At 66.1% G+C, this 57,671-nt stretch carries 49 protein-coding genes and 1 pseudogene; 36 read left to right on the top strand and 14 right to left on the bottom strand.

From position 1 onward, the window contains the following. Positions 1–26: 26 nt before the first annotated feature. Entirely contained in the window at positions 27–416 is a 390-nt protein-coding gene (locus tag AB4Z32_RS18265) for a DUF2784 domain-containing protein (protein WP_442123284.1), read from the top strand. On the opposite strand, the gene AB4Z32_RS18260 is transcribed toward AB4Z32_RS18265, so the two are convergent. Then, positions 386–670, bottom strand: coding sequence for a hypothetical protein (locus tag AB4Z32_RS18260; protein ID WP_442123283.1), 285 nt, complete (start codon positions 668–670; stop codon positions 386–388). The genes AB4Z32_RS18265 and AB4Z32_RS18260 overlap by 31 nt on opposite strands. A gap of 184 nt (positions 671–854) precedes the next feature. Here AB4Z32_RS18260 and AB4Z32_RS18255 point away from each other — a divergent pair, with 184 nt between their 5' ends. The 3 genes from AB4Z32_RS18255 to AB4Z32_RS18245 all read left to right on the top strand — a co-directional run bounded on the left by AB4Z32_RS18255 (position 855) and on the right by AB4Z32_RS18245 (position 4,131). Then, on the top strand, positions 855–1,370 hold the full coding sequence (locus AB4Z32_RS18255; RefSeq protein ID WP_442123282.1) for a hypothetical protein: 516 nt from the start codon (positions 855–857) through the stop codon (positions 1,368–1,370). 317 nt (positions 1,371–1,687) lie between these two features. Next, the gene (locus AB4Z32_RS18250; RefSeq protein ID WP_442123281.1) at positions 1,688–3,430 is read left to right on the top strand and encodes a hypothetical protein; all 1,743 of its coding nucleotides are present in this window, start codon (positions 1,688–1,690) and stop codon (positions 3,428–3,430) included. A 158-nt stretch (positions 3,431–3,588) separates the two neighbouring features. Further along, positions 3,589–4,131 (top strand): hypothetical protein, encoded by a 543-nt coding sequence (locus tag AB4Z32_RS18245; protein WP_442123280.1) that lies wholly within the window; start codon positions 3,589–3,591, stop codon positions 4,129–4,131. 83 nt (positions 4,132–4,214) lie between these two features. On the opposite strand, the gene AB4Z32_RS18240 is transcribed toward AB4Z32_RS18245, so the two are convergent. The 3 genes from AB4Z32_RS18240 to AB4Z32_RS18230 all read right to left on the bottom strand — a co-directional run bounded on the left by AB4Z32_RS18240 (position 4,215) and on the right by AB4Z32_RS18230 (position 7,154). Then, positions 4,215–5,621, bottom strand: coding sequence for a universal stress protein (locus tag AB4Z32_RS18240; protein ID WP_442123279.1), 1,407 nt, complete (start codon positions 5,619–5,621; stop codon positions 4,215–4,217). Between the two features lie 3 nt (positions 5,622–5,624). After that, entirely contained in the window at positions 5,625–6,464 is an 840-nt protein-coding gene (locus tag AB4Z32_RS18235) for a universal stress protein (RefSeq protein ID WP_442123278.1), read from the bottom strand. A 69-nt stretch (positions 6,465–6,533) separates the two neighbouring features. Further along, a complete protein-coding gene (locus AB4Z32_RS18230; RefSeq protein WP_442123277.1) occupies positions 6,534–7,154 on the bottom strand; it encodes a flavin reductase family protein in 621 nt (206 codons plus the stop codon). A 110-nt stretch (positions 7,155–7,264) separates the two neighbouring features. Here AB4Z32_RS18230 and AB4Z32_RS18225 point away from each other — a divergent pair, with 110 nt between their 5' ends. The 3 genes from AB4Z32_RS18225 (at position 7,265) to AB4Z32_RS18215 (ending at position 10,441) form a co-directional block, all read left to right on the top strand. Then, positions 7,265–7,564, top strand: coding sequence for an antibiotic biosynthesis monooxygenase family protein (locus AB4Z32_RS18225; RefSeq protein ID WP_442123276.1), 300 nt, complete (start codon positions 7,265–7,267; stop codon positions 7,562–7,564). 76 nt (positions 7,565–7,640) lie between these two features. After that, positions 7,641–9,875 (top strand): NADP-dependent malic enzyme, encoded by a 2,235-nt coding sequence (locus AB4Z32_RS18220; RefSeq protein WP_442123275.1) that lies wholly within the window; start codon positions 7,641–7,643, stop codon positions 9,873–9,875. A gap of 110 nt (positions 9,876–9,985) precedes the next feature. Continuing rightward, positions 9,986–10,441 (top strand): hypothetical protein, encoded by a 456-nt coding sequence (locus AB4Z32_RS18215; protein ID WP_442123274.1) that lies wholly within the window; start codon positions 9,986–9,988, stop codon positions 10,439–10,441. Between the two features lie 6 nt (positions 10,442–10,447). Here AB4Z32_RS18215 and AB4Z32_RS18210 read toward each other — a convergent pair whose 3' ends face one another. Next, positions 10,448–10,573, bottom strand: a complete 126-nt coding sequence (locus AB4Z32_RS18210) for a hypothetical protein (protein WP_442123273.1) — start codon at positions 10,571–10,573, stop codon at positions 10,448–10,450. A gap of 476 nt (positions 10,574–11,049) precedes the next feature. On the opposite strand from AB4Z32_RS18210, the gene AB4Z32_RS18205 reads away from it, so the two are divergent. Then, positions 11,050–11,301 carry a hypothetical protein gene (locus tag AB4Z32_RS18205; protein ID WP_442123272.1) on the top strand — a complete coding sequence of 84 codons (252 nt, stop codon included), beginning with the start codon at positions 11,050–11,052 and terminating at the stop codon, positions 11,299–11,301. Between the two features lie 473 nt (positions 11,302–11,774). Here the strand turns inward: AB4Z32_RS18205 and AB4Z32_RS18200 are convergent, their stop codons facing one another. The 4 genes from AB4Z32_RS18200 to zwf form a co-directional block, all read right to left on the bottom strand. Next, positions 11,775–12,089: a hypothetical protein gene (locus AB4Z32_RS18200; RefSeq protein ID WP_442123271.1), complete on the bottom strand. Its 315-nt coding sequence runs from the start codon at positions 12,087–12,089 to the stop codon at positions 11,775–11,777. 44 nt (positions 12,090–12,133) lie between these two features. Further along, positions 12,134–12,469: a hypothetical protein gene (locus AB4Z32_RS18195; RefSeq protein WP_442123270.1), complete on the bottom strand. Its 336-nt coding sequence runs from the start codon at positions 12,467–12,469 to the stop codon at positions 12,134–12,136. 404 nt (positions 12,470–12,873) lie between these two features. Then, positions 12,874–13,056 (bottom strand): hypothetical protein, encoded by a 183-nt coding sequence (locus AB4Z32_RS18190; RefSeq protein WP_442123269.1) that lies wholly within the window; start codon positions 13,054–13,056, stop codon positions 12,874–12,876. A gap of 930 nt (positions 13,057–13,986) precedes the next feature. Beyond that, positions 13,987–15,453, bottom strand: coding sequence for a glucose-6-phosphate dehydrogenase (gene zwf, locus AB4Z32_RS18185; protein WP_442123268.1), 1,467 nt, complete (start codon positions 15,451–15,453; stop codon positions 13,987–13,989). A gap of 247 nt (positions 15,454–15,700) precedes the next feature. Between zwf and AB4Z32_RS18180 the strand changes: the two genes are divergently transcribed. Next, on the top strand, positions 15,701–16,579 hold the full coding sequence (locus AB4Z32_RS18180; RefSeq protein ID WP_442123267.1) for a DMT family transporter: 879 nt from the start codon (positions 15,701–15,703) through the stop codon (positions 16,577–16,579). A 143-nt stretch (positions 16,580–16,722) separates the two neighbouring features. On the opposite strand, the gene AB4Z32_RS18175 is transcribed toward AB4Z32_RS18180, so the two are convergent. The 4 genes from AB4Z32_RS18175 to AB4Z32_RS18160 are packed head-to-tail and all read right to left on the bottom strand — an operon-like array spanning position 16,723 to position 20,886. Beyond that, positions 16,723–17,595 carry a DUF4232 domain-containing protein gene (locus AB4Z32_RS18175; protein ID WP_442123266.1) on the bottom strand — a complete coding sequence of 291 codons (873 nt, stop codon included), beginning with the start codon at positions 17,593–17,595 and terminating at the stop codon, positions 16,723–16,725. Positions 17,596–17,630: 35 nt separating this feature from the next. Beyond that, positions 17,631–18,467: a DUF1906 domain-containing protein gene (locus AB4Z32_RS18170; RefSeq protein ID WP_442123265.1), complete on the bottom strand. Its 837-nt coding sequence runs from the start codon at positions 18,465–18,467 to the stop codon at positions 17,631–17,633. 45 nt (positions 18,468–18,512) lie between these two features. After that, positions 18,513–19,514 carry a response regulator gene (locus AB4Z32_RS18165; RefSeq protein ID WP_442123264.1) on the bottom strand — a complete coding sequence of 334 codons (1,002 nt, stop codon included), beginning with the start codon at positions 19,512–19,514 and terminating at the stop codon, positions 18,513–18,515. Between the two features lies 1 nt (position 19,515). Then, positions 19,516–20,886: a sensor histidine kinase gene (locus tag AB4Z32_RS18160; RefSeq protein ID WP_442123263.1), complete on the bottom strand. Its 1,371-nt coding sequence runs from the start codon at positions 20,884–20,886 to the stop codon at positions 19,516–19,518. A 186-nt stretch (positions 20,887–21,072) separates the two neighbouring features. On the opposite strand from AB4Z32_RS18160, the gene cqsA reads away from it, so the two are divergent. The 27 genes and pseudogenes from cqsA to AB4Z32_RS18025 all read left to right on the top strand — a co-directional run bounded on the left by cqsA (position 21,073) and on the right by AB4Z32_RS18025 (position 56,773). After that, on the top strand, positions 21,073–22,311 hold the full coding sequence (gene cqsA / locus AB4Z32_RS18155; RefSeq protein ID WP_442123262.1) for an alpha-hydroxyketone-type quorum-sensing autoinducer synthase: 1,239 nt from the start codon (positions 21,073–21,075) through the stop codon (positions 22,309–22,311). Between the two features lie 96 nt (positions 22,312–22,407). After that, positions 22,408–23,064: pseudogene (locus AB4Z32_RS18150) on the top strand (class I SAM-dependent methyltransferase); the annotation flags it as partial. Beyond that, positions 23,061–24,077: a DUF2156 domain-containing protein gene (locus AB4Z32_RS18145; protein WP_442123261.1), complete on the top strand. Its 1,017-nt coding sequence runs from the start codon at positions 23,061–23,063 to the stop codon at positions 24,075–24,077. The pseudogene AB4Z32_RS18150 and the gene AB4Z32_RS18145, both read left to right, overlap by 4 nt. Before the next feature lie 3 nt (positions 24,078–24,080). Beyond that, positions 24,081–25,637: a fatty acyl-CoA reductase gene (locus AB4Z32_RS18140; RefSeq protein ID WP_442123260.1), complete on the top strand. Its 1,557-nt coding sequence runs from the start codon at positions 24,081–24,083 to the stop codon at positions 25,635–25,637. A gap of 257 nt (positions 25,638–25,894) precedes the next feature. Then, positions 25,895–26,701, top strand: coding sequence for a sensor histidine kinase (locus AB4Z32_RS18135; RefSeq protein ID WP_442123259.1), 807 nt, complete (start codon positions 25,895–25,897; stop codon positions 26,699–26,701). Between the two features lie 617 nt (positions 26,702–27,318). Further along, a complete protein-coding gene (locus tag AB4Z32_RS18130; protein ID WP_442123258.1) occupies positions 27,319–33,135 on the top strand; it encodes a choice-of-anchor Q domain-containing protein in 5,817 nt (1,938 codons plus the stop codon). Between the two features lie 31 nt (positions 33,136–33,166). Continuing rightward, positions 33,167–34,396, top strand: coding sequence for a multicopper oxidase domain-containing protein (locus tag AB4Z32_RS18125; protein ID WP_442123257.1), 1,230 nt, complete (start codon positions 33,167–33,169; stop codon positions 34,394–34,396). Continuing rightward, the gene (locus AB4Z32_RS18120) at positions 34,393–35,757 is read left to right on the top strand and encodes a multicopper oxidase domain-containing protein (protein ID WP_442123256.1); all 1,365 of its coding nucleotides are present in this window, start codon (positions 34,393–34,395) and stop codon (positions 35,755–35,757) included. The genes AB4Z32_RS18125 and AB4Z32_RS18120 overlap by 4 nt, the downstream gene beginning before the upstream one ends. Before the next feature lie 10 nt (positions 35,758–35,767). Further along, positions 35,768–37,897, top strand: coding sequence for an Ig-like domain-containing protein (locus AB4Z32_RS18115; RefSeq protein ID WP_442123255.1), 2,130 nt, complete (start codon positions 35,768–35,770; stop codon positions 37,895–37,897). A 9-nt stretch (positions 37,898–37,906) separates the two neighbouring features. Next, a complete protein-coding gene (locus AB4Z32_RS18110; RefSeq protein WP_442123254.1) occupies positions 37,907–38,362 on the top strand; it encodes a hypothetical protein in 456 nt (151 codons plus the stop codon). Positions 38,363–38,371: 9 nt separating this feature from the next. Beyond that, positions 38,372–40,603 carry a S8 family serine peptidase gene (locus AB4Z32_RS18105; RefSeq protein WP_442123253.1) on the top strand — a complete coding sequence of 744 codons (2,232 nt, stop codon included), beginning with the start codon at positions 38,372–38,374 and terminating at the stop codon, positions 40,601–40,603. Positions 40,604–40,610: 7 nt separating this feature from the next. Beyond that, complete coding sequence (locus tag AB4Z32_RS18100; protein WP_442123252.1) at positions 40,611–42,218, top strand: c-type cytochrome; 1,608 nt, start codon at positions 40,611–40,613, stop codon at positions 42,216–42,218. A gap of 32 nt (positions 42,219–42,250) precedes the next feature. After that, positions 42,251–42,865 carry an SCO family protein gene (locus tag AB4Z32_RS18095; RefSeq protein WP_442123251.1) on the top strand — a complete coding sequence of 205 codons (615 nt, stop codon included), beginning with the start codon at positions 42,251–42,253 and terminating at the stop codon, positions 42,863–42,865. Positions 42,866–43,038: 173 nt separating this feature from the next. Continuing rightward, positions 43,039–44,229, top strand: coding sequence for a type II secretion system F family protein (locus AB4Z32_RS18090; RefSeq protein ID WP_442123250.1), 1,191 nt, complete (start codon positions 43,039–43,041; stop codon positions 44,227–44,229). Then, on the top strand, positions 44,226–45,926 hold the full coding sequence (locus tag AB4Z32_RS18085) for a GspE/PulE family protein (protein ID WP_442123249.1): 1,701 nt from the start codon (positions 44,226–44,228) through the stop codon (positions 45,924–45,926). Before AB4Z32_RS18090 ends, AB4Z32_RS18085 begins: the two co-directional genes overlap by 4 nt. Further along, positions 45,904–46,713, top strand: a complete 810-nt coding sequence (locus AB4Z32_RS18080; RefSeq protein ID WP_442123248.1) for a hypothetical protein — start codon at positions 45,904–45,906, stop codon at positions 46,711–46,713. The genes AB4Z32_RS18085 and AB4Z32_RS18080 overlap by 23 nt, the downstream gene beginning before the upstream one ends. 5 nt (positions 46,714–46,718) lie before the next feature. Continuing rightward, positions 46,719–47,255 (top strand): PilN domain-containing protein, encoded by a 537-nt coding sequence (locus AB4Z32_RS18075; protein WP_442123247.1) that lies wholly within the window; start codon positions 46,719–46,721, stop codon positions 47,253–47,255. Then, positions 47,252–47,866, top strand: a complete 615-nt coding sequence (locus AB4Z32_RS18070) for a hypothetical protein (RefSeq protein WP_442123246.1) — start codon at positions 47,252–47,254, stop codon at positions 47,864–47,866. The genes AB4Z32_RS18075 and AB4Z32_RS18070 overlap by 4 nt, the downstream gene beginning before the upstream one ends. Positions 47,867–48,000: 134 nt before the next feature. Next, complete coding sequence (locus AB4Z32_RS18065) at positions 48,001–48,417, top strand: hypothetical protein (RefSeq protein WP_442123245.1); 417 nt, start codon at positions 48,001–48,003, stop codon at positions 48,415–48,417. A 9-nt stretch (positions 48,418–48,426) separates the two neighbouring features. Next, positions 48,427–50,736, top strand: coding sequence for a cohesin domain-containing protein (locus AB4Z32_RS18060; RefSeq protein ID WP_442123244.1), 2,310 nt, complete (start codon positions 48,427–48,429; stop codon positions 50,734–50,736). Beyond that, positions 50,733–51,203 carry a type II secretion system protein gene (locus AB4Z32_RS18055; RefSeq protein WP_442123243.1) on the top strand — a complete coding sequence of 157 codons (471 nt, stop codon included), beginning with the start codon at positions 50,733–50,735 and terminating at the stop codon, positions 51,201–51,203. The genes AB4Z32_RS18060 and AB4Z32_RS18055 overlap by 4 nt, the downstream gene beginning before the upstream one ends. Positions 51,204–51,232: 29 nt before the next feature. Then, the gene (locus tag AB4Z32_RS18050; RefSeq protein WP_442123242.1) at positions 51,233–51,595 is read left to right on the top strand and encodes a type II secretion system protein; all 363 of its coding nucleotides are present in this window, start codon (positions 51,233–51,235) and stop codon (positions 51,593–51,595) included. Then, on the top strand, positions 51,595–52,116 hold the full coding sequence (locus AB4Z32_RS18045) for a type II secretion system protein (RefSeq protein ID WP_442123241.1): 522 nt from the start codon (positions 51,595–51,597) through the stop codon (positions 52,114–52,116). Before AB4Z32_RS18050 ends, AB4Z32_RS18045 begins: the two co-directional genes overlap by 1 nt. 16 nt (positions 52,117–52,132) lie before the next feature. Continuing rightward, positions 52,133–52,801, top strand: coding sequence for a response regulator (locus AB4Z32_RS18040; protein ID WP_442123240.1), 669 nt, complete (start codon positions 52,133–52,135; stop codon positions 52,799–52,801). Positions 52,802–52,805: 4 nt separating this feature from the next. Further along, a complete protein-coding gene (locus AB4Z32_RS18035; protein WP_442123239.1) occupies positions 52,806–53,444 on the top strand; it encodes a lytic transglycosylase domain-containing protein in 639 nt (212 codons plus the stop codon). A 97-nt stretch (positions 53,445–53,541) separates the two neighbouring features. Further along, positions 53,542–54,366 carry a ferritin-like domain-containing protein gene (locus AB4Z32_RS18030; protein ID WP_442123238.1) on the top strand — a complete coding sequence of 275 codons (825 nt, stop codon included), beginning with the start codon at positions 53,542–53,544 and terminating at the stop codon, positions 54,364–54,366. A 10-nt stretch (positions 54,367–54,376) separates the two neighbouring features. Further along, positions 54,377–56,773, top strand: coding sequence for a DNA polymerase II (locus AB4Z32_RS18025; RefSeq protein WP_442123237.1), 2,397 nt, complete (start codon positions 54,377–54,379; stop codon positions 56,771–56,773). 12 nt (positions 56,774–56,785) lie between these two features. On the opposite strand, the gene AB4Z32_RS18020 is transcribed toward AB4Z32_RS18025, so the two are convergent. Then, a complete protein-coding gene (locus AB4Z32_RS18020; protein WP_442123236.1) occupies positions 56,786–57,670 on the bottom strand; it encodes an IS1595 family transposase in 885 nt (294 codons plus the stop codon). Between the last annotated feature and the right edge of the window lies 1 nt (position 57,671).

The following is a 57,671-nucleotide window of genomic DNA, read 5'->3' as shown; positions in this document are numbered from 1 at the left end:
GGCCCGGCTTGCGCTAGCATGCGCTCATGCCTTACCGCCTGCTCGCCGATGGGGTTCTGCTGTTGCACCTCGGCTTTATCCTCTTCGTCGTATTCGGCGCGTTGCTGGTTGCGCGCCGGCGCCGCTGGCTGCCCGTGCACCTGGCGGCGGCCGGCTGGGGCGTGCTGATCGAGGCCACGGGCGCCGTCTGCCCGCTGACCTGGGCCGAGCTGTATTTCCGCCGGCTGGCCGGGGAGGCCGGCTACCACGGCGGTTTCATCGACCATTACCTGGTGCCGCTGATCTATCCGGCGGGCTTGACGCGCGAGATGCAGATCGGGCTAGGGATGGGCGTGCTGGCCATCAATGCTGTTCTGTACGTGTGGATCTGGCGCCGCCGTCCCGTTCAAGCCCGGCGACGCAGGCGGCCGGCGTAAGCCCGCGCAAAACCGTCGAGGACCTGCGTGGGCAGCATTTTCACCATGCCGTGCAGGATGAGCGGCACGAGCACCAACTCGTCGACGGCGCCGAGTACCGGCAGCGCGAAATTGGCCGGCTCGACAGCGAACAGGGCCAGGACAGCCAGCCCGGGCAGCAACCACGCCGGGCGACGCTCATGCCGGATAGCGAACCAAAGCAGGCGCAGGTCCTGGCTGGCGACCATGCGCCACAGTGCAAAGATGCGTTTCAAGGCGTTCTCCTCCAAGGCTTGGGGCGTTTCGTGCTCCCTATATGGGTCGCCCAGGCCTGAACTCAATAAGAAAACGAAGAGGGCGCCTCACGCCGGCGCGCCGGGCCGCGTTGTTCTTGAAATGACGGTGGTTGCTCCCACGGCAACATCGGCATACACTGATGATTTGCATGACATTTCAAGTATGCGGCGTTACCTGATTACCATCATTCTCGCAGCTGCTCTCGTGCTTGCGTTCCAGTACCTGAAGCAGTCAGGTATTGCCTACGCTGTGATCCTTGTATTGGTTTGCGCTCCATTGATGGCGCGGCTTTGCGCACCGATTTTCATGGATTTATTATCAAGATTCATCGACTTTTCCGAAAGCTCGGCGCTCGGCGCCATGCAGGGAAGGTACTACAGCTTCGATGAGCAGCGAATTCGGTTCTTCGTCGTTAACGGCACCGTTTGGGTAGCCGAGTCCGACGTGGCTGGTATCCTGCTCCAGGCAATCACCGAGGGCGAACGACGGCAACTTGGCGGAGAGTACGGCCTCGTTCCCGGAAAAAGATTTCGCGGCTTCACGGAAGATGGGATCAAGCGGCTGCTTGCCGCACGGCTCGGTGATCGCCATGCGACGCGGCAGATAGTACGGTTCAATCATTGGCTGCAAAGCGAGGCATTTCCCAATGTTTGGCGCTTGCCCGGTTCGGGTGCCTGATCGTTCAAAAGTCGGACGGCAACTTTTATGTCGAATTTTCAGTGACGTCGACAGGCCAAATGACCTGCGCTCGTGTCTTGGCGGCCGTTTTGAACAGTCGAGTTACCGATCTTTCGTTTCTGACCGACACTAGAGTCGAGTTTTTCAACACAATAGGGCGGTAGTGGACTGTTCGGGTAGGTCTGCACCCGCCCAGAAGCGCACTGAGCTTGCCCTCAAGCCAACTCTCTGGCGCCGCGAAAAAATCACGAGCTGATTAGCTGTGGATAGGTGTAGCATGGCATTTTGGCAATCCCGCCATTTCGGAAGAAGTCTTCATGCGCTTACCCCTCGCCCGTCGCTCCGTCCGCACAAGCGCCGTCGTGCAGCGCTTGTCCACCACGGTTCTCGCGCTGTCCGTGATCGCGGCCTGTTCGACGCTGCAGTGGCGGCCTGACAGCATGGCCACTGCGCCGGTGATCGACGGTTTCGGAGTGGACGGCATGCAACCCTCCCAGGCTAACGAAGCCGCGCGCCGCCTGTTCGCGCAGGGCATGGCCCAGGTCTACGGCTTCAACGAGGTCGAAGCCATCCGCTCCTTCAAGGCCGCGCTGGCGCAAGATCCCGATTGTGCGCTGTGCGCCTGGGGTGTGGCTTATCAGATGGGGCCGAACATTAACGATACCGAGCGCCACGATCTGCGCGAGGCGCTGCGTTATGTGGACTACGCGCTCAAACACAGCGCGGGCAGTTCGGAACACGACCGGGCGCTGATCGATGCGCTCGCGCCGCGGTATGGGATGAACTCGGGCACGGAGCGCGGCGCCTTCGCCACCGTCGCGATCCAGGCGGAAATCTGCGGCGCGGCTGGGGCAAAACGGGCCGATCCACTCGACATCGTGTATGCCGAGCGCATGCGTGAGCTGGTTGCGCGCTTTCCCGGCGACCCGGATATCCTGTCCATCTACGCCGAAGCCGAGCTGGTGGCGACGCGCGCCGACTGGTGGGACCGGCGCACCGGCCGGCCGGCCGGGCGCGTTGGCGAACTGGCCGACATGCTCGAACAAGGCCTGGTGCTGCATCCCGAACACATCGGGCTGAACCACTACATGATCCACACGGTCGACGCGGTGCCGGTGGCCCGGCGCGCTGAAGCGTCGGCCGACCGACTTGGCGCGCTGGCTCCCAAGTCGCCGCATTTGCTGCACATGCCGTCCCACACTTACGCCCAGCTGGGCCGCTATGCCGACGCCACCCGCGTTAATCAGGCGGCGGTCGCCGCCGATGCGGCCATGGAACTGGAATTGAAACGCCAGAATTTCTCGGACAGCAAGGACTGGCGCGGCCACAATCTGCACTTCCAATGGTATGCCGCGTTGATGGAGGGGCGCGGTGACCTGGCGCTGTCGACCGCGCGCGCACTCGCCCTGCGCGGCAAGGGCAACAACACGTATCACGAATACCTGCGCAGCTTGCCGATGCTGACCTTGCTCCGCCTGCAGCGCTGGGACGCATTGCGCGAGGAGCCGCTGCCATCCGGCGAAAAGGGCGTCGCGGCGGTGATGGGGCAAATGGCGAGTGGCATCGCCTTGGCGCACGCGGGCCAGCGCAACGCGGCACAGGCGGCGCAAGCGCGGCTGGACCCGGCGGCCGATAAGCTTGTCAAGGAACACCCCAGCGATGGTAATGTGGACAAACTGATCCGCAGTCTGGCACGCACTGCACAGGCGCAATTGCGCGCCGAAATTGCCTTGTCCGGCCAACAGGTTGACGAGGCCCTGGCTCAGCAGCAATCGGCCGTGAGCGCCTCGTATGACGCGGAAGCCACCGAGCCGCCGACGCTGGCCAGCGGTCCGGGTTTGCGCCTGGGCGCCATGCAATTGCATGTGCGCCGCTACGCGGCGGCCGAACAGAGCTTCCGCGCCCACCTGGCGGAACATCCGGGCAATGGCTGGGCCTTGCAAGGCTTGCGCCAAGCGCTGGCGGCGCAGGGCAAGCAGAGCGAAGCACAGGTCACCGAGCGCGAGCTGGAACGCAACTGGAAGCAGGCCGACAGCGGTTTACGCTCGACGGCGCGATGAGTTCCGGCCTCAGTCCTCGTGCGCAGGCGGCGCGAACCGGTAGTCAAGGTGGGCGAACGCATGGCCGGGACTGACTGTCAGCACCTATCTTGCGGCAGGAGCGGACATGGGAAACCCAAACACTTCCGCAGCGATTTGCATGGACTTGAAAGCTTGGAATGAAAAAACTAATCTTTGCAGTATGCGTGACGTCGGCAGCCAAACTGGTCGCGGCGCAGGAGCTCCCGCCAAACCCGTATGAGAGCTGGGGAGTTTGTCCTTTCGAATGCTGTACTTATCGGGAGTGGACAGCGGACGCCGACATTCCCGTTCATGAAAAGCGTAGCGAGCAATCCCGGATCCTGTACCGTTTGCATGCCGGCGAACGTGTCGATGCCTTGACAGGCGTCGTCGTCACCAAGAATCCTGCGCCAATCCATATCGACCATGCAGTAAACGACGGTTTCACGAAAGGCAGCGAACGTCCCCTGCTATCCTTCAAGCCCGGAGACGTTATCTACATGTTGGCGCCATTAGGCGAAGGGTTCTACCTGTACTGGTACCAGGGCAAGGTCTACCGCAGCGGCATCGAGCTCGCCGCAATGCCGGGCGTCGAGGGAAATGGCATGGCGCTGACATGGTGGAAACAGGTACGGAACAAGACAGGAAAGCTTGGCTGGACTCGATCCGATCACTTTCAAAACGCTGACGCTTGCGGATAGGCGCTAATTTCACGGTAACTTACTGCTGAAGCTGGGCTTGATCCGTTAGCACCAACGTCCGGCGTTCCCAGACACACCTGCACTCAGTGAACCAACAACGCCGGAATCCGCGCCTCGGCCAGCACGGTCCGGCTAGCCCCACCCAGGCAAAGCTCGCGCATGCGGCTGTGTCCATAACAGCCCATCACCAGCAGCCCAACACCCAGCTCATCGCCCATGGACAGCAAGGCACGGCCGATGTCGCCGGCGCGGCTGGCCGAAGCGTCGCGCACCAGCACCTCGGCCCGCACCCGGTGCCGCCCCAGGAAGCCGAGCAGGTCGTCGCGCTGGGCCTGGCATTCGGCCGGGGCCAGCGCGGGTCCGGACAGCATCGCAACCGTCACCGCTTCGGCGCGCCGCAGCAGGGGCACCGAGGCGGCCATCGCGGCGGCGGCTTCGCGGCTGCCGTCCCAGGCCAGCAGCACGCGGTGGGCGAAGCCGGCGGAAGGTAGCCCTTCCCCGTGCGGGATCACCAGCACCGGGCGGGCGCTGTTCATGATCACGTAATCCGGCAGGCGCAGGACGTGGTCGGACAGCGATTCGGCCGGATCGTCCTGGCTCACCACCAGCAGGTCGGCAAAGCGCGACAGCATGGCCAGGCCGTCGTCGGCTTCGTCCATGATCAGGCGGGCATCGTGTGGCACGCCCTGTTCGCTGGCGATGGCCTCGAAGCGCCGCAGCGCCTGGCGCGCCTTGTCCGCCAGCGGATCGAAGCATTGGGCGGCCAGGGTGCCGGGGCGCATCTGGTAACCGTTCGGGAAGACGGCGCGCGACACGCCCAGCATGGCGGCACCGGTCAGGTGGGCGCCGTGTTCGCGGGCGAGCAGGGCGGCGGCGTGGATGCGCGCCGGGGCGTGGCGCGAGAGGTCGGCGTGGACCAGGATGGATTGCAGCGACATCGGCACCTCCAGAGGGAAGGAAAAGCGGAGAGGCGCGGCCTCGTCATGCGGCCGCACCCGAGGTGGCGCCGGCCGGGGAACCGGATGCGGTCCGCGCGCGGCGCGTCCGCGCATGCGCGGCGGGCCTGGCGGCGCCGGCGCGCGCTGTGGCAGGGCAAGGTCGGCGCTGATGCGGTGCAGGGACAGGATGTCCGTGAGGGCCGCCACCAGCTGGCGGGCGATGCCGAGCTCGCCTTCCTCGACCTGGGGCAGGACGTGGTGCATGGCGGCGAGGACGGCCGCATTTTCCTGGCGCTGTTCGTGCACCCGCTCCTCGAGCCGCTTGACCCTGCAGGCTTCCATCACGGTCTCTTCGTGCCGCAAATGCGACTCGACCTCCGCCACCAGCTCGACGTAGTCCTGCGCAAAGCCCTCGTCGGGCTCGCTGGCCGCGTGGGCCAGCCGCGCGCACAGATGGCGGCGCGCGTGGCGCAAAGCCGCCGAATAGATCGGCGGCGAGACGGGTGGGCGGTGCGGGGTCATCGCTGCGGCGGCCTTGGCGGCCCGTTTCAAAGCTCAATGCGCGATCAGCAGCGGAATCCGGGCGCGTTCGAGCAGTTCGCGGGTGGTCCCGCCCAGCATCCACTCGCGGTAGCGGCTGTGGCCGAAGGCGCCGGCCACCATCAGCCCGGCGCCGCTGGCGCCCGCCAGCGCGCACAGGGTGTCGCCGGTGGTGGCGCGGGTGTGTTCGACCACGACCTCGACCTTGGCGCCGTGGCGGGCGAGCCAGAGCGCCATGTCGGCACCCGGCTGTTCGCCATGGAAATCGGAGAGCGTGTCGGGATTGATCACCACCAGCCTGACGATCGCGGCGTGGACCAGCAGCGGGAGGGCGGAAGTGATCGCGCGCAGCGCCTGCATGCCGCCGTCCCAGGCGGCGACCACGGTGCCGGGTATCGGCTCGCCCTGGTAATTGCGCGGCACCACCAGCACCGGCCGCACGCCGCGCAGGGCCACGTGGGCGGGCAGGCCGCGCACTCGCGCCGGTCCGCCGGGTTCGGAATCGCTGTCCTGGCTCAGCACCACCAGGTCGGCATAGCGCGACTGCAGCAGCAGGGCGTAGCGCGGATCGTCTTCGATGAGGCGGGCGTCGAGCGATTCCACCCCGAGGCGGGCGGCAAGCTGCCTGAATTCCTCGAGGTGGCGGGCGGCGGTATCGCGCAGCGCCTGGAAGTCGTCGCCGACCACCGGCGCCGCCATCGACCCGGTCAGCAGGCTGTAATCCATCCAGGAGATACCGGTGGCGCCGCTGCCGACCAGGTGAGCGCCGTACTTGACGGCGAGCAGGGCGGCGGCGCGCAGCCGGCTTTCCTGGCCGGTGCCGCCATCGATGTGGACGACGATGGTTTTATACATGGCCGAACCCTCCAATGCGGTACGGGTCACTGTATTCCTTGCCGCCGCCGCTGTCAAAGCCCTGCGGTGTCAGGCAGGGCGGAACATCTTGAACAGCTGTTCCGGGCCGACCGTGAAATAGTCGGCCGGGCCGCCGCCGCGCAGGATGGGCTGGGCGGCCGCGGTATCGTAGATCCCGTCCTTCAGCAGCGCGCGGTCGATGTGCACGCCGACCACCTCGCCCAGCACCAGCCAGGTCGGCACCTTGCCGCCGTCGGCGCCCTGCAGCTGGATCAGCTGGCTGAGCCGGCATTCCATCGACACCGGGCTCTCGGCCACGCGCGGCGGCGCCACCACGCGCGAGGGCGCCGGCGTGAGGCCGGTCAGCGCGAACTCGTCGGACTCCGGCGGGACGGCGGCGCAGCTCAGGTTCATCTGTTCCGACAGCGGCCGGGTTGCCAGGTTCCAGCAGAACTCGCCCGTCTCTTCGATATTGCGGAGCGTGTCCTTGTAGCCGATGCTGGCGAAGCCGACGATCGGCGGGACGTAGTTGAAGGCGTTGAAGAAGCTGTAGGGCGCCAGGTTGAGGACGCCGGCCCCGCTGCGCGAGGATATCCAGCCGATCGGACGCGGGCCGACGATGGCGTTGAAGGGATCGTGCGGCAGGCCGTGGCCGGCGCGCGGTTCGTAGAAATGCATTGCCTGGCTCATGCAAACTCCATGCGGAAAGCCGAACGATAACCCATCCGCGCACGCCTTGCCGCCGGGACTGGCATAATCCCCTGATCCACATTGCAACAATACAAGCGAAAGGAAGCGAGATGGTTCTGGAAAGTGCGGAAATCCTGGTCAAGGAAGGCATGGAAGAAAGCTTCGAGGCAGGCGTGCGCGCGGCCGCGCCGCTGTTCCGGCGTGCGCAGGGCTGCACCGGCATGCGCCTGCAGCGCGGCATCGAGAACCCGCGCGCCTACCGCCTGCTGGTGCAGTGGAACACGCTGGAAGACCATACCGTGCATTTCCGCGGCAGCGAAGACTTCAAGGAATGGCGCCGCCTGGTCGGCGACTGCTTCGACGGCGCGCCGAACGTGACGCACCTGAGCGGCGTCCTCGAGGCGTTCTGAGCGGCGGCCTGCGCCGTGCGCAGCGTGAACCGCATTTCTGCCACCATACATTGATCGACTATACAAGGATGACACCATGAGCACCGAAAGCAGCCTCGACAGCGGACTCCAGGAACCCGGCAAGGACGCGCAACTGCGCGCCGACGCCCTCGATTACCACCGCTCGCCGGTACGCGGCAAGATCGAGGTCGTGGCCACCAAGCCCCTGTCGAACCAGCGCGACCTGTCGCTGGCCTATTCGCCGGGCGTGGCCTATGCCTGCGAGGAGATCGCCGCCGACCCGGCCATGGCCGCCGAGTACACCTCGCGCGGCAACCTGGTCGCCGTGATCTCGAACGGCACCGCCGTCCTCGGCCTGGGCAATATCGGCCCGCTGGCCTCCAAGCCGGTGATGGAAGGGAAGGGCTGCCTCTTCAAGAAATTCGCCGGTGTCGACGTGTTCGACCTCGAACTGGCCGAGAACGATCCGGACAAGCTGATCGAGGCGATCGCGATGCTGGAGCCGACCGTGGGCGGCATCAACCTCGAAGACATCAAGGCGCCGGAGTGCTTCTACATCGAGAAGAAGCTGAGCGAGCGCATGAACATCCCCGTCTTCCACGACGACCAGCACGGCACCGCCATCATCTCCAGCGCGGCCCTGCTCAACGCCCTGAAGGTGGTCGGCAAGGACATCGCCACGGTCAAGCTGGCCGCCTCGGGCGCCGGCGCCGCCGCCATTGCCTGCCTCGACATGATGGTGAGCATGGGCGTGAAGCGAGAGAATATCTGGGTGACCGACTCGAAGGGCGTGATCTGGCGCGGCCGAGACTCCAACATGGAAGCGAACAAGGCGCGCTACGCCCAGGATACCGATGCCCGTACCCTGGCCGACATCGTCAGGGGCGCCGACGTCTTCCTCGGCTGCTCGACCGCCGGCGTGCTGACCGGCGAGATGGTCAAGACCATGGCCGACCGCCCCGTGATCCTGGCGCTGGCGAATCCGGAGCCGGAGATCCGTCCGGAAGTGGCGAAGGCCGCGCGTCCGGACTGCATCGTCGCCACCGGCCGTTCGGACTATGCGAACCAGGTCAACAACGTGCTGTGCTTCCCCTACATCTTCCGCGGCGCCCTCGACTGCGGCGCGACCCGCATCACCGAAGAGATGAAGCTGGCCTGCGTGAGCGCCATCGCCGAGCTGGCCGAGGCCGAGCCGAACGACGCCGTGGCGGCCGCCTATGCCGGCCAGGATTTGCGCTTCGGTCCCGACTACATCATCCCGAAGCCCTTCGATCCGCGCCTGATCGCGGCGATCGCGCCGGCGGTGGCCGCCGCGGCCGAGCGCTCCGGGGTGGCCACCCGTCCGATCGAGGACATGGACGCCTACCGCGAGCGGCTGGCCGCGATGATCTACCACACCAGCTTCTTCATGCGGCCGGTGTTCGCCAAGGCGCGCGCGCTGAGCAGGCCCGATCCGCGCAAGGTCGCGTATGCGGACGGCGCCAATCCGCGCGTGCTGCGCGCCGCCCAGACCGTGATCGACGAGAACCTGGCGAAGCCGGTGCTGATCGGCCGCGCCAGCGAGGTCGAAGAGGGCATCCGCGCCGCCGGCCTGCGCATGCAGCGCGACCGCGACTACGTGTTGGTCGAGTGTGCCGAAGATGCCACCGCGCGCGGCACCGCCATGCTGGCCGCCGGCGAAGTCGACGCCCTGATCTGCGGTATGCAGGGCAGCTACGACAGCCACCTGGAGCACGTGCGGCGCGACATCGGCCTGGCCCCGGGCGCCTCGGTGATGGCGGCGATGAATGCGCTGGTGCTGGACAAGCTGACCCTGTTCATCGCCGACACCTATGTCAACGACCAGCCTTCGGCAAGCGAGCTGGCGGAGATCGCGCGCCTGGCGGCGAGCGAGCTGCAGCAGTTCGGCCTCGAGCCGAAGGTGGCGCTGCTTTCGCATTCGATCTTCGGCTCCTCGAACCGCCCGTCGGCGCAGCGCATGCGCGAGGCGCGCGAGATCCTGGCGAAGGATGCGCCGCAGCTGAACGTGATCGGCGAAGTGCACGGCGACGCCGCGCTGGACGAAGACATCCGCGCCATCTACCTGCCGCCGGGCCAGGCCAGCTTCGAGGGCAGCGCCAACCTGCTGGTGGCGCCCTCGCTGGACGCCGCCAACATCCTGTTCAACGTGCTGAAGGTCTCGTCGGGCAAGGGCGTGACGGTGGGACCGATCCTGCTGGGCGCGGCGAAATCCGTGCACATCCTCAGCCCCAGCGCCACCGTGCGCCGTATCGTCAACATGACGGCGCTGGCCGTGGCAAACGTCAGGTAATGACGCGCCGCACCGGTCGTGCACCGCTTCCGGTGTGGGATTCGGTGACTTTTCGTGGGTGAGCCGAATGCTAGAGTCGATGGCGACCATCGACCTGGAGGCTCATCCACATGAAGATTGCAGCACTGTTCCTCGCGTCGCTTGCCGCCAGCGCGGCGGCAAGCCCGATCGACCTGACCCTGGTGGACGGCACGCGGGTTCACATCGAGGATGCGGCCTGCGGCCGTACGTCCGTCTGTAACGCCGGATCGGCCCGGCTCCTGGGCGGAAAAGGCCGGGCCACACGCTACGTCTCGTCGATCACGGTCGCCACCGGCAGCCGTTCCTATGCCCTGGACGTGAGCGACATGGTCGACCCGCTGTTCGGAACGGCCAGGACGAACTTCAGCGGCTTCTGCTACGACGACCGCAACTGCGGCTTCCGCGCCGTGTTCGGCGACGCCGGCGGCAGCTATGCCGCCGAATGGCAGGTCATCGAGGGAAAACCGGTACGGACGGTCTTCAGCGGCAGCGGCGACCTGGTCCAGTTCTTCCTGGCGAACCCAGTGCCGCCCAGGTACGAATGATCGCGCTCAGGTCGAGAGCACGGTGTAGACCTTCTTCCCGCCGATGGTGACGTCGCGCACCGGCGGGATCTCGGAGCGCGGCGCCGGGCCGTTGGCGGTCTTGTGGCGGGAGGCTTCGGCGCTGTTCGACATGAAAGCGGGAATAGTACCCCGGCACTATTCCCTCCATGTCGGTTGACACCGTAAGTGAAAAAGCGGGTATTGATTACACAGCGTTTTTTCACGTTCTTCGCCACACCTACGTACGCGATGTGACGAAGAAAATGAAATATGTCTGTAGGCGTGACGTAGATAATGAAATTTTAGCGACGACCGACGCTGAGCTTGGATGGACCGCTTACGGCCCCAAAGCGGCAGTTTCGCAGCAATCGCATCACCCCTCCTTAAAGCCGGGTTCCCACGACAAATCGAGGACGGACAGAATTAAAGTGTATTTTTAACAACACATTGCGAAGCGTGCAGAGGTGTTGCACAGATGTTTGATAGACTGTGTCTAGCTGGAAATCGGATTGTGTCCTTGTGTGACAGTGTCGTGATTTTCATTTTGATACCAGCGGCAGAGCACCTGACGACAGGAGGGGTTCATTATGCTACGGTGGCTTGCAAACTTGATTTCTCATAACGCTCCTACGCCTGAGAAACACGCAAAACGGGCGCTCAACGACCTGCGCATGGAGTTGTATCAATCCGAGCAACATTTGATGGAAATGCAGTTACGTGCAGATTACTACCGGGCTCGTATCGCTTTCCTGGAAGAAGTAACCAAGAAGGGAATCGAGCAGGTATCTGACCAGCGCAAACGCCAACAGGAAGCTTCTCAGGCACTGCGACCCGGACTCAAGCTCACGGCAGCGCAATAGCGCCGAATCCGCAGCAAGACAAGGCCGCGCGGCAGATCGACATTCACGATCTTCGTTGTCATCGTGCGGCCCCTCTCCCTGCTGGCAGCGATCCCGAACAGGGACTGCGAGCGAGGCGTCCCACTGACTGCCCAACGCATAAACGCCCGGATGCTGGGGCCGCCCGGCCTGGTGTATTTCCTTCTCAAAGCCGTACGTGTCCGAGTTTGTTATCAGGGCAGGAAGAGGATTGTTAGGCGATCTTAAACTGCTAAATGCGTAGGATAGCTCTCTGAATGGGCTCGGAAAGTGTAGAGGGCTCGCCGTCCGCCATCGACCGAGAGCGACCTGTCGTACTCGACTAAAAGTGAATACTTGGCGCCAGAGTCTTAACGGGTCTGCCATTTATGTTCGATTCGTGCGCGAACGTGTGCATCAAACCATCCCGAAAAGCAGAATTTCCGGGATGGTTATTACCGTCCTGACTGCGTCGGCTAGTTGGTGGCTTCACACTTCTTCATAAAGGAAGACTTGGAAGCCCCAGCTAGCGGCTTACCGTTCTTGTCGACTGCTTTCGCGGCGCACGCGACTGCCTTATCACCACTTGCGGCTGACGCTTCGCACTTCTTCATAAAGGCGTTTTTAGCCGCTCCTGCGAGCGGCTTGCCGTTCTTGCTAACCGCTTTTGCTTCGCAACTGGCAGCACTAGGTGCCGCTGCCGTATTTGTTGTTGACGAAGCTGAGGTTTGCGCAAATGCCATGTTTGCAAAAAATAAAATCCCAGCAACAGCGAAGGCAGATTTACTCATCACATGCTCCATAAAAGTAATAAAGCAGCATCAAACAAGGGTACTTACTTTCTGGCCTTTAACTCCGCCATTGCAGCCGTCTCCTTTGCCGCGGCTTCTTTTTTACATGCCGACTTTTCCGCGCCCTTCATCGATTTGCAAGCCGCTAACGCAGCCTTCTTATCAGCACGGATCTGCTTTTTCTCAGCTTTGATGTCGGCTTTGCTTTCAGCCATCGGCGCCGCGGCAGTAGCGGCGGGCGTAGTTGCCGGCGGAGCAGTCATCGTCGAATGAGTTGCGGGCACCGGCGTCGTTGCCGGGGCAGTAGTCTGGCCAGAGGCGAACGCTGCGCTGGAAGCCATAAATAACAAGACGCTTGCAATTTTCAGTGTCGATTTCATGGGTATCTCTCCGGTTGGTCCGCTAGTGCGAGCAGATCGCTCTCCGCCATAACGCCGGCTCAGGCCGCCCGGTTGACCTATCGGTCTTTTCCGACTGTGATTTACGATTTGGCTGGTTGTAAGGTAACTGGCAGCCAATGTCCCGTAGCGTGCAGATTCTGCCGGATAGTGGACTTTCTGCTACGTCTGCTTCCAACCCGTTGTTGACTGTCATGCTGACTTGTCGAACGTCTGCAATAAAGTCCTTACCCGGTAGCGGTGGCAGCTGCGATGATGCCCATAATCCAGCTAACGCGGTCTGATTGTTTCGCGGTCTCGATCTGACCGAATGGCGACATCGTTGCAGGTTACTAAGGCGATGACCTTCACTGTACGCGACGGCCATCGCTTGGCAGTCCGATTCATCAATAGCAAACAATCGACTTGCCTGTGGAGGAAACTTCGCACTGGCCAGTAATGAGGCCCCATGCAACCGTAGCCACGTCGACTACTTTGTCCACTATTTTGTTGCCGCCAACAACAGCGGCCATTGCTTTCTGGTCCAGTTCTTCAACGACGGCCAGGTCTTTGATCGTAATGGTAGTCATTGCAATTCTCCATCAGGTTAAATATGGGTTAGGTTTGCCTTGTCGGCGGTTTGTGAATCGTTCGGTCCACGCCTCCATCAATGCAATGACCATGCCAGGTGTGAAGCGCAGAGCGGTAATGCGTTCCAAGCCATTGAAAAGTATTGAATTTCCCCTGAATGTGTTCGGTCGTGACGAACACAATGCAGGCCTAAGTTCGCCACCACACAACACCTCCGGCGGCGTTACCTGATCGCTGGTTGCGAAAGATTCAAGGTCTGAAAGGCGGCCACAAGGCTGCCTTTTGTCGTTTGTCCACGAAACCCACAGTTCGCTACAAATCTGAAGCGGACCTTCGGTTCGAATATTCGACAGGCCGGTTCTGGCCCGATAGCAGCCTACCGCGACCGGCAGCATCCGATCCAGAGCAGACTCCCAGACCTTGCCGAGCGACGATGCACGTCACCGCTTGATCTTTGTCGCTAAAGTACGGCCTCGGCTCTCGGCCACTACATCCGCTTCGAGCCAAACTGTCGGTTTGGCATTCAATAAGGACACCGGATTGGGATACAAGCTGAACTGAATCGACTTGGGCTTACCGGTTATTCAAATATCCCCTCTGGAATCCGCTAATGGTTGCGGCCCGCAATTTCTGGACAGAGAGGAACAGTATCTGGCGGCACGATACTAACGCTTGCTAAATGTACGGCAAGCGTTGCTTGCCCAGCAAAAAAATGGCTCTGCACGAGCCATTTTTCATCAACCGCGTCAGAAAAATTTTCGCGGCTCAGTCGACATGACCTCGTTCGCCGCGGTGGCTCTTTTCATTGCGGTGGTCGTCCAGGAAAGTCGGTGGCAGATGCCAGATGCGCTTAGCGGCCGGCAAAGTTGAGCTTGCAAGTGGTCCAAGCGATTATGCATGCGGCATAAGCAAACTCTCCTGGTCCGGGCTTACTCGACCCAGCTGTAACCGTCGCGCGCCAGCAGCGCGAAGGATTCCGCCGGACCCCAGGAGCCGGCCGCATAGGCGTGCGGCTTCTCGCCCAGCGTGCCCCAGCCTTCGATGATCGGGTCGGCCCATGCCCAGGCCGCCTCCAGTTCGTCGCGGCGCATGAAGTGGGTCAGGCGGCCGCGCACGACGTCGATCAGCAGGCGCTCGTAGGCTTCGGCGCGGCGCTGCTGGAAGGCCGATTGCAGGTCGAGGTTCAGCGCCACCTGCTGCATGTGCATGCCGCTGCCGGGTTCTTTCGCCATCAGCTGCAGCTTGATCGCTTCCTCGGGCTGCAGCTCGATCACCAGGCGGTTGGCGACGCCGCCCGGGGCATCCGGGAACAGCGGGAACGGCGGGTTGGTGAACTCGACCACGATCTTCGAGGAGCGGCGCTGCATGCGCTTGCCGGTGCGCAGGTAGAACGGCACCTTGGACCAGCGCCAGGTGTCGATGAAGGTGCGCAGGGCCACGAAGGTTTCGGTCTTGCTGTCCGCGGGGACGTTCTTCTCCTCGTGGTAGCCCGGCACTTCCTGGTTGCCGCTGACGCCGCGGGTGTACTGGCCGCGCACGGTGTCGCGCGCGATGTCGGCCAGGCTGAAGCGGCGCAGCGAGCGCAGCACCTTCAGCTTCTCGTCGCGCACGGCGTCCGCGTTCAGCGAGGTCGGCGGCTCCATGGCGACGATGCACAGCAGTTGCAGCAGGTGGTTCTGGACCATGTCGCGCATCGCGCCGGCGCCGTCGTAGAAGCCGGCGCGGCTGCCGACGCCGACTTCCTCGGCCACCGTGATTTGCACGCTCGAGATGTTCGGCGCGCGCCACAGCGGTTCCAGGATCGAGTTCCCGAAGCGCAGCACCATCAGGTTCTGCACGGTTTCCTTGCCGAGGTAGTGGTCGATGCGGTAGATCTGCGATTCCTCGAAGTGCTTGCCGACCGCTTCGTTGATCTCGATCGCTGAAGCGAGGTCGGTGCCGAGCGGCTTTTCCAGCACGACGCGGGCGTTGGCGTCGACCAGGCCGGCGGCGGCCAGCTTTTCGCAGATGGTGGTGAACAGCGAGGGCGCGGTCGACAGGTAGAACACGCGCTGGGCGCCGGCGCGCGAGGCGCTCGCCAGGGCGCTGAAGTCCGTGGCCTGCTGGACGTCCAGGCGGACGTACTCGAGCAGTTGCAGGAAGCCGTCCCAGGTCTTCTCGTTGAAATTGGCTTCGGCGATGAAGGAGCGCGAATGCTCTGCCACGTGGGCCAGGTAGGCGTGGCGGTCGTAGTCCTGGCGGCCGGTCGAGATGATGCGGGTCGAGGCCGGCAGGTTACCGTGGAGGTAGGCCATGTACAGGGCCGGCAGCAGTTTGCGCATCGCCAGGTCGCCCATGCCACCGAAGATGGTCATGTCGAGGGGGAGGCCGGTATCCGATTCTGTCGAGAGGGTCATGTCTTGTGCGGTCAAATGTTTTGAAGGAGGCGCTGGGCCGGCAAGCCCCATACGGTAGCAGAAGGGCGGAAGACGCGCTCGCCCGGGCCGGCTTTTGGCCTGGCGGCGGAGCGTGCCTGATCCATATCGTGAATTTTACCTAGCTTACAATCTGGAGGCGAATTAGGGAATCCTCCCATGCCGCCATGACCCAGGCGACGCAAGCGTATCGATGAGGAGACTGCTGTGATTTGTTGCTTGCTGAAGCATGTTCCGGCGCGCGCCTGAGGCCGCGGGTCTTGGCTTGGCCACCGCCGGCCTGACCGCGGTGGCGATGCTGGCCTTCGCCGCCAATTCCCTGCTGTGCCGCTTCGCCCTGCAGCAGGACCACATCGATCCGGCCGGCTTCGGCGCGGTGCGGCTGCTGGCCGGGGCGCTGGTGCTGGCCTGCGTGATGCGGGCGAAGCGGCAGCCGCTGGGCGCGGGCGGGGACTGGCGCTCGGCCGCGCTGCTGTTCGCCTACGTTGCGCTGTTTTCCTTCGCCTATGTGTCGCTGGCCGCCGGCACCGGGGCCCTGATCCTGTTCGGGACGGTGCAGCTGACCATGCTTGGCGTGGGCCTGCTGCGGGGCGAGCGCTTCGCGCCGGCCGGCTGGCTGGGCCTGGTGCTGGCGATGGCCGGCCTGGTGGTCCTGCTGCTGCCGGGCGCCGCCGCGCCATCGCCGCTGGGCGCGCTGCTGATGGCGGGCGCGGGCGCGGCCTGGGGCGGCTATTCGCTGCGCGGGAAGGGTGCCGCCGATCCGCTGGCCGCAACTTTCGCCAGCTTTCTGCGTGCGGCGCCGCTGGGCTTGCTGCTGGCGCTGCTGTTCGCCGGGCGCCTGCATGCGGACGCGCGCGGCGTGTGGCTGGCGATCGCCTCGGGCGCCATCACCTCGGGCCTGGGCTATGTGGTGTGGTATGCGGCGCTGCGACGCCTGAGCGCGCTGAGGGCGGCGGTGGTGCAGTTGTCGGTGCCGCTGATCGCCACCGCGGGCGGCGCGCTGCTGCTGGGCGAGGCGTTCACCTTGCGGCTGGGCGTGTCGGCGCTGGCGATCCTGGGTGGAATCGCACTGGTGCTGGGCAGCCGTGCCGGGCGCGGGAGCGCTTGACCGCTCTTTTTTCGGGGATTTGCAACTAACCGACAATGTGCGCCAAACAAACGAAAAAACAGCAAGCAGGCAGCCGGGGCGGCTGCCTGCTTGCCTGGATAGCGGATCCGGCGGATCCAGCCGATCGCCGGGTCCCGCCGGACTCAGTGCAGACCGATGATCTTGCCCACGCCCGGCCCGCCGTCCAGCTTCCAGCTCAGCTTGCCATCCCCCGCCGCCAGCGCGGCCGGCACCTGGACCTGCATCTCGAAGCTGACGCTGGCATTCGCCGGAATCTGCCCGCCGGCCGCGCCGCAGTCCAGGCGCTGGGTGCTGTCGACGGCCTTGCCGTCCGCGTACAGCGATTGCGTGTAGGCCGGGCAGGCCGCCAGCGAGACCGGGGACGCGGTCGGATTGCTCAAGGTCACGGTGTAGCGCAGGGTGCCGCCGCGGCTGGCCTCGTCCGGCGCGCTCAGGCTGCCCGTCAGCTGGCTGAGCGCACCGGCAGCCTTCATCGCCGCCGCCCGCGCCGCGCCTTCGCCCTGGACGCGATCGAAGCGCAGCACGGTGGCGCGGCCGCACAGGGTGTCGATGTGGACGCCGTCCAGGGCCTTGATCCCGCCGCCGGCCAGGGCCAGTTGCAGGCGGCGGCTGACCCGGCGTGCCGGCTTGTTGGCGGCTTCGCAGCTGCCCGGCGTGCCGAGCAGGACGACGGCTTCCTCGCCGGGAGCGAGTTCGATGCGGCTGCTGGCCAGCTGCGGCGCCTGCTCGCTGGCACCGACCGTTTGCGGCGCTTCGCTGGCGGGCTGCAGCTGCAGCCCGGGAAAGCCGGGCAGGGCGCAGGCTTCGCTGCCGGTGTTCAGGATGCGGATCTCCTGGGTTGCCTGGCCGCGCCAGGCGCCGGCCGCGCCGGCGCTGACCTGGACGTCGGCGGCGGCGCAGAGACGTGCGGCGGCCGGGGCGGCATGGGCGCCCGGCGCCGCGGCGAGAACTGCCAGCGCGATGGCGGATGGTGGAAGTGAAAAGCAGCTTGGCATGGTGGCGCTCCTGGATGGCATCGATAAGTGGACGGTCAGTTGCATACGCTGGCGGAATTCAGGCCGCCGGTCGGGGCCAGTGGTCCGTTGGCGCAGTTGCTGTCGATGTTCAGGGTCACGCCGCCATAGGTCTCGTTGTGGTCGCCCTGGTACTGCTTGAGGCGCTGGTGGCTCGACCATGAGCTGCCGGCGATGCAGGACAGGGTCGAGGTCGACGGATTGCCGTCCCAGTTCGCGGCCCAGATGAATTGCGGCGGACGCGCCATGGTGGCGAGGTCGCTGAACCAGGTATTGCAGGCCGAGCCATAGACGCCGGAGGCCTGGGCCGGCGCCACCGCCAGCTGGTCCACCCAGCCCTGCAGGAACTGCTTGACCGCGGCCTTGCAGGACGCGTCGTTGGAATAGCCTTCCATGTCGTACACGACCGGCGTGCCGGCCGCATTGTTGGTCACGCCGAGGGCGATCAGGGCATTGTAGGCCTTCAGGGCTTCGTCCTTGCCCTGCTGGTAGGCGGTGGCGGTGTCGTAGCTGATGCGGCTGGAGAAGGTGGTGCAGGGCGCCTGCGGGCCGACCCAGATCAGCGAATGGCGCCAGCCCTGGCTGTTGGTGGTGTTCATCCAGGTGGCGGTGAGGTTAGGCTGCGAACAGGCCCGCACCGCGCCGCCGATGTAGACGCCGACGAAGCTCCACGGCGTATTCGTCCACCAGGCCTGCATCTGCGAGGTGGACGGGGCGGCGCAGCTGTCGAAGCCCTTGCCGTTGAATGCGGCGCCGGCGCCGGGATAGGCCTCGGCGGATGGCGCGGCGAAAAGGGCTGCGGCGAACAGGGCCGGCAGCAGCGCGGCGGGCGCCTTGCGGGGCAGGGTTGGCATCGAATGCTCTCCTTGGTGGTGGTGTGGCGGGGCGGCGGCCCCGGCTCAGGCATGGCCGGGATGGCGGCGCAGGAAGTTCGAGAAGGACTCCACCGGCCCGTCCAGGAATTCCGGGTCGAGCGGGAACATGGCCCAGTAATACAGCTCGCGGCCGTGGCAGCTCTGGGCCGGCGCAGTGTAGCGGTGCCATTCCTTGTGCCGCACCGGCGAATACATGCCGTCGCCGTCGCTGAAGTTCGGCACCACGCGGCGCTGGCCGAGCGCTTCCAGCAACGAGGCCGGGGCGCCGCCGTCGAGGGCGATCTCGAAGTGGGCGTTCATGCTCTGCTCGGTCTCGACGGCCAGCAGCCAGGGGCGGGCATCGCGGTCGTACATCAGGAAGCCGGGAGGGGTCTTGAACAGGTAGTGCTCGACGATCTTGTGGCGCGCGCCCAGCTCGCGCACCAGGCCGCAGATGGCGGGATCGTTGACGAAGCTGAAATCGTGCAGCGAGAGCAGCATGCGCAGCGCTTCCGACTGGGCCAGGAAGAAGCCCTCCTGCAGATGGGTGAGTTCTTCCTCCAGGCGGTCGAGGGCGTGGGCGTCGCTCTTGCGCACGTAGCGGTCGATCAGGCCGCGGTTGAAGGCTTCGATCGCGACCCGCTCGTCGGCGACCCCGGTCAGCAGGATCTTCCGGCACGGCAGGTCGCGCACCGCCTCGCAGAACTGGATCCCGTCCATGCCCGGCATCGCGTAGTCGACCACCAGCACCGAGGGCGTCAGGAAGCGCTGGGCGTGGCGGCGGATGCCGCATACCTGCTCGACGTGCAGGGCGATGTTGTAGGGCTGGGGCGCGAAGGTATAGGTGTCGACGCTGGGCGACAGCAGTCCGGCCAGGGCCGCGGGCGCGGCGCCGTGCTGGCGCAGCCAGGCGGTGGCGGCGGTGGTGTCGCTGAAGCCGATGCTGGGGAAGCTCGGGCCGAGCTGGAAGCGCAGGCTGTGCAGGAAGCTGGGACTGTCATCCACGAGGACGGTCATGGTGGGATGCTGGTAGATCGGCAGGTTCATGCTAAGCCTCGTTGACTCGTTCGACTCGGTCGTTGATTGCACGGGGAGGACGCGGCGTCGTGGACGCGTCGGCGGCGCGCCGCGCCGGCGGGAACTCCAGCGCGAACACCGTGTACAGGTCCTCGCGCGAGCGGCAGCGGATCTTGCCGTGCCAGGCATGCACGATGTCCTTGCACAGCGCCAGGCCGATGCCGGCGCCGGTGTTCGCCGGGTAGGAATAGAAGCGCTCGAAGATGTAGGGCAGCTGGCGCGCCGGGATGCCGCAGCCGCTGTCCATCAGCAGCAGGCGCGGGCGCTTGCGGGCGCCGTCGACGATGATCCGCACTTTCCCCTTGCCGGCGCGCTGCAGGGCCTTCAGGGCATTCCGGAGCAGGTTGAGCAGCACCACCGAGGCCAGTTCCTGGCGTCCGCGGAAGGCGAAGTCGCTGCGCACCACCACGCTCACCAGGCGCCGCTGCTCCCCGCTGACGAAGGGATAGCGGCCGATCACGCCGTTCACCAGCTCGGCCATCGATACCCGCTCGTTGGGCGCCAGTTGCTGGTTCATGGCCGCTGCCGACATCAGGAACAGGTCGATCATCTGGTTCATGTGGCGCACCTCGAAGCCGATCCGCTCCAGCGCTTCCGGCACGCCTTCTTCCGCGCCCGGTATCGCCCTGGCGATCCCGCGCACGTTGGCGGAGATGCTGATCAGGGGCGTGCGCAGTTCGTGCGAGACCATCGCCAGCGCCTGCGCCATGCCGGCCAGCTTCTCGCTCGCCAGCAGCCGGCGCCCGATCTTGGTAAGGGCCACGATCACGATCGTGAAGACGTAGATCGGCGCCTGCTCCAGCACCAGCGGCAGGGCGTGGAAATCGCCGCTCGCGTTCGGATCGCCCAGCACCACGTACAGCAGGCAGGCGGCCAGCGCGCCGGCGCTGCAGGACAGCAGCGCCCACAGGGAATCGAACTGGAACAGCAGGATCAGCGCCAGCAGCAGCGATTCGCCCCACACTGCCGAGCCGTGGTTCATCAGGAACATGTAGCTGAAAAAGAAGGGCATCACATAGGTGACGCTGATGAACTCATAGGGACGGAGCCAGTTTCGCTTGATTTTGCGCGGGAACAATAATGCTGGAAGGCATAGAACAAAACCGAGTATCCGCAGGCCCGGGCTCTCGAACTTTTGTGGGAACCACATTGTCCAGATGAGGTAGTACGCCGGCATGCCGATGCAGCCGACCCATGCGAGGAAATGCAGCCGCACCACGGCATGCTCGTGCAGCTGGTCCTGGCGCAGCAGCCACGCCAGCAAGGCGGGGCGGGTCAGCCGATAACGCATCCTGATCGGCGCACTGATGTTCGCGATGCTCCTGTACAGCAGATTCTTCACTCGGCAACTCCCGGTCGTCGACCGTCTGTTTTCGATCCTTGTCACTTAACAATTGATCTCACGCAATTGTTGGTTGAGCTTGAAGGAAACTGCTCAGTTCAGATTGATCTCGGTCAAGAGTGCGTCGAGAAGCCGAGCCGAATTTTTGCGTATGGACACAATGAAATTTTTCCTGGAGATAAAAAAATGACACTACTGACCAAAGCCCAAAACCATGTCCGCCCCGCAGCCCTGCGCATGCCCGCCTTCGTCACCCGCCGGATGGACGAACACCACGTGAACCGGATCGAACAGCTCATGGGCGGCGAGCACGTCCATGTGTGGAAGCGCCAGGGACCCGGCGCGGTCATGTTGGCCGGTAACGATTACCTCTGCCTGGCGAACGAACCGGCGCTGCTCCAGGCCCAGGTGCGCGCCCTGCAGGGCAAGGCCGGGCAGAACCTGATGTCGGCCGTCTACCTGCAGGCCGGCAGCCGGCAGCACCGGCTGGAAGAGAAGTTCGCCGACTTCATGGGCGCCCAGCAGACGGTGCTGGCGCAATCCGGCTGGGCCGCGAACGTCGGGCTGATGCACAGCATCGCCGAGCCGGGCGTGCCGGTCTACCTCGACATCATGGCGCATGCCTCACTGTGGGACGGGGTCCAGCTGGGCGGGGCCAGGGCCGTGCCCTTCCTGCATAACAATATGGAGCACTTGCAGCGCCAGTTGAACAAGCACGGCGCCGGCGTGATCGTGGTCGACGCCCTGTACAGCACCGACGGCAGCCTGGCGCCGCTGCACGAGGTGCTTGCCCTGGCCGAGAAGACCGGCAGCGTGCTGGTGGTCGACGAATCGCATTCGCTCGGCACCCACGGTCCGCGCGGCGCCGGCCTGGTGATCGCCGCCGGACTGGAAGACCGCGTGCACTTCCGTACCGCCTCGCTGGCCAAGGCCTTCGCCGGCCGCGCCGGCATCATCACCTGTTCGAGCCGCTTCAAGGGCTACTTCCTGTCGGAGTCGCGCCCGGCGATCTTCAGCTCCTGCCTGCTGAACCACGAGCTGGCCTGGTTCGACGCCGCCATCGATTTCGTCGAGCAGGCCGACGTCCGCCGGGCCGGCCTGCGCCGCATCACCGAGGAAGTGCGCAGCGGCCTGGAACGGCTCGGCTACTGCGTCGACGAGGGCAGCGAGCAGATCATCGCGCTCGAAGTGGGCACCGAGCCGAAGACCCTGGTGCTGCGCAAGGCGCTGGAAAACCGCGGTATCCAGGGCGCGGTGTTCTGCGCCCCGGCCACGCCCAAGAACCGCGCGCTGGTGCGCCTGACCCTGAACTCGGGCATGACGAAGCGCGAGATCGCGAAGCTGCTGGACGCCTGCGCCGACATGCGCGACGAGGTCGACCTCGAGAACTGGACCTCGACCGTTCGCCGGCGCCGCGTGCACTGACTCGGAAGGCCAGGAAGTTGGCTCCTAAAGGCAGGCACAAAATCGTGGAGGGCTGACGCTTTCGCTTACGCTTATACAAAAGACAAGAAGGAGACAAGCGTGAGCGACAAATACAGGCTCGTTGGGCCGATCTACGACTGGCTGAGTGCCTTCTACAGCGGGAAGTCGATCCACAAGTGCAAGGTGGCGATGCTCGATCGCCTGCAGCCGGGCGACCGGGTGCTGTTCGCCGGCGTCGGCCACGGCAGGGATGCGGTCTACGCGGCGGGCCGCGGGGCCGAGGTCACCGTGGTCGACCTGTCCGAGACCATGCTGAGGAAGTTCCAGGCCAACCTGGCGAAAGAGGGCGTGCAGGTCTCGATCCGCCAGGTCCACAGCGACATCATGCAGGTGGAGGAGTACGAGCGCTACGACATGGTGGTGGCCAACTTCTTCCTCAACGTCTTCCACGAGGACATGATGGTGAAGGTGCTGCAGCACCTGATCCGCCTCGGCCGGCCGGGCGCGCGGGTGGTGGTGGGCGACTTCTCCTTCCCGACCGGGAACGTCCTGAGCCGGCTGGTGAAGACCCTGTACTGGTATGGCGCGGTCGGCTTCTTCTGGCTGTTTGCCGGGAACGCCTTCCACAATATCTACAACTATCCCGAGTGGATGAACAAGCTCGGCCTGCGGGTGCAGGAGCAGAAGCACTACAAGCTGCTGCTGCTGGACTGCTACTGGTCGGTGCTGGGCGAGAAGCCGGACCTCGCATGAGCGACGCCGCTCTCGCGCTCACCCGGCCGCTCGCTCCGGCCGACGCCGACGCCCACGCCGAGCTGGCCAGGCGCGTGGCGTGGCTGAAGGAATATGGCAGCCACCCGATGTCCTTCTCGACCATGCAGCCGGACATGGCCTACTTCGAGCTGCCGGGCGCCGGCTACATCGCCTATGCCCAGTACTGGGGCATGCAGTTCGCGCTGGCCGATCCGGTGTGCGCGCCGGAGCAGCGCGCAATGCTGATCGACCGCTTCCTGGAGCGCTTCCCGCACGCCGTCTTCGTCCAGGTGAGCAAGGTGGTGGTCGACCACCTCCACGGACGCCACGGCTATTACGGCACCCAGTTCGGCAGCGAATCGAAGATCGAACTCGCGGACTGGAGCCTGCGCGGCGCGCGCAAGCAGATTGTCCGCACTGCGGTCAACGGCGCCAGGAGCCAGGGCATCGAGATCCGCGAGGGCGGCTTCGACCATGAGGTCAAGCGTATCTCGGAAGCCTGGATCCGCACCCGGCGCTGCAAGAACAACGAGATCCGCTTCCTGATCCGGCCGATGATCATCGACTACCGCGAAGGCACGCGCTACTTCTACGCCTACGATGCCGAAGGCGAGGCGGTCGGCTTCATCTTCTTCGATCCGATCTACCGGGACGGCCGCCTGGCCGGCTATGTGCCGAACATCTCGCGCTCGTCCGCCAACTTCCGCCAGGGCCTGTGGTATGCGCTGATGGCGCATGCGCTGGCGGTGTTCCGGGAAGAGGGCGTGCCTTACGTGGACCTGGGACTGGTGCCGCTGCAGGTGGATGCCGAAATCGAGCCGCAGGAGTCGCGCGTGCTGCGCGCCACCATGTCCCTGATCCGCGAGCGCATGGATTTCCTGTACAACTTCAAGGGCCTCGAATTCGCCAAGTCGCGCTTCCAGGGCCGCATCGAGAAGACCTACTGCTGCCACCGCAACGCCATGCCGGCGCTGGCGATGACGGCCATGTTCCGCCTCACCCGGATCATCTGAACCATGACCAACGAATTGAGCGTGCCGGCCGCCCTGTCCGGCAAGCGCATCCTGCTGACCGGCGCCACCGGTTTCCTGGCCAAGGTGGTGCTCGAAAAGCTGATCCGATCGGCGCCGGAGGTGAAAGGCGTGATCCTCCTGATCCGCGGCGGCGAGGCCGGCAATGCGCGCGAACGCTTCCAGCGCCAGATCGCCACCTCTTCGATCTTCGATACCCTGCGCGCCGAGCGCGGCCCCTGGCTGGAGCGCTTCTTCGACGAACGGCTCGAATGCGTGACGGGCGAGGTGACGCAGGACTGCTTCGGCCTCGGCGCGGAGCGCTTCCGCGAACTGGCCGCACGCACCGACCTCGTGATCAACGCGGCCGCCAGCGTCAACTTCCGCGAGCCGCTCGACGAGGCCCTCGACATCAACACCCTCAGCCTGCGGCAGCTGACGGCGCTGGCGCGCGCGGCCGGGGCGCCGCTGGTGCAGGTCTCGACCTGCTATGTGAACGGCTACCGCCGCGGCGACATCCTCGAAGATTCCGCCGCGCCGGCCGGGCGTGCCGCCATCGGGCGCGATCGCGAAGGCCAGCACGACATCGGGGCCCTGGCCGGTCGTCTGTGCCGCCGCATCGAGGCGGTAAAGGCCCGCCACGCCGATCCGCAGGTGCTGGACCGGGAATTGACCGCGCTCGGCATCCGCGAAGCCAAGCGCCACGGCTGGAACGACACCTATACCTTCACCAAGTGGATGGGCGAGCAGTTGGCCATGCAGGGCATGCGCGGACGCCCGCTGACCATCGTGCGGCCGTCCATCATCGAGAGCACGCTGCGCGATCCGGCGCCGGGCTGGCTGGAAGGCGTGAAGGTGGCCGACGCCGTGATCCTGGCCTATGCGCGCGGCCGCACCAGCTTCTTTCCGGCGCGCCCGGCAGGCATCATCGACGTGATCCCGGCCGACCTGGTGGCGAACGCCATCCTGCTGGCGGCGGCCGAAGCGCTGGCGGGGCCGGTGCGCCACCGCATCTACCAGTGCTGCAGTGGCGCCTCTAACCCGATCCTGGTCGGGGACCTGATCCGCCTGCTGCAGGACGAGGCCAGGCGCAACTGGCGGCAGTACGACAAGCTGTTCCACAAGGAGCCGAAGCACGACTTCCGGGTGGTCGGCAATCTGCGCTTCCGGTTGGCGATGGCCGGCGTGGCGCTGGGCGCCCTGGCCTGGAGCGGCCTGCGCCGCCTGGCCGGCCAGCCCGGCGCGACCCCGGCGATGGAAAAGCTGCGCACCACCCGCCTGCTGGCGATCACCTTCTCCTTCTATGCCCAGCCGCGCTACCGCTTCGACAACCGTGGCCTGATGGCGCTGGCGGCGCGCTTCGGCCAGGAGGATCGGGCGACGTATCCGGTCGATCCGCGCGCCATCGACTGGGAGGATTATTTATGCAGGGTGCATATGGCGGGGCTGAACCGCTATGCGCTCAAGCGCAAGGAGGCGAGGGCGGCTGACAGCCTTGCGCACGCCAACGATACCGCCGTGGACACCCGGTCCTATCCGGTGCCGGTGGCCGATTCCCCTTGAGGTCGTCAGCGCGAGAGTAGCTGTTTGTGCACCTATCTGAATCCAGCCACCGGCTGGATTTTCATTTGGCGCTTTTGAAAAGGTGCTGTTTTAAAACGGGAAATAGTTCCGGCGATTAATTGTGAATTTATCGTTAAGCAAAAAAAATGCCATGTCGAGGCATATTTACGACGTTTTCGTCGGCGGAGTTTAGTAACATGTGCTCGCAGTAATGAGTTAACCAATACTTAAAAACGCAGTCGGCCTAGGGGAACGAGATGGGAGATTACTCGGTAAACTTTGCGGATCTATTAAGTACCGGACTTGCAAACCATAAGGGATCGAATCATATTTCCCGGTCAAGGAAGTCGAAAGGAGATCAACGGCGGGCATTCCCGCCAGGCATTCGACACCACGACGGAGGAAAATGGATCGATTGTATTTCGACAATACAAGAATCTGAAAGGCGGCGTATTGCCGCGGACCTTCACGATGGACTGGGACAGGTGTTGACAATGCTCGCAATCGAATTGCGCAGCGCAAAGGCGACGGCTGCAGGTTCTAGTGGATTCGTTCCCGCGCTCGACCTGGCCCTCGATCACGCATGTTCGAGCGCGCGCCAGGCTATCGACGAGTTGCATCGAACGGTCATGGACCTGTATCCGTCCATGCTCGACGACCTGGGTCTAATCGCCAGTATTTCTTTTATCCTGAGGGAAGCCCGCGAAGCGTATCCCCAATTGCAGGTCGATGCGGACATTACGGTATCCGACAATGACGTGCCGTCCGCGCTGCGGATCGTCGCCTTTCGCATCCTCCAGGAGGCGGTGAATAATGTTCTGAAGCACGCCGATGCGCATCTCTTGACGGTGGTATTTTCTGCGGGGACGCAGCACTTGTCGCTGGTGATTGCGGACGATGGCGCCGGCATCCCGCAGTCGCGCATGCCCAAGCGCCGCCTGTCCTCAGGCATTGTCGGCATGATACGCCGCGTTCACGATTCGGGCGGCGCAATCGACATCACGAGCAGCCCGGGAAAAGGGACCAGGATCGGCGTGGAATGGAATATCGCAGCACTCTGTTGATTACTTTGTTTCAGCGATGAAAATGGCCGCACTGCGGCCATTTTCATTTTCCGGAACGGTAGTTTCGCCTACCTTGTATTACGCTCCCGCGTGCGTAGTTTACCTCCCTTTCAACTGCAACCTTCGCCTCCCTGTGCCGCCTCATTCCTTCCGCCATACTGGTTTCGTGCAGCCATTACCCGATGCCGCCGTATTTGTCCAAATCGGCTTTCATAAAACTAAAGGGTGCCTGGGGAGTGAACATGGATATGCTTACGTTTTTCGGCGCGGTTCCCGGAAGGGCGAAATGCCTGCTGTCGACGGCATTTTCGCTTTTGCTGGCCATCCTGTGTAATTTTGCACAGGCGCAAACGAATCCTTTACAGGTAACGGTCAAGGGAGTCGATCCCAGCGGCGCGGTTACCGAGGTAAAGAGTTATCGCTGGACCATCGAGCAGGACGTCAGCAAGGACTCGGTGCCCGGGCAACACGCGACGCGCGACAATTATTCCTTCAGCTTTCACTCCAGTTACATGCCGGTAATTGCGGCAGGAAAAACCGTCGACGGTACGCCACTGACAGGGAATGACTGTACCGCTACCGACTCGGTAGCGTGCCTCGACCCGGACCGCAAGTACATGCCGCTCCCGAAACTGGATCCGGCCAAGCGCTACTACATCTCGATCCTGCCGGATGACGGATACGCGATGGGCGGCGCGGCGATTCCCGCCGGCGCCAGCTCCGTCACAGTTTACGTGAATAAATATCCGCTGCCCGCGGCGCAGATTTCGGTATTCGTTTTCAACGACAACAGTCCCTTGAATGCCGCCCCCGACCTGCCGCAGGAACAGGGACTTGCCGGCTTCACCATCCTGCTGACGGAGGCCGGCGGCACCTATGGCGCCTCGGGCGGCCAGGTCACGCAGGATGCCTTCGGCAACCCCCTTGGCACGACCTACAAGACTGCCTGCGCGGCCGGTGAAACGGCGGTGGCAGGCTATTGCTATGATGTTGGCGGAAAGCCGGTGATGCTGGTGCGCGGCAGCGGGATCATCAAGTCGGGCCCCGATGGCGTGGCGAATATCCGCAACCTGTTCCCCGCAAAATATACGGTGCAGGTGGTGCCGCCGACCGGCACCGACTGGCAGCAGACCACCACCATCGAAGGTACCAAGGGCGACGACGCCTGGGTTCGAAATGGCGAACCGCCGTTTTTCCAGGAATTCGGACCCCCGGGGCACCATGTCTTCACCGGTTTCACGCACAAGGGTTTCCTGGCCAAGAACGGAACGACGCCGGTCCTGAACGGCAATGCCACCATCACCGGCAAGATCGTCAACATCCATAATTCGCGGCCGCCGGACTACAGCTTCCATGACGGCGCACCGTTTCCGGGATGCTGGGTCGGACTGAACGAGTCGACCGGCACCCGGCGCGCCCTGTATGCGACGCCCTGTAATGCCGACAGCACCTTCTCGATCCCGAAAGTGCCGGCCGGCACCTGGGAACTGGTGGTATGGGACGAGGCGCTGGACCTGATCATCGCCACGGCGCCGGTCACGGTCGCTCCGGGCGCCACGAGCTTGGTCTTGGGCAACGTCCCCGTTTTTAACTGGTTTGCGCGCTACGAAGGCAAGGTGTTCTACGACACGAACGAAGACGGTTTCCCGGACGCGAACGAAGTCGGCATCGCCAACCAGGTGATGAATATCCGTTTTCGCGACGGCAGCATCTACCAGTCGACCCTGACCGACTCGAAGGGCGAGTTCAAGTTCAACGAATTCTTCCCGTTCTTTAACTGGATGATCGGCGAGGTCGATTATTCCCGCTTCAAGGCGACCGGCGCGACGATCGTCGTCGACGCCGGCGGCGCGGTACCGGCCCATAACGGCTGGACGACGCCGTCCTTCAACCGCCTCACGCCGCAGCTCTACACCTGCACCAAGGAAGACGTTACCGCGAATTCCGCCGGTAGTCCCACCCTGTGCCAATCCGAAGGCCAGACCATGCCCTACCGCGTGGAGCAGGGCGTCGTGCTGTTGGAGGGCATGCAGGCTTTCCTGGGTCAGACCAACCATATTGAATACGGCAAGAAAGCCTATGCCGGTCAGGAAAATGGCGGCATCGCCGGCATCGTCCAGTATGGCATCACGCGGGCGGAAGACGATCCGAAGAATGCGACCGCGGAAAACTGGGAGCCGGGCATCCCGCGCGTGCAGGTCAACCTGTATCTGGATTGCGATGGCGACGGCAAGCCGGACAAGCCGGCAGCGGCAAACAACGGCACCTGCAGCGAGAGCGACGGTTCCAATCCCACTCTCAGCAGCAAGGGTTATGTGTACGACCCGCCCGATGTCGACAATTACCCGTTCTGCTGGCGTGACCCGGCGTCCTGCAATTCCGCGGTGCCGCTCAAAGGCCCGGAAGACGTCAAGCGCAGCAGGAGCGGTGGCGCAGACGAGTTCAGCTACGGCGACGTCGTCAAATGGGGCGCCGATCCCGACAACAATGGTCAGCCCTATGTCGGCCTCGGCAAGACCGACGGCTGGGACGACGCGCTGCCTTCCGAATGCCCGGGCGACAAGTACAAGGTGCCGTATGGCCCCGATGCCGGCAAGCCGCTCGACTGCTATGACGGCTTGCGGAACTGGAACCAGGCCCGTCCGGCGGTGTTCGATGGCGGCTATGCCTTCGGCAGCGTGGCGGGCCAGGCCAACCTGCCGAACGTGAAGTATGTCGTGGAAGCCGTCGCGCCCCCGGGATATTTCCACCAGGGTAACGGCGACAAGAACGTGGTGTTCGGCGACGTCATCACGCCGACGCCCCAGGCCGAGCCTTTCCCCTGCGTCGGGCGCGACCTGCCGGTGCCGCAGTACCTGACCCTGTTCCCGGACCAGCAGCAGTCGAATCCGATGTACAAGTCTGCCGGCCAGACCTGGAAGAAGTGCGACATGAAGCTGGTGGACATGCAGCCGGGCCGCAATCCCGCGCCCAACTTCTACCTGTACACGGAAGCGCCGGTCGCCGGCCATGGCGTCGGCTTCATCCTCGACGACCTCTCCAGCGAGTTCGACGTGAATGCGCCGACCTTCGGTGAAAAGCATGCGCCGCCGCACTTGCCCGTCTCACTGCTCGACTGGACCGGCCGGGAGGTCGGCCGCGTGTACGCGGACGAATTCGGCTCCTTCAACTTCCTGGTGCCGTCGACCTTCACGATCAATCCGCCGTTCCCATCCGGCGTCTCGCCGAGCATGATGACCTCGTGCATGAACTCCCCGGGACCGATCCCCGACCCGAGCGGCGCAAGGAATTCCGACGGCAGCCCGAAAATGGTGATCGACCCGTACTTCGACCGCCGCTACAGCCAGTTCTGCTATACCTTCCAGTACCTGCCGGGCAAGACGACCTACCTGGATACGCCGGTGGTGCCGGTGGCGGCCTTCGCCGGACCGTCCCAGAACCCGGTCGACTGCGAATTCGCCGACGGCGTGCCGATGATCTACAGCGTCACCGGTAACGGCAACAGCGGACCCTGGGTCCCGGCAACGGGCACGCGCACGCTGACCATCGTCTCGGCCGGCAGCATGGACGTGCTCAACCCCTACTATGATCCGAACGACGGTTCGGCGCGTCTCATCAAGCGCGACTTCGGCTTCGGTGCGCCGAACGCGGGCAACAAGGTCACCCTCAACGGCGTCGAACTGCCGGTGGTGGGCAACTGGGCCAACGACGTGCTGGTCGTGACGGTGCCGGCCAACGCCGTGACCGGACAGCTGCTGGTCTACCGCGCCGGCGTCGTCTCGCCGGTCGGCCTGACCGTGACCGTGGGCGGGGCGACCCCGAAATACGTGCCCGCCGGCGGCAGCATCCAGGCCGTCATCGACGCGCCGACCACCAACGACGGCGACCTGATCATCGTTCCGCCAGGAATCTACAATACGCCGGTCATCGTCGACAAGAAGGTGCAGCTACAGGGCTGGGGCGCCATGTCGACCATGATCAACGCCGCCAAGCTGGCCAACGACACGCTCAAGAAATGGCGCAAGCTGATCGACCGCAAGATCGACGCCACCCCGGCCAGCCCGCCGGTCATCGATCCGGACACCGGCGTCAACACCCTGAACGCCGGTCCGAACCGCACCTTCGACCTGCTGCCGGGCCAGTCGCTGGGCGGTAACCTCAGCGAAAACGAACCGATCCTGTTCGGCGCCGACGAAGCGCCGGGCATCCTGGTGGTCGGCAAGGCGGCATCGAGCGGAAGCGGCAACGGTCACTTCAACGCGACCAATCCGGCCCGCATCGACGGCTTGACCGTGACCGGCGCCGACGGCGGCGGGGGCATTCTGGTCAGCGGCTATGGCCGCAACGTGCAGATCGCGAACAACCGCATCGTCGGCAATTCCGGCACCTACGCGGGCGGTATCCGGATCGGCCACGTCGACCTGCTCGACCAGAACAATACGGCCTACGGCGGCTACACCGATTCGGTCGATCCGAATGCGAACATCCACCATAACTGGGTGGTGCAGAACGGCGGTACCGAGGCCGGCGTCGGCGGCGGCATCAGCCTGGGCAATGGCGCCAGCAATTACCAGGTCGTGAACAACCATGTGTGCGGCAACTTCAGCCTCGGCCACGGCGGCGGCGTGGCGCAGCTGGGCCTGGCCGACGGCGGGATGATCGCCAACAACCGCATTATCTTCAACCAGGTGTTCAACCAGTCGGCCAATTCGACCGGCGGCGGCGTCTTCATCGGCGGCGCGCCGCCGGTGGATGCGGGCGCCCTGTCGGCCGGTACCGGTTCGGTCAGTCTGCAGCAGAACCTGATCCAGGGTAACAATGCCGGTTCGGGCGCGGGCGGCGGCGTGCGCCTGGCGCAAGTCAACGGCCTCGACGTCAGCCGGGCGCCCAACAACGAGAACAGCTGGAACAGCGTCACGATGGTCAACAACATCATCGTCGACAACGTCTCCGGCTATGCCGGCGGCGGCGTGGCGATCGTCGATGCGCTCAAGGTGAATGCCTCGAACAACACGATCGCCTTCAACGACACCACGGCCACCTCGCAGGAAGCCTTCGCCCATCCGGGCGACCCGCAGTCGAGCCCGCAACCGGCCGGCCTGGTGTCGCAGGGCAGCAGCGCCGGCCTGGTCGCGGCCATCCAGGGGAACAAGCGCAACCAGTATCTGTTCTCCAAGCCCGTCCTTGCCAACAACATCCTGTGGCACAACCGTGCCGGTTGCTGGGCCATCACCGGCACCGGGGCAGGTGAGTTCGGACTGTTCGACGCCGCCGCGAATGGCGGCTGCAACACCGCTTCGCCGATGGGCTCGAATCCGGTCTACGTCGACCTTGCCGTCATCGGCAGCGCGAACCAGGGAAGCTTCGGCGCCAAGTACGTCGACAGCGGCAAGGACAAGCTGAGCCCGGATCACAGCATCCTGTCGGCCCTGCTGGGAACCGGCGGCTACGACAACAACGGCAACCTGGCGGTCGATCCGCTGTTCGTGGCGAACTACCCGAACGGCGACCGCAAGCCGACGCCCTTCATTCCGGGCTTCTCGACGACGATCGATACCGCCGCGACCAGCGACGAGGGCGGCAACTACATCGATATCCGCTACGGCCCGCTGACCCTCTGGAACTGCATGGGCAGCGACGGCAAGGTGAAATCGCCGCAAAGCGCCGCCAACTGCAGCCTGTTCGGGGACTACCACCTGCAGGCATCCTCGCCGGCGATCGACAAGGGCCTCAGCCGAACGGGTTCGAACGGCGTGCCGGCGGTGGACTACGACGGCGAAACCCGGACCGCATCGAAGATCGACATCGGGGCCGACGAGGTCGGCGGCGGAAGCTCGGGGCCGCCGGCGGCGGCGCCGCAAGTGGCCCTGCTGGACAACTTCAACCGCGCCAACGCCAATACCCTTGGCGCCAGCTGGAATCAGGCGGTGCTGCTCGGCGCCGCCGCCATCCGGGTGAACAGCCAGCAGGCGGCCAGCGCGCTGCTGCCCGGAACGGCGTTCTGGAGTGCGCCGTTCGGCGCCAACCAGGCTGCGGCCCTGACCCTGGGGGCTGGTACGCTCAACGGCGTCGGCTTGCTACTGAAGGCATCCGGCAACTTCGTGCTCGGTACGTATCCCAGCTACGTAAGGGTCCGCTACAACGCAGGTTCGGTCATCGTCGATACCACCACCACCGGCGGCCTGTCGTTCGCCAACACCGCCACGCTCGCCAGCGGCGTGACGCTGGCGGCCGGCGACACGCTGCTGGCCCAGTGCACCGGCGCCGGCGTCGTCAACGTGTGGAAGGTGCAGGCCGGGGTGCCGACCCTGCTGGGAAGCGCGACCCTGCCGACGACCGGAACCATCGCTTTCGTTGCCGGCGCCGGACGGATCGGCATCACGGAGCCGGGGAACGCCCGGATCGACGACTTCGCCGGCGGCACCGTGCCCTGATGCCAACTGGTCCCATGTGAAGGAGCGTATCGTGAACGTGAAGATCATCAGCAAACTCGGTGGGCCGGCCTTGCTGGCGGCCCTGGCCGCCCTGCCCGGGGCAGCCCGGGCCGGCGTATTCGTGCAGTGCCCTGGCGACACCAATGGCGACGCCAGGTGGACCGGCAGCGAAGTCCGTCCTCCGAACACCGTGTGCAAGCACCTGACCGGCGGCGACGGCTTCGTCACCATGGCGGACGGGCGCCAGATGTATACCTTCGGCTTCGACGAGGTGACCGGCACCCTGGCCAAGGATGTGGTGCTGAACCTGGCGCGCGCCAATTTCGTGGCCCCGCTGATCGAGCTGAACGAAGGCGACAAGTTCTACCTCACGCTGAGCAATGTCGGCATGGTGGCACGCCCGGACCTGTTCGACACCCACAGCGTCCACTTCCACGGTTTCGCCAACCAGGCGCCGATCTTCGACGGCGTCCCGGAAGGGGCGCTGACGGTCAACATGGGCGCCAGCGTGACCTACTTCTACAATCTGAACGAGCCCGGCACCTATATGTACCACTGCCACGTCGAGGCGACCGAGCACATCGAGATGGGCATGCAGGGCCAGCTGTTCGTCAAGCCGAAGCAGGACGGCACCAGCAAGACCTACAAGGGCAAGACCTACAACAAGTTCGTGTACAACGACGGCGACGGCTCGACCGGCTACACCAAGGCCGTCGCCCTGCAGCTGACGGCATTCGACACGGCGACCCACGAAGCCGATTTCGGGATCCAGCCAATCCCCTTCAACCAGATCAAGACCATCTACCCGATGATCAATGGCCGCGGCTATCCGGACACGGTGAATCCCAATCCTCTGCCGCCGACCCAGGTCGACCCGTATACGGCCGGCACCACCTTCCAGTCGCAGAAGACGACCGCGCTGGTGACGCTGAACCGCAGTACCGAAGGTTCGCGTCTGCTGCTACGTCTGTCCAACCTGGGGGTGGCCGACTACTACACGGTCACTGCGCATGGCCTGCCGATGACGGTGGTCGGCGCCGGCGCGCGCCAGCTGCGCGGGCCCACCGGCAAGGACCTGTACTACGACACGGCCTCGGTCACGCTCGGCGGCGGCGAGTCGGTCGAGGTGATGATCGACGCTTCATCGGTGCCGGCCGGCACCTATTTCTTCTATACGACGAACCTGAACTTCCTCAGCAATAACGAGCAGGACTACGGCGGGATGATGACGGAGATCGTGATCACGGGAGATGCGACATGAACTTCGCCAACATCGCGCGGCGCGCGGCCGCGATCGGCTTCAGCATCGCCGCACTGGCCGGCAATGCCCAGGCCAAGATCGACGGCATCAGCGGCAGCGGAGCGGGAACCCCGGCCAGCCCGCGCACCTTCAACCTGGTCGCCACCGACGCCAGCCTCGTGACCGGCGACGGCAACACCGTCTATGCCTGGGGCTATGCCGACGCCGCCACCGGGATCATGCAGTATCCCGGGCCGACGCTGATCGTCCAGCAGGGCGACACGGTGACCGTCAACCTGGTCAACCAGCTCCCGGTCGAGGGCCTTCCGGTGTCGGTCGTCTTTCCCGGCCAGATCGGCGTGACCGCGGCCTGCGCGGCGCCGGCGCCGGCCTGCGCGGACGGTGTCCTGACCAAGGAAGCGGGGCGCAATGGCAGCGTCAGCTATACCTTCGTCGCCGGCCAGCCGGGAACCTACCTGTACCACAGCGGCTCCCAGCCGTCGCTGGAAGTGGAGATGGGCCTGCTCGGCGCGCTGATCGTCCGCCCGGCCGGCTTCGATCCGTCGGCGAAGGCCACGCGCAAAGCCTACAACCAGGCGGGTACCGAGTTCGACCGCGAGTTCCTGCTGCTGCTGACGGATATGGATGCGGCCATGCACGACACCGTGGCGAGCCAGGTGCGCAACCACCAGCCGGTCAACGTCGACACCGCCAGCTTCTTTGCCACCATGTGGTTCATCAACGGCCGCAATGCGCCCGACACCCTCTTGGGGGCCGGCGTACCCTGGCTGCCGAACCAGCCGTACAACGCCGCGCCGATCATGCACCCCGGCGACAAGGTCCTGGTGCGGGAGCTCAACGCAGGCCGCGACCTCCATCCTTTCCACCATCACGGCGCCCACATGCAGCCGCTGGCGCGCGATGCGAGGGTGCTGGAAAGCGCGCCCGGCAGCGGCCCGGACCTGGCCTCGCCGGACTTCACGATCCGCAGCATCCCCGGCCAGACCGCCGACCTGATCTTCGAGTGGACGGGCAAGGGCGTCGGCTGGGACATCTATGGCACCGACAATGCCCATACCTGCGTGCCCGACGCGAGCGGATTCAGCCCGACCCACGAATGGTGCGCGGACCACGGCAAGCCTTTCCCGGTGATCCTGCCGAACCAGCAGGACGTGGCTTACGGCGAGTACTACAGCGGCAGCCCCTACCTGGGCAAGTTCGGCGTCCTGCCGCAGGGCCATCCCGGGCTGAGCGAGAACGGCGGCTATTTCCACATCTGGCATTCGCACAATGAAAAAGAAATCACGACCAATAACGTGTTTCCTGGCGGGATGAAGACCTTCCTGATCATCGAAGCACCCGACGTCGCGATCACTGAGTGAGGGGGCGGTCATGAAAGAGAATCGACTGATGCGGGCCCGGACCGCGGCCGTGCTGCTGGCGCTTGCCGGACTGGGCGGTTGGGGTTCCGCGAGCGCGGCGGAGTACTGGCTGCAGACCGGTACCACGACGATCGCCGGCGTACCGATGTGGGGCTATGCCTTGTGCGGCACGGGCAGTGCGGCGCCGACCGGCTGCACTGCGCCGGTCACGGTACCCGGTCCGGCCCTGAACGTGCCGCCGGGGGAAGGGCTGGTCGTCCACCTGACCAATACGCTGCCCGAACCCAGCTCGCTGGTGATCGCCAGCCAGGTCAAGCAGGAGGGCATGCAGCCGGTCTGGTTCGAACCCGATGGCGGCGCGACCTATACCGGCGCGCGGCCGGCCGGCAACACGACGGCGCGCGTACGCTCCTTCGACCGCGAGGCGGCGCCGGGCGGCGGCACCGCCACCTATACCTGGACCAGCGTGCGCCCCGGCACCTATCTGTACAGCAGCGGCACCCATCCGCAGGTCCAGGTGCAGATGGGCCTGTACGGCGCGATGACCAAGGATGCCGGCACCGGCAGGGTCGCCTACAGCAGCGGCGGCAGCAATATCGTCTACGCCAACCAGGTCACGCTGGTCTACAGCGAGATCGACCCGGCGATGCACGCGGCGGTCGCGGCCGGCACTTATGGCGGCAGGGGCGGGCCCGGCAGTACGCTGGAATACCAGCCGAAGTATTTCCTGATCAACGGTACGCCGTTTCCGGGCCCGGGCCTCGATCCGCTCGATATTCCGACCCTGGCGCCCGGTTCGCCGGGGGTGCCGGCGGGGAGCAACCTGCTGATCCGCTTCGTCAATGCGGGTCTGAAATCGCATGTGCCGACCATCAATGGCCAGTACTGGCAGGTGGTGGCGGAAGACGGCAATCCGGTCCCCTTCCTGGGCAATCCGCGCCAGCAATACACGGCCTTCCTGCCGCCGGCGAAGACGCTGGACGTGCTGCTCAAGCCGGTGAGCAGCAGTACCCAGGATACGCTCAGGTTCGCCGTGTTCGACAGCCGGCTGTACGATACCAGTAACGGCAGTCCGAACGGCGGCATGCAGTTCCGCCTGGCGGTGGCGCCCGCAGTCGCCGCGCCGCCCGTCTTCGATACGGCGCCGGTGACCACGGCCACCGTCGGCCAGCCCTACACCTATGCCGCGCATGCCACCGGCAGTGCCGGACATGCCGTGCAGTACAGCCTGAGCGGCGCGCCGGCCGGCATGAGCGTGGCGCCCGCAACCGGATTGGTCAGCTGGCCGGCGCCGGTGGCCGGCAGTTATCCGCTGACCCTGCGCGCGACCGACCAGGTGGCGCCGACCCTGTTCGCCGACCAGGCCTACACCCTGGTGGCGGCTGCCGGGACGGGTGACGCGCCGGTCGCGGTGGCCGATACCTACACGGCGATCGCCCACGCGGCAAGCGCCGGCAACCAGTCCGTCGCGCCCCCGGGCGTGCTCGCCAACGACAGCGCTTCCGGCGGGCAGGCGCTGAGCGCCGTGAAGATCAAGGAATGCACGGTCGTCAACGGCAACTGCAACACCAGCTCGAGCCGCGTCACGGTCAATCCGAACGGCAGCCTTGCAATGAGCTCGTCGACCGCCACCAACGAAGTGCGCGTCACCTATCGGGCCCAGACGGGCAGCGGCGCGGCGGCGCGGCAGAGCGCCGACACGCTGGTGACGATCAAGGTCATCGATAACCGGGCGCCGGTGGCGGCGGCGGATGCCTTCGATGCGCCACGCTGCATCGTCCGCGTCGGTACATCCGGTTCGACCTGCCGCACCTTTGGTAGCGGCGCCTATGTGCCGGTGGCGCTGGCCCCGGCGGCGAACGACACCGACCCCGACAGCGCCACCATGGACGCGGCCAACCAGTTGCCGCTGGCAGTGGCGCGGGTGCGGCAGCCGGGCAGCGGAGGCAGCGGCGGCTCCAGCAGCGCGACCAGGCAAGGTGGCACCGTGACGGTCAGCGGGGCCGGCGTCACCTATGTCCCGCGCTGGAACTTCACGGGGTCAGACACCTTCGAGTACCGCGTCAAGGACCGTCTCGGCAAGGAGTCCGGCAGCACCAACAGCACCGGCTGGGCCGTCGTGACGGTACAGGTCAACTAGGAGGCTGCCATGATCAAACGCCACCTTTTCCGCCGCTGGCTCGCCGGCGCCGCCGGCGCGGCGGCGCTGGTGGGATGTTCGACGCCGCCGCCGGCTGTGCCGGCCGCCGCCGTCAGCGATCCGGCCCTGGGCGAATCGCTGGGTATCGCGGTTCACGGCCTGCACCTGTCGGCCCACGGCTACATCCTCGACCTGCGCTACCGCGTCACCGACCCCGCCAAGGCGGCCGTGCTGCTGGACTCGAAGAGGAAGGTCCAGCTGCTCGACCCGCGGCGCGGCGCCGCGCTCGGCATCCCCGAATCGCCCGTCATCGGACCCATGCGCCAGACCGCGCGCAATCACGTCCTGTACCAGGACCGGGATTATTTCGTCCTGTTCGTCAATCCCGGACATGCCGTGCGGGCCGGCGAAACGGTGCAGCTCGCGGTCGACGGCCGGCCGCTGGCGCGCCTGACGGTCGAATAGGAGGCAGCGATGAAGACAGCGATTCGAGCCGCCCTTGGCGGTGGCATGCTGGCGGCGCTGCTGGCGCAGCCGGTGGGGGCGGGGGTGCTGACGCCCGAACTGGCCGCGAAGCTGGCGGAACACAAGGCGGCGGACATGCTGCCGGTTATCATCCAGCTGCCCGACCGTGTCGACCTGAGCGCCTTCAAGGTGAACGACCGCCGCAAGCGCGACAACGCGGTGGTGAAGGCGCTCAAGGCCAAGGCCGGGGCCGGGGCCGCCACGCTGGGGCCGATCCTGGCCCAGTTCGGCGTCGCGAATCCGCAGCAACTGTGGATCATCAATGCGGTGGCGGTCACGCTGCCGGTTTGGGCCGTGCAAGAGCTTGCCCGCAACCCGCGGATTGGCCGGATCGGCTATGACGGCGCGGTACTGTTCGCGAGCGTGCCGAAGGCCGCGGCGGCGCCGTCCGGCAGCTGGAACCTGGACGCGGTCACGGCGCCGGCCCTGTGGGGAATGGGGCTGAACGGCGGCGGCGCGGTGGTCGCCAGCCTGGATACCGGGGTCGATGCCGCCCATCCGGACCTGGCGGCAAGCTGGCGCGGCGGCACCAACAGCTGGTACGATCCCTATGCCCAGCACGCCACGCCCTACGACTTCAGTGGGCATGGCACCCAGACCGTCGGGCTGATGGTGGGCGCCTCCGCCAGCGGCACGCCCATTGGAATGGCGCCGGGTGCGCGCTGGATCGCGGCAAAGGTATTCGACGACAGCGGGACGGGAAGCCTGAGCAAGTTTCATCTCGCCTTTCAGTGGCTCCTGGATCCCGACGGCAACGTGGCGACCCTGGACGCGCCGGACGTGGTCAACGCTTCCTGGGGCCTGAGCGGGCTTGCGCCGGGCAGCTGCAACACCGAGTTCGCCAGCGACATCCAGGCGCTGAAGGCGGCGGGGATCTCGATCGTATTCGCGGGCGGCAATGGCGGGCCGGATCCGGCGACCAGCGCCAGCCCGGCATCGAACCCGGGGGCGATCGCCGTCGGTTCCCTCGATGCATCGCTGGTGCTCGATCCTTACAGCAGCCGCGGCCCTTCGGCCTGCGACGGCGGCGTGTATCCGAAGCTGGTCGCGCCGGGCGTCAACGTGGTCAGCACCGACCTGTCGTTCGGCGGCATGCCTTTGTACGCCACTGTCTCGGGCAGCTCCTTCGCCGCACCGCACGTGGCCGGCGCCCTGGCCCTGCTGGCGGGGGCGTTTCCGGCGGCGCCGCTGTCGACGATCGAAACCGCGCTGGTCGACAGCGCGCGCGACCTCGGCGACGCGGGCCCCGACAACCAGTACGGCTATGGCGTCGTCGATGTCGCCGCGGCGCGCGAGCTGCTTGCCGCGCGCGTCGGCGGCGGTGCCCCGGTCATCACGTCGACCGCCCCGGCCTCGGTGATGGTGGGCGGGACTTACGTCTACGCCCTGCAGGCCAGCGACCCCGAGGGCGGCAAGCTGGCCTATGCGCTGAAAACCGCCCCGGCCGGGATGGCCATCGATGCCGCCACCGGCGTCATCAACTGGGTCCCGACCCTTCAGCAGGTGGGCACGCAGGGCGCCGTGGCGCAGGTCACCGACCCGTCCGGATTGCAGGCCACGCAAGGCTTCTCGGTCACGGTGCTGAAAGCGAACAGCGCCCCGCTGGCGGGCGCCGACAGTTATACGGTCGCCGCCAATGCAATCCTCTCGATTGCCGCACCGGGCGTGCTGGCCAACGACCGCGATCCCGACGGCGACGCGATCCGGGCCTTCCCGGTGACGGCACCGGTGCACGGGTCGCTCGTGCTGAACGTCGACGGCAGCTTCCGCTATACGCCGGCGGCGGGCTACAGCGGCGCCGACAGTTTCAGCTACCGCGCCGCCGACGCCTCGGCCAGCAGCTCGCCGGCGACGGTGAGCCTGACGGTGCAGGCGGCCGCCAAGGCCCCGCTGGCGGTGGCGGACAGCTACACGGCGCCGGTCTACCGCAGCGCACCGTATGCGGCGCGGACGCTTACCGTGCTCGCCAACGACAATGCGAATGGCGGCACGATCGCACCGTCCACCCTCGCGATCGTGAACGCGCCCGCGAAGGGCGGCAGCGCCAGGGCCAACAGCGACGGCAGCATCGCCTACACGCCGGCGCTCAGGTTCAGCGGCACCGAAACCTTCACCTACCGGGTGAAGAATACGCAGGGACAGTGGTCGAATACCGCCACGGTCACCGTCAAGGTCCAGTGAGGCGCTCATGGGCATCCTGATTGCGCGCCTCGCAGGCGCTGCCTTGCTGTCGGCGGGATGGCTGCTGGGACCGGCCGCGGCCTGTGCCCAGGTGCCGGTGAAGGCGCCCGCCGTCGCGGCGGCGGCGGCCGGCGAGCGCATCTACCGCAGCGGCGTCACCCGCGACGGCACGGCGATCCGGGGTGTCGGGGCGAACGGCATCGTCCTGCAAGGCCAGGAAGCGGCGTGCGCACAATGCCACAGGCCGAGCGGCTTCGGCACCGCGGAGGGCGCCTTCGTGGTGCGGCCGATCACCGCGAACGACCTGTTCCAGGAGCGTGCCCCGGTCGCCGCCAGCCCGAGAATCGCCCATCAGCTCGGCAAGCCGCAGCGGCCGCCGTATGACGATGCGAGCCTGGCAAGGACCCTGCGAAGCGGTGTCGACATGCGTGGAGAGGCCCTGGGTGCGCTGATGCCGCGCTATGGGCTGTCGGCGGGCGAGCTGCGCGACCTCAGCGCCTACCTGCACACGCTCGGCGCGCCGCCGCCCGAAGGCGTCGACGACCGCGATGTGCATTTCGCGACCGTGATCCAGCCCGGCGTGCCGGCATCGCGGCGGGCCGCGTTGCTCGCGGTTTTCGACGCCTTCATCCGCGACAAGAACGCAGCGGTGCGTTCGGAACCGGCAAGACGCAGCGCCGGCGCCATGCGTATGCAACGTGCATATCGCCGCTGGGTGACGCATGTCTGGCAACTGGAGGGCCCGCCCGACGGCTGGGGCGAACAGCTCGAACGCTTCTACCGTGCGCAGCCGGTGTTCGCGCTGGTATCCGGACTGGGCGACCAGGACTGGACCCCGCTGCACCGGTTCAGCGAACGGCGCAGACTGCCCTGCATCTTGCCGCAGACCTTGTTGCCGGCCGCTGCGTTGCCGAACCGGTACACCATCTATTTTTCGGACGGCATCATCCTCGAGGCGGAGGGGCTGGCGCGCCACCTGGCCGGCACCCTGGCCCTTGGCCGCGTGACCCAGGTCTATCGCGGCGGCGACCCGCTGGCGGAGGCGGCCGCGGCGGCCCTGCGGCGGGCCTTGCCGTCCGGCCGCATCGAACTCGCCGACCAGGTGCTGGGGGACGATCCGCGGCCGGAGCGGCGGCTCGGCCGCCAGGGCGACATCGCCACGGTGGTCTGGCTGGATGGCGGACAGCTCGCAAGTCTGTCCCCGGCGCCGGAGGTGCCGGTCTACCTTTCCGGTTCACTGGCCCCGGCGGCCCCGCCGGGCTGGGAGCGCAGCTTGCTGGTCACGCGCTGGGACACGGGCGACGCGCACGAGCGGCGCGTTCGGCGCGTGCGCGACTGGCTGCGGGCCCGCGCAATTCCCGACGGCGAGGAAGCGGTGCAGGTCGATGCCTTGTTCGCCCTGTCGATGGTCGGCGAAGCCATGATGCACATGCTCGACAGCTTTTCCCGCGAGTACCTGGTCGAACTGGTCGAGCACAACGTCAACGTCACGGTGCTGCCCTCGATGTATCCGCATCTCAGCCTCGGCCGCGACATGCGCGTGGCCGCGCATGAAGTCTATGTGAGCGGCGAGACGGAGCCGGTGAGCGCGTCCGTGGCCGCCGCAGGCCCCTGAGCCTGCCGCTTGATGTCTCTTTGGAGGTCGCCATGTCAAAGTCCGATCGAGGCCGCGCCCCGTGCCGGTCGCTGGCCATCCTGGCGCTGGTTCTCGGCGCCGCAGGCACGCCGTGCCGGGCGCACGACCAGTCGAAAGCAGGCGCGGGCGTCCCGCTGCCGCCGCTCGCGAGGAGTGCGGGCCTGTACCGGCCGGCGCCGGCGCCGATCGTGCTGACCCGTGCAGACGGCAAGCGGACCCTGCTGGAGGACGAACTGGCCTTCGACGGCCCGGTCGTGCTGAACTTCGTGTTCACCACCTGCTCGACGGTATGCCCGATCGCCAGCCGTACCCTCTCGGAAGTACCGGCCAGGCTGCGGCGCGGCGAGCATGTCCGCATGATGTCGATTTCCCTCGATCCCTTGAACGACACGCCCGCGGCCTTGCGCGCCTATGCCGCGAAATTCGGCGCCGGCCCGGAGTGGCGCTTCTACACCGGCAGCGTCGACGCCAGCGCGGCCGCGCAGCGCGCGTTCGATCTGTTCCGGGGCGACAAGATGAACCATGCCGCCGTCACGCTGGTGCGGCCGGCCGGCGGGCGCTCCTGGGTGCGGCTGGAGGGCTTTCCGAGCGCCGACCAGCTGGTCGCGGAACTGCGGGGTAAATAAGGTAAACCCCGTAGCGGGAAATAGGGTGCGCCGCATAGGGGCGGCATGCGCCCGTTTTAGTACAGTGCCTGCATGCCGGTTCCAAAAAGCAGGCCTATCATGTATTCCCGTCCATACCGTCAACTGTGCAGTTCGCCGCTCCAGCCCGGCGCCGTCGGCATCGGGGGACGGTCATGAAGTTCCAGGCAAGGATCATCCGCGCCGGCGTGGACATCGCGACGCTCGACATCGACGCGATCGACCGCGACGACGCGGCGCGTCAGGTGCTGGCGCAGGGCCACGCCCTGCTGTCGCTGCGCAGCGCCGCCGCCTGGGGCAGGGTGTTCCGGCGCCGGCCGCCCCGCTTTCCGCTGTCCCTGTTCAGCCAGGAGCTGCTGGCCCTGCTCAGGGCGGGACTGGCGGTCGTCGAGGCGCTCGAAACCCTGGCCGACAAGGAAAGCAGGCCCGAGATCGCGCGCGTGCTGCGGCAGATGGTGGCCCTGCTGTACGAGGGCAGGCCGCTGTCCTATGCCATCGAGCATGGCGGCGCCGCGCTTCCCCCCCTGTATATCGCGACCCTGCGCGCCAGCGAGCGCACCGGGGCGCTGGAAGAGGCGCTCGGCCGCTACATCGACTACCAGGGCCAGGTCGACCGCCTGCGCCGGCATCTCGTCGGGGCCTCCATCTATCCGGTGGTGCTGGCAGTCGTCGGTGTGCTGGTGACGGTCTTCCTCATGATGTACGTCGTTCCCCGCTTCAGCATGGTCTATGCCGACATCGGCGGCGAACTGCCGTGGGCGTCCCGCTTGTTGATGACGGCAGGACAATTCCTTGGCGAAAATCGCCTGGGCATCCTGGCGGCCGGCGCCGCCTGCCTTGGCGGCGCGGTGTATGCCGCGCGGCTGGTGCCGGTGCGCGCCTGGTGCCAGCGCCGGGCGTGGCAGCTGCCGGCCATCGGCGCGCGCCTGCGCCTGTTCTACCTCTCGCGCGTGTACAGGACCCTCGGGATGCTGCTGCGCGGCGGTTTGCCGATCGGCACCGCGCTGCCGATGGTCAGCGATCTGCTGCAGATGCAGATGCGGGCCCAGCTGGCAATGGCGGCCCGGCATATCGGTGAAGGGCATGCGATCTCGCGCTCCATGGAGCATTTCGGCCTGACGACGCCGGTGGCGGTGCGCATGATGCGGGTGGGGGAGCGGACCGGGCAGATGGGCGAGATGATGGAGCGCATCGCCAGCTTCTACGAAGAAGAGCTGGCCCGCTGGATCGAGCAGTTCACCAAGCTGTTCGAGCCGATTCTGATGATCGTCATCGGTGCCATGATCGGCGGAATCGTGGTGCTGATGTACCTTCCGATCTTCGACCTCGCGGGGAACATCCAATGAACGCCGCCGTCATCGCCGATGCCGCCCGCGACCGGTTTTCGTCCGAAGAACTGCGCGCGGCGCGGCGGCAGGCGGGAGACATGCCGGGACGCGCCACCGAAATCCTGGAAGAGGCGGCGGGGCTGGACCCGCAGCGATTCCTCGGGCGGCTCGGGCGGACGCTGGGCTATGCGCCGGTCGACGCCACGACGCTTGCCACTTTCACGCCACTGTTCGACAGCATCGGTTTCCGCGACGCGAGCGAGCGCCGCTGCATGGCGATGCGGGATGCCGACGGTCTGCCGGTCGCCGTTACGGCCGATCCCCTGGCGCCGGGGCTGGCGGCCTGGGTCGAAACCCGCCTGCCGGCGGGCTTTGGCTGGCGCCTGGCGCATCGGCTCGACCTGCAGGCTTTCCTGCGGCGCCACGAGGAAACCCTGCGTGCCATGGACAGCATGGTCCCGCAGGCCGGCGCCGACGTCCAGGCCGACCAGGAGGCGGAAGAGCTGACCTTTCTTCGCATCAGCGAGCATGCCAGTCCAGTGGTCAAACTGGTCGATTCCACGCTGTACGATGCGGTCAGGCTGGGCGCGAGCGACATCCATCTCGAAACCGGGCATGCGGGCATGTCGATCAAGTACCGGGTCGACGGGGTGCTGACCCTTGCCGCCACGCTGGCGGGGGCGGACCAGGCCGAGCAGATCGTCTCGCGCGTCAAGGTGATGGCCGAACTCGACATCGCGGAACGCCGGGTGCCGCAGGATGGGCGTTTCAAGGTCACGGTGCGCCAGCGCCAGGTGGACTTCCGCGTCTCCATCATGCCCAGCATCTTCGGCGAGGATGCCGTCCTCCGGATCCTGGATAAACAGAGCCTGTCGGACCAGATGCGCGGCCTGCGGCTCGACAGCCTGGGCTTCGATGCCGACGCGGTCGCCATGATGCGCCGCCTGTCCGGTGTCCCCTACGGCATGGTGCTGGTGACCGGGCCGACCGGCAGCGGCAAGACCACCACGCTGTATGCCGCGATCGCGGAGATCAACCATGGGCTGGACAAGATCATCACGATCGAGGACCCGGTGGAATACCAGTTGCCAGGCGTGCTGCAGATTCCCGTCAACGAGAAGAAGGGACTCACCTTCGCGCGCGGCCTGCGCTCGATCCTGCGCCACGATCCGGACAAGATCATGGTGGGCGAGATCCGCGATGCCGAAACGGCGCAGATCGCGGTGCAGTCGGCGCTCACCGGTCACCTCGTCTTCACGACTGTCCACGCGAACAATGTCTTCGACGTGATCGGGCGCTTCATGCACATGGGGGTCGATCCCTACAGCTTCGTGTCGGCGCTGAACGGCGTGATCGCCCAGCGCCTGCTGCGGGTGAATTGTCCGGCCTGCAGCCGGCCGGTCGTCCCCGATCCGGCCCTGCTGGCGGAATCCGGCATCGACGGGTCGCGCGCGGCAGGCGCGCGCCTGATGGCGGGCTGCGGCTGCGGCGAGTGTCGCGGCACCGGATTCAGGGGCCGGCGCGCGATCGGCGAACTGCTGCTGCTGAATGACGAAATCAGGGAACTCATCGTCGCGCGGGCGCCGCTGCGCCTGATTCGCGAAGCCGCCGAGCGGAACGGTACACGCCAGTTGCGCGAGATCGCTGTCGATATCGCGCTGTCGGGCCAGACCACGTTGCAGGAGATTAATCGTGTCACCTTTGTCGTTCGTTGACTGGGACATCCGCGTTGGCCACGCCGCGGTCGGCGTGCGCCGCCGTCATTCCAGGCTGTCGCCGGGCGGCTGGCGGCGCAGCGAGACCGGCGGCGTGCTCCCGCACACCGGAGCCGGCGGCGCCGGCTTGCCCTGGGCGGCAGCGCTCGAAGCGCTGGCACTGCAGCTGGACAAACTGGGCCAGCCGGGCGGTCGCGCGCGCGTGGTCCTGGCCGACAGCATGGTGCGTTATGCAGTGCTGTCGAAGACCGCGGCGCTGGTGAACGAGGACGAGGAAGCTGTCTACATACGCCACCGGTTCAGCCAGCTCTACGATGCGGGCACGGCCGCCTGGGACATCCGGGTCGACCGCCGGCACGGCGAGCGGCCGCGCCTGGCCAGCGCCGTCGACCCGGACCTGATCGCGACGCTGGAGGAAGTGCTGCGCGAGCATGGCATCCGTCTGCGTTCCGTGGTGCCGGCCCTGGCGGACAGCGCCAACCGCCATCTGTCGCAGCTGACGGAGCCGGCGGGCTGGCTTCTGCTGCATGACGCCGGCAGCCTTGGCATGGCGCGCTGGGAGGAGGGCGCCTGGATCTGCGCCCGCAGCTTGCGCGTGACGCCCCAGTGGCATTCGGCGCTGGCGGACCTGCTGGCCCGCGAAGAGTGCCTGCATGACGGCCAGCGCGAAGCCGCCGTGGTGTATCTCGACGACGCCTCCCGCGCTACGGAGACGACGCCGGCGCCGGTGCCGGGCTGGCGCATCCTGCTCCTCGGCGGTGCCGGCGATGTGGAGGGAGCGGCATGAAGCGCATGCGCCTGCTTCGGCTGGACCACGGGCATCACGCACCGCGCTGGCTGCGGGCGCCCGCGCTGGCCCTCGCCGCGGCGCTGCTGGCTTGCGCGGCGCAGGGATTGTATGCCTTCCGGCTGGCGGAGTCGGCCCTGCAACTCCAGCAACTGGAAGAGGCGCGCCTGCAGGTGGCCGGACACGGCGCGCCGAAGCAGGGCCAGGAGCGAGCGCGCAAACGCCTGGCGCCTTCCGACGAGACGCTGGCCGCGCAGCTGCGTGCGGAACTCGCGAAGCCCTGGGAGCGCCTGTTTTCGGCGATCGAGGACAACACCGGACCAGACGTCAGCCTGCTGTCGCTGACCCCGACGCCGGGACGGCCGCAGCTGCAGCTCGGCGGGGAGGCGCGCAGCATGGCGGCGCTCCTGGCCTTCCTGAAACGACTGCAGGAGAGCGGCGCCTATCCGGGCGTGTACCTGCGCGAACACCATGTCGATCCGGCCGATCCCCGGCAAGCGGTCAGGTTTTCGATGGAATTGAGATGGGAGAGAAGCATATGAGCATTTCCGCCTTCATTGCCCAGGCTCGTACGGGGCCGCGGCCAGTGCGATCCCGGCACGAGGTCCTGGCCGCCCGGCTGGCCGCGCTGCGGCAGCATCTGCTCCTGTTGCGGAGCCGGCTCGGCCCCCAGGGAATGGCAGCGATCCTGCTGGCGTTCGCCGCGGCGTCGCTGTATCCCTTGTCGATCGCGCCTTCGCTGGACGCGATCGCGGCCACCCGGCAGCGCCTGAGCGTACCCCGTCCCCAGCGGCCGGCGATCGTCGATCCCGTGCCTGCGGACGGCATCGAGCGGCTGCGCAGCGCGCTCGCCGACGAGCGCCAGTTCCCGGACCGGCTCGACCGCCTGGTGGGCTATGCGGGCGAATACGGTTTGTCCCTGAATGACGGTGCGTATTCGGTCGCCAGGGAGGCGCGCGGACAGATCGTGCGCTATGAGGTGACGCTGCCCTTGCATGGAAGCTATCCGCAGGTGCGGCGCTTCCTGTCCGCCGTATTGTCGCGGGAGCGGGCCGTGGCCCTGCTCGATGTGCAGTTCCGCCGCGCGAAGCTCAGCGATCCGGCCCTCGATGCGACCGTCAGGCTTGCCTATTTCATGAGGCCGGCGCCGTGATCGCCACTCTGCACAAGCATCGCCGCGCCGGCTTGAATCTCGTGCTCGCCGCGCTGCTGGCGGCCTGCTGGAGTCCCGAGACGGTATCCGAGCCGGTCCGGCGGACCGCGCGGGCGGCGCCGCGAGCCGCGCCTGTGGCAAGGACCGTACCCGGCGCGCCGCCGCCATCCGTACCGCAGGCTGCGGCACCCGCCGACCCGCCACCCGTCATGAAAGCCGAGATCGCCGATCCGTTTGCGGCGACCAACTGGTCGGCTCCCGCGACTCCCCCGCCCGCCGCCGAAGCCGGCCCGAAGCAAGCCGCCGCTGCGCCGCCGGCGCCGCCGCCGGCCCCCTCGGCGCCGCCCAATCCCTTCGTCTACGTGGGCAGCTACAAGGATGGGGCGCAGCAGGTGGTGATGCTGATGCGCGGCGAGCAGCTGCTGCTGATCCAGCAAGGGGAGACGATCGACAACACCTACCGGCTGGAGCGGATCCTGCCGGGCGGGCTCGTCATGACTTACCTGCCGCTCCAGTTGCGCCAGTCCGTTCCCATTACCGACCCGGTTTGAGGCCACCCCATGATTACCTCGCATGTCCGCCGCCTGACCGTCCTGTGCAGCACTGTCGGCTTGTTGCTGGGTGGCTGCGCCGCCGAGCGCCTCCAGCGCGAGGGCATGCAGCTGATAGGGTCAGGCAAGCCGGAAGAAGGCTTGCACAAGCTCGAGGAGGCGAGCGCGCTGGAGCCGGGCAACGCCGCCTATCGTGCCAACCTGCTGCGCCAGAAGGCCGATACCGTCGCGGGCATGCTCGAAAAAGCGGATGCGGCGCGCGCAGCCCATCGCGACCAGCTCGCGCGCGAGCTGTATGCGCGGATCTTGCGGATCGCTCCCATGGACGGCGGCGCCCGGGCCGGGCTCGAGGCCCTGGACCGCGAACAGCGGCATGCCGCCTGGCTCGACGCCGCGGCCGCCGCCCTGAAGAACAACGACGTCGACGCGGCCCAGGTATATATCCACCGCATCCTGCTCGAGAACGAGCGGCACGCCGGGGCCCGGACCCTTCAGCGCCAGCTGGACGAGCAGCGCGCCAACATCTTGGCGTCGGGAACGGGTTTGAACGCCAAGTTCCGCCGCCCCGTGACCCTGCAGTTTCGCGACGCGACCCTGAAAGTGGTTTTCGAAGCCCTGGCGAGGTCCAGCGGCATCAACGTCCTGCTGGACAAGGAAGTCAAGACCGATACCAAGATCTCGATCTTCGTCAAGGACATCGCCGTCGCGGATGCCGTCGACCTCATCCTCTTGCAGACCCAGCTGGAGAAGAAGCTGCTGAGCGATAACACCATCCTCGTCTACCAGAACACTGCAGCCAAGATCAAGGAGTTCCAGGACCTGAAGATCCGCAGCTTTCATCTGGTCAACGCGGACGCCAAGCAGCTCGTCACGATGATCAAGACGCTGCTGAAGACCAAGGACATCTTCGTCCACGAGAAGACCAATTCCATCATCATGCGCGACACGCCGGACGTGATCGAGCTGGCCGGCCGGCTGGTCGAGGACCAGGACATCGCCGACCCGGAAGTGATGCTGGAGGTCGAGGTGCTCGAGGTCGGCCGGTCCAAGCTGTCGGAGATCGGCGTGAACTACCCGTCGTCGCTGAACTTCTCGCTCCAGGCCAACGGCCTGGCTGCGGGCCTGCCGGTCGAGTCCTTCCGGCATATCAATGGCGACAACATCATCGTCAGTCCGGTACCGGCGCTTACTTTGAACATGTTGTGGCAGGACGGGGATTCGAACCTGCTGGCCAGTCCCAGGATCCGTGCGCGCAACCACGAAAAGGCGAAGGTCATGATCGGCGACCGGGTTCCCGTGATCACCAATGCAATCACGCCGGTATCGACCGGGACGCCGGTGGTGACCGGGAACGTCCAGTACCTCGACGTGGGGCTGAAGCTCGAGGTCGAGCCGGAGATCCACCTGGATAACGACGTCAGCATCAAGGTCAACCTCGAGGTCAGCTCGATCGTGAAGGAAGTACAGAACACGGTGTCGGGCACGCTGGCCTACCAGGTCGGTACCCGCAATGCGACCACCGTCCTGCGCCTGAAGGATGGCGAGACGCAAATTCTCGCCGGCCTGATCAACGACGAAGACCGCGACAGCGCAAGCCGCATCCCGGGCCTGGGCAGCCTGCCGGTGCTCGGCTCGCTGTTCTCGAGCCGGAAGAACGACAAGCGCAAGACGGAGATCGTGCTGTCGATTACGCCCCACGTCGTCGGCGGCAGGCGCAGCGTCGACGCCCGCAGCGCGGAATTCTGGGCCGGCACCGAAGCGAGTCCGCGCAACGGCACACTGCTGGCGCGATCCTTCGGCCAGGTCAGCACGTCGGCAACGGGCAGCCGCCCGGGGCCGCACACGGCGCTGGTTCCGGGCCAGCCCTCGGCGCCGCCGCCGCCGGCCGTGCCATCGGGACAACCGGTGGTGCTGACATGGCAGGGTCCGAGCCAGGCCAAGGTGGGCGAAAAGGTCAGCGTCACGCTCAATGCCCAGAGCGCGCAGGCCGTGAAATCGCTGGCGCTGGTACTCGAATACGATCCGGCGGTGTTGCGTCCGGTGGACGTCAGCGAAGGCAATTTCGTGACCCAGGCGGGAGCGCCGTCCCAGTTTTCCAAGAACCTGGGGGCCGGCAACGGCCAGATCGCGATCAGCCTTGCGAACGCCGGCACGGCCGGCTCGAGCGGGGCGGGCAGTGTCGTCAGCGCCACCTTCGAGGTGCTCGCGAGCGCGCCGCAGACCCAGATCAAGGCCGGCGGCGCAACCGGCACGGACGCGGGCGGCCAGGCCCTGCCGGTGAATGCGACGGCGCCGCTGTCGCTGGAGACCTCGCTATGAGCCGCGGTTTTACCCTGATCGAGATGGTCATCACGCTCGCCATCGTTGGCCTCCTCGCAAGCCTTGCCTTCCCGATGGCGGAACTGGCGATGCGGCGTGAACGCGAGGCCGAACTGCGGCGCGTGCTGATCGACATGCGGGAGGCGATCGACGCCTACCACCGGGCGGTCGAGGAGGGGAGGATCATCCGTTCGGCACGCAGTTCGGGCTATCCGCCCAGCCTCAAGGTCCTCGTGGAGGGCGAGCGCGACGCGGCCGACCCGAACGGCAAGGCGCGCCTCTATTTCCTTCGCAGCATTCCGCGGGATCCGATGGCAAGCGATCCCGCGCTCGATAACGATGCGACCTGGGCAAAACGCGAATACGCGAGCAGCGCCGACGAGCCGCGCGAGGGCGAGGATGTATTCGACGTCCACTCGCGCAGCGCAGCGGTGGGCATCAACGGTGTTCCTTACAGGCGGTGGTGATCGTCATGAGACCATGCAAGTGCCGGAAAATGGGATTCACGCTGGTGGAGCTCCTGGTTGTGCTGAGCATCATCTCGCTGCTCCTGACGATAGGCGTTCCCCGCTATTTCCACAGCGTCGACCTGTCGCGCGAGCAAGTGTTGCGTGCCGACCTCGCCGCGATGCGTCACGTTCTCGATAAGTACTACGAAGACCATGGCGTGTACCCGGAGACCCTTGCTGAGCTCGTCAGCATGCATTATCTGCGCGCGATTCCGGTGGACCCCTTGACCGGCAAGGCCGACAGCTGGGTGGCGGTGCCGCCGGATACCCCTGAAAAGGGCGGCGTCGCCGATCTGCACAGCGGGGCCGAGGGCAAGGCTCTGGACGGCAGCATCTATGGAGACTGGTGATGGTGTTCCCGCGTGCTTCCTTGCGTCCCCGCGCCCGCGAAGGCGGATTTGCCTATCTCATGGTCCTGATCATGGTTGCCGGCATCGGTGTTTCTATGGTCAAGCTGGTGGATGGATGGCATGATAGTGTCCAGCGCGAGCGCGAGAAGCAACTCCTGTTCGCCGGTCACCAGATCCGCAGCGCGATCATCCACTATTACGAGCATGCGCCGCCGCAGGCGGTGAAATTTCCCATGGCGCTGGCGGATCTGTTGCGCGATCCCCGCCAGCCGGGCACCGTCCGCCATTTGCGTGAAGTCTACCGCGACCCCATGACGGGAAACGACGACTGGGGCCTCGTCAAGAGCGCTGCCGGGGAGATCATGGGCGTCTATAGCCGCGCTGCTGGCGTCCCGCTGAAACAGGGGAACTTCCGGCTGGCCGACCGCGCATTTGCCGGCGCGCGCAGTTATGGCGATTGGGTTTTCGTTTTCGCACCCGGACGTTATACCGCATTGTCGCAGAGGCCCGCATCACAATAACGAGACAGGAGTTGACATGGAAAAGATCGGAAAGATCATGATTGTCGAAAACCATGCGCTGCTGCGCGCCGGCATGCGTTCGCTGATCTCGATGGACCCGACGCTGGAGGTGGTCGGCGACCTCGGGAACGCGAAGGACGCGATCGCGGCGCTGCGGACCATGAGTCCGGACCTGATCCTGATGGACATCTCGATGCCGGGCATGAGCGGCATCGAAGCCGTCATCGACATCAAGAAGCGCTACCCGCGGATCCGGATCATCATCGTCACCATCCATCGTGCCGACGAGTACATTCATTCGAGCCTGCGTGCCGGCGCCGACGGCTACCTGCTGAAAGACGCCACCCATGAAGAGCTCCAGGTGGCCATCCGCAGCGTGCTGTCGGGCAAGACTTACCTGAGTCCCGACGTTTCCGGTGAAGTCATCCAGCGCTACCTGAATGCAGGGCGCGAAGCTTCCGCGACGCCGCTCGGCGACCTGACCCACCGCGAGCGCCAGGTGCTGAAACTGATTGCCGAAGGCCACACGAACAAATACATCGCGGACTACTTCACACTGAGCGTCAAGACCGTCGAGAAGCACCGCTCGAACCTGATGCAGAAACTGGACATGCACAATGCTTCAGCCCTCACGGCCTTCGCCATCGACCAGGGACTGCTGGGGCACACGTTTGGGGAGCATTGATGCCATGGGACGACATGCCAGGTTCGCCGTGGCGTGGTCGATTGCCGGTGTGGCATCGACCGCTTGCGCCGATGTCTATACCTACGTGGGCAGCGACAATGTCGTCGTACTGACCAACTCCCGTCCGCAGAACCAGCAAGCGGAGGTGCTGGTGGCAGAGCGCGCGGCGGCCGTGCGCGCGTCCGCAGGACAGGGCGGCCCGTCGCGGCCGCGGTCCCGCTACGACGGCATCATCGATTCCGCCGCCCAGGCCTTCGGACTCGATGGCGCGCTGCTGCATGCGGTCATTGCGGTCGAATCCGGCTACAACGTGCAGGCACGTTCCAGCCGCGGCGCTTCCGGCCTGATGCAGTTGATGCCGGACACCGCACGGGTCTTCGGCACGGCCGACGTCTTTGATCCGGCCCAGAACGTCAATGGCGGCGCCCGTTATCTCCGCTATCTGCTCGACAAGTACGACAACCAGCTCGATATCGTCCTTGCGGCTTACAACGCGGGCGAGAAAGCGCTGCTCAAGTATGGGCGGAAGGTTCCGCCGTTCAAGGAAACCCTGCGCTATGTGGAGCAGGTGCAATCGCGCTACCGCTCGAATCGCGATGCGCGGGACGCAGATGCTCCGGCCGGGGCATCGGATCGGCGATAGGGGTCCTGGCTGAATGACCGTGGCGCTGGACGAAGCAAGGCCTTCGACCGGCGGACCCGGCGGATTTGGTACACTGCGCCTTTTTGCATTGACGACGATGTCCGTATCCGCCGAGCTGCGCGCAGGCGCACTGATCCACCTGCTTGAAACGGACCCGCGCAGCAAATGCGATGGCGTAGCGGCACTGGCGCAAGCCTGGGCGTCCGGCACCCTCGCACTCGACGCCGCCGCCGTCTTCGAGCCGGAAGGCGCGATTCCCGGCCGCCCCGCCAAACCCGAGCTGGTGCCGCCGCGCCTGGTCGGCCGCCGCTCGATGGTCACGCCGGAGGGCCGTGCGATGCTGGTCCACGCCCTGGCCCATATCGAGTTCAACGCCATCAACCTGGCCCTGGACGCCGTCTGGCGCTTTCCCGGCATGCCGGCGGACTACTACGCCGACTGGCTGCGGGTGGCGAAGGAAGAGGCCTATCACTTCTCGCTGCTGGACGCCCACCTGGGTACGCTCGGCCATGCCTACGGCGACTTTCCCGGCCACGACAGCCTGTGGGAGATGGTGGCGAAGACCCGCGGCGACATCCTCGCGCGCATGGCCCTGGTGCCGCGCACCCTGGAAGCGCGCGGGCTGGACGCGATCCCGCCGCTGCGCGCCAAGCTGGCCCAGGCCGGCGACATCGCGGCGGCCGACATCCTCGACATCATCCTGCGCGACGAGGTCGGCCACGTCGAGATCGGCAACCGCTGGTACCTGGGCCTGTGCGCCGAGCGCGGCCTGGAGCCGGTCTCCACCTACGAGCAGCTGGCGGTACACTACAAGGCACCGGTGCTGAAGGGGCCGTTCAACCTGGACGCGCGCCGCCGCGCCGGTTTTACCGAGGCGGAACTCGCGCGCTATCGTGGCGACAGCGTTTCCTTCGACGCCTGAGAATAGAAAGATGGACGAGGCAGGCGACAGCAGTCATCCGCGCGGTTTCCTGCTGACCCGGCACTGGCGCGACCTGGACGCCGGCGTCGAGCTGGAGTTCTGGCTGGCGACCGAGGACGGTCCGCGCCGCGTGCGCGTGCCGGGCCAGCGCGCGGTCGCCTTCATCCCGGCCGAGCAGCGCGAAGCCGCCGAATTCGTCCTGCGCGGCGAAAAGGGCTGGGAGTTGCGCGAACTGGCGCTGACCGACTTCCACCACCGTCCGGTGCTCGGGCTCTACTGCCGCCACTACCGCAAGCTGCTGGCACTGGAAAAGCGCCTGCGCCAGCATGGCGTCGACGTCTACGAGGCTGACGTGCGTCCGCCCGAACGCTACCTGATGGAGCGCTTCATCAGCGCGCCGGTGCTGTTTGCCGGCGCGCCGGCGGCGGGCGACCCGCAGCTGCTGCTCGACGGGCACTTGAGGCCCGACGGCGACTATCGTCCGGCGATCCGCACCGTTTCGCTGGACATCGAGACCACCATGCAGGGCGAGCTGCGCTCGATCGCGCTGGAAGGCTGCGGCCAGCGCCAGGTCTACATGCTGGGGCCGCCCAATGGCGATCCCTCCGGCCTCGATTTCGCCTACGAGGTCTGCGAGAGCCGCCTGGTCCTGCTGGACCGGCTGGAGGCGTGGTTCCGGACCCACGATCCGGATGCCGTGATCGGCTGGAACCTGGTGCAGTTCGACCTGAGGGTGCTGCAGAAGCATGCCGAGGGCCTGCGCCATCCGCTGCGGCTGGGACGCGGCGGCGCGGCGATGGAATGGCGCGAGCACGGCGGCAAGCAGGAGCATTATTTCGTGCAGATCCCGGGCCGCCTGGTCATTGACGGCATCGAGGCGCTGCGCTCGGCTACCTGGAGCTTTCCCTCCTTCAGCCTGGAATCGGTGGCGCAAAGCCTGCTGGGCGAGGGCAAGGAGATCGACAATCCCTACGACCGCATGGCCTCGATCGACCGCATGTTCGAGGAGGACAAGCCGGCCCTGGCCCGCTACAACCTGAAGGACTGCGAACTCGTCACGCGCATCTTCGACAAGACCGGATTGATGCACTTCCTGCTGGAGCGCGCCAGCGTGACCGGGCTGGCGGCCGGCCGCAGCGGCGGCTCGGTGGCGGCCTTCGAGCACTCCTATATCCCGCTGATGCACCGCCAGGGTTTCGTCGCCCCCAACATCGGCGACGTGGCGGGCGCCGACAGTCCCGGCGGCTTCGTGATGGATTCGCGCTCCGGCCTCTACGACTCGGTGCTGGTGCTCGACTATAAAAGCCTGTACCCGTCCATCATCCGCACCTTCCTGATCGATCCGGTCGGCCTGGTCGTGGGGCTGGCCGAGCCGGAGGAAGCCACCGTGCCGGGCTTTCGTGGCGGGCGCTTCTCGCGCACCCGGCACTGCCTGCCCGGCATCGTGACGCGCGTGTGGGCGGGCAGGGAAGCGGCCAAGCGCGAAAAGAACGCGCCGCTGTCGCAGGCGCTGAAGATCATCATGAACGCCTTCTACGGGGTGCTGGGCACCACCGCCTGCCGCTTCTTCGATCCGCGCCTGGCCTCGTCGATCACGATGCGCGGCCACCAGATCATGCACCGCACCCGCGAGCTGATCGAAGAGCGCGGCTACCAGGTGATCTACGGCGACACCGACTCGACCTTCGTCTGGCTGGGGCGCGCCCACGCGGACGACGACGCGCTGCGGATCGGCCGCGAGCTGGTCGACCACGTCAACCGCTGGTGGCGCGAGACCCTGCGCGACGAGCTAGGGCTGGAGAGCGCGCTGGAGCTGGAATACGACGTCCACTTCCGGCGCTTCCTGATGCCGACCGTGCGCGGCTCCGACGAGGGCAGCAAGAAGCGCTACGCCGGCCTGGCGACCGGTGCCGACGGCAGCGACGAGATGGTCTACAAGGGCCTGGAGACGGTGCGTACCGACTGGACCCCGCTGGCCCAGCAGTTCCAGCAAGGACTGTACGAGCGCATCTTCAAGGAGCAGCCCTACGAGGACTACGTGCGCGACTACGTGGCGTGCACCCTGGGCGGCGAATTCGAGGAACTGCTGGTGTACAGGAAGCGCCTGCGCCGCGCGCTGGACGAATACGAACGCAACGTCCCGCCGCACGTGCGCGCGGCGCGCATCGCCGACGAGTTCCACATCCGGCAAGGGCGGCCGGCGCAGTACCGCAACGGCGGCTGGATCCGTTATGTGATGACGACCGCCGGGCCGGAGCCGCTCGACGTCCGCGAGTCGGGGGCGGGGGCGCCGATCGACTACGAGCACTATCTGACCAGGCAGCTGGAGCCGGTGGCGGATGCGATCTTGCCGTTCATGGGGGATAGTTTCGGGCGCTTGACCAGTCCGCAGGGGGCTTTGTTTTAGGCGCTGTTTGCATTAAGTGTTGAATCTGCCGAGCGCCGCTCTCAAAAAGGCGTCTGGACTGGCAATGCGCTGGCCATCCAGCGCCCAGCGCCAGCCGAAGTAGTGGCCCAGGTATCGGCTGGCGAYGCCGCGGAAMGGCAGCAGCCAGGYGCGCATCCGGCTGTGATAGGCGTTCACGTTCTGGATGTGCAGCGCACCGCGCTTTCTTTCGCCGGCCCTCGCGTTGATGGCCTCATGCGAAATCCCGACCTCCCGCGCGAATGCCGGGTAGGCCGCATGGCTGTCGGTCACCAGCAGCACGTCGSGYGCCAGGCGCGGYCCCAGGTGTGCTACCAGTTGCCGCTTGCTCACGCTGCCCTTGCCGGTCACGGCGTCGATGGTCTGGCCGCTGCGATCGCGTGCCACCAGGATGCACACTTGTTCATTCGAGATCCCACGCTTTGTCGCCTTGCCGCCGCGCTTTCGTGGCGGACGATCGAGATGTCTGGACCCCTTGTGCGATTCAAGCACATACATCTCATCGGCTTCGGCGATGCCACTCAGCCGTTGCGGSCGGTCATCCTTGCTCAAGGCCAGGAAACGGTGACGCCATCGAAAGCTGGTCGCGCTGGCCACGCCGATCTCGCGCGCCGCGCGGCGCACGCTGCGGGAGTCGAGCATGCAGCCGAGGTAGTCGAGCCAGTGCGCCTTGTAGCGCAACCGCGCCAGCGGCGTGCCGCTGAGCAGGTTGAAGGTGCGGCCGCAGCTACGGCAGCGGTAGCGCTGCAGTCCGTGCGCATGGCCGTGGCGATAGGGTTTGTCGGCCTGGCAGTGCGGGCAGCAGAGTGGCATGCCGGGTTGCTCGACGATCTCGAGTACACGGTCGAGGCCGGCCGCCGATTGCAGCAGGTCGAGCAGG

The organism is Massilia sp. 2TAF26 (assembly GCF_052115005.1).
GTDB lineage: Bacteria > Pseudomonadota > Gammaproteobacteria > Burkholderiales > Burkholderiaceae_D > Telluria.
The sequence above is the reverse complement of the archived record's forward strand: the minus strand, read 5'-3'. Positions and strand labels throughout refer to the sequence as shown.

Coding starts and splice junctions, on each gene's coding strand:
- AB4Z32_RS18060 (WP_442123244.1), top strand. CDS start 48,427: ATGATTACCTCGCATGTCCGCCGCCTGACCGTCCTGTGCAGCACTGTC.
- AB4Z32_RS18035 (WP_442123239.1), top strand. CDS start 52,806: ATGGGACGACATGCCAGGTTCGCCGTGGCGTGGTCGATTGCCGGTGTG.
- AB4Z32_RS18120 (WP_442123256.1), top strand. CDS start 34,393: ATGAACTTCGCCAACATCGCGCGGCGCGCGGCCGCGATCGGCTTCAGC.
- AB4Z32_RS18105 (WP_442123253.1), top strand. CDS start 38,372: ATGAAGACAGCGATTCGAGCCGCCCTTGGCGGTGGCATGCTGGCGGCG.
- AB4Z32_RS18230 (WP_442123277.1), bottom strand. CDS start 7,154: ATGAGCCAGGCAATGCATTTCTACGAACCGCGCGCCGGCCACGGCCTG.
- AB4Z32_RS18075 (WP_442123247.1), top strand. CDS start 46,719: ATGCGCCTGCTTCGGCTGGACCACGGGCATCACGCACCGCGCTGGCTG.
- AB4Z32_RS18190 (WP_442123269.1), bottom strand. CDS start 13,056: ATGACTACCATTACGATCAAAGACCTGGCCGTCGTTGAAGAACTGGAC.
- AB4Z32_RS18210 (WP_442123273.1), bottom strand. CDS start 10,573: ATGTCGAACAGCGCCGAAGCCTCCCGCCACAAGACCGCCAACGGCCCG.
- AB4Z32_RS18055 (WP_442123243.1), top strand. CDS start 50,733: ATGAGCCGCGGTTTTACCCTGATCGAGATGGTCATCACGCTCGCCATC.
- AB4Z32_RS18170 (WP_442123265.1), bottom strand. CDS start 18,467: ATGCCAACCCTGCCCCGCAAGGCGCCCGCCGCGCTGCTGCCGGCCCTG.
- AB4Z32_RS18140 (WP_442123260.1), top strand. CDS start 24,081: ATGACCAACGAATTGAGCGTGCCGGCCGCCCTGTCCGGCAAGCGCATC.
- AB4Z32_RS18255 (WP_442123282.1), top strand. CDS start 855: ATGCGGCGTTACCTGATTACCATCATTCTCGCAGCTGCTCTCGTGCTT.
- AB4Z32_RS18175 (WP_442123266.1), bottom strand. CDS start 17,595: ATGCCAAGCTGCTTTTCACTTCCACCATCCGCCATCGCGCTGGCAGTT.
- AB4Z32_RS18225 (WP_442123276.1), top strand. CDS start 7,265: ATGGTTCTGGAAAGTGCGGAAATCCTGGTCAAGGAAGGCATGGAAGAA.
- AB4Z32_RS18195 (WP_442123270.1), bottom strand. CDS start 12,469: ATGAAATCGACACTGAAAATTGCAAGCGTCTTGTTATTTATGGCTTCC.
- AB4Z32_RS18085 (WP_442123249.1), top strand. CDS start 44,226: ATGAACGCCGCCGTCATCGCCGATGCCGCCCGCGACCGGTTTTCGTCC.
- AB4Z32_RS18215 (WP_442123274.1), top strand. CDS start 9,986: ATGAAGATTGCAGCACTGTTCCTCGCGTCGCTTGCCGCCAGCGCGGCG.
- AB4Z32_RS18110 (WP_442123254.1), top strand. CDS start 37,907: ATGATCAAACGCCACCTTTTCCGCCGCTGGCTCGCCGGCGCCGCCGGC.
- AB4Z32_RS18130 (WP_442123258.1), top strand. CDS start 27,319: ATGCCGCTCCCGAAACTGGATCCGGCCAAGCGCTACTACATCTCGATC.
- zwf (WP_442123268.1), bottom strand. CDS start 15,453: ATGACCCTCTCGACAGAATCGGATACCGGCCTCCCCCTCGACATGACC.
- AB4Z32_RS18045 (WP_442123241.1), top strand. CDS start 51,595: ATGGTGTTCCCGCGTGCTTCCTTGCGTCCCCGCGCCCGCGAAGGCGGA.
- AB4Z32_RS18235 (WP_442123278.1), bottom strand. CDS start 6,464: ATGTATAAAACCATCGTCGTCCACATCGATGGCGGCACCGGCCAGGAA.
- AB4Z32_RS18040 (WP_442123240.1), top strand. CDS start 52,133: ATGGAAAAGATCGGAAAGATCATGATTGTCGAAAACCATGCGCTGCTG.
- AB4Z32_RS18145 (WP_442123261.1), top strand. CDS start 23,061: ATGAGCGACGCCGCTCTCGCGCTCACCCGGCCGCTCGCTCCGGCCGAC.
- cqsA (WP_442123262.1), top strand. CDS start 21,073: ATGACACTACTGACCAAAGCCCAAAACCATGTCCGCCCCGCAGCCCTG.
- AB4Z32_RS18090 (WP_442123250.1), top strand. CDS start 43,039: ATGAAGTTCCAGGCAAGGATCATCCGCGCCGGCGTGGACATCGCGACG.
- AB4Z32_RS18050 (WP_442123242.1), top strand. CDS start 51,233: ATGGGATTCACGCTGGTGGAGCTCCTGGTTGTGCTGAGCATCATCTCG.
- AB4Z32_RS18245 (WP_442123280.1), top strand. CDS start 3,589: ATGAAAAAACTAATCTTTGCAGTATGCGTGACGTCGGCAGCCAAACTG.
- AB4Z32_RS18200 (WP_442123271.1), bottom strand. CDS start 12,089: ATGAGTAAATCTGCCTTCGCTGTTGCTGGGATTTTATTTTTTGCAAAC.
- AB4Z32_RS18265 (WP_442123284.1), top strand. CDS start 27: ATGCCTTACCGCCTGCTCGCCGATGGGGTTCTGCTGTTGCACCTCGGC.
- AB4Z32_RS18095 (WP_442123251.1), top strand. CDS start 42,251: ATGTCAAAGTCCGATCGAGGCCGCGCCCCGTGCCGGTCGCTGGCCATC.
- AB4Z32_RS18165 (WP_442123264.1), bottom strand. CDS start 19,514: ATGAACCTGCCGATCTACCAGCATCCCACCATGACCGTCCTCGTGGAT.
- AB4Z32_RS18220 (WP_442123275.1), top strand. CDS start 7,641: ATGAGCACCGAAAGCAGCCTCGACAGCGGACTCCAGGAACCCGGCAAG.
- AB4Z32_RS18025 (WP_442123237.1), top strand. CDS start 54,377: ATGGACGAGGCAGGCGACAGCAGTCATCCGCGCGGTTTCCTGCTGACC.
- AB4Z32_RS18250 (WP_442123281.1), top strand. CDS start 1,688: ATGCGCTTACCCCTCGCCCGTCGCTCCGTCCGCACAAGCGCCGTCGTG.
- AB4Z32_RS18180 (WP_442123267.1), top strand. CDS start 15,701: ATGTTCCGGCGCGCGCCTGAGGCCGCGGGTCTTGGCTTGGCCACCGCC.
- AB4Z32_RS18070 (WP_442123246.1), top strand. CDS start 47,252: ATGAGCATTTCCGCCTTCATTGCCCAGGCTCGTACGGGGCCGCGGCCA.
- AB4Z32_RS18115 (WP_442123255.1), top strand. CDS start 35,768: ATGAAAGAGAATCGACTGATGCGGGCCCGGACCGCGGCCGTGCTGCTG.
- AB4Z32_RS18100 (WP_442123252.1), top strand. CDS start 40,611: ATGGGCATCCTGATTGCGCGCCTCGCAGGCGCTGCCTTGCTGTCGGCG.
- AB4Z32_RS18135 (WP_442123259.1), top strand. CDS start 25,895: ATGGGAGATTACTCGGTAAACTTTGCGGATCTATTAAGTACCGGACTT.
- AB4Z32_RS18030 (WP_442123238.1), top strand. CDS start 53,542: ATGTCCGTATCCGCCGAGCTGCGCGCAGGCGCACTGATCCACCTGCTT.